Origin of the sequence: Nitrosospira multiformis ATCC 25196 (genome assembly GCF_000196355.1) — a bacterium.
GTDB lineage: Bacteria > Pseudomonadota > Gammaproteobacteria > Burkholderiales > Nitrosomonadaceae > Nitrosospira > Nitrosospira multiformis.
This window is the reverse complement of the sequence record NC_007614.1, coordinates 1,440,731-1,498,401: the sequence shown is the minus strand read 5'-3', so window position 1 is coordinate 1,498,401 and position 57,671 is coordinate 1,440,731. Positions and strand designations below refer to the sequence as shown.

Annotated in this window: 54 protein-coding genes, 3 tRNA genes and 2 pseudogenes (1 of these 59 cut by a window edge); 27 read left to right on the top strand and 32 right to left on the bottom strand. The window is 52.8% G+C overall.

Features of this window, described 5'->3' with window-relative positions; genetic code table 11:
• The 4 genes from motB to flhD form a co-directional block, all read right to left on the bottom strand.
• Positions 1-169: the start of a flagellar motor protein MotB gene (motB, locus tag NMUL_RS06890; RefSeq protein WP_011380648.1), read on the bottom strand. Its footprint begins 758 nt before the window's first position; the window shows 169 of its 927 coding nt (coding positions 1-169); its start codon is at positions 167-169; its stop codon lies off the left edge, out of view.
• Positions 170-190: 21 nt separating this feature from the next.
• Positions 191-1,051, bottom strand: coding sequence for a flagellar motor stator protein MotA (gene motA / locus NMUL_RS06885; protein ID WP_011380647.1), 861 nt, complete (start codon positions 1,049-1,051; stop codon positions 191-193).
• A gap of 363 nt (positions 1,052-1,414) precedes the next feature.
• Positions 1,415-1,960, bottom strand: coding sequence for a flagellar transcriptional regulator FlhC (flhC, locus tag NMUL_RS06880; RefSeq protein WP_011380646.1), 546 nt, complete (start codon positions 1,958-1,960; stop codon positions 1,415-1,417).
• 83 nt (positions 1,961-2,043) lie between these two features.
• On the bottom strand, positions 2,044-2,361 hold the full coding sequence (flhD, locus tag NMUL_RS06875; protein ID WP_011380645.1) for a flagellar transcriptional regulator FlhD: 318 nt from the start codon (positions 2,359-2,361) through the stop codon (positions 2,044-2,046).
• An 843-nt stretch (positions 2,362-3,204) separates the two neighbouring features.
• Between flhD and NMUL_RS06870 the strand changes: the two genes are divergently transcribed.
• Positions 3,205-3,666, top strand: coding sequence for a hypothetical protein (locus tag NMUL_RS06870; protein ID WP_041352440.1), 462 nt, complete (start codon positions 3,205-3,207; stop codon positions 3,664-3,666).
• Positions 3,667-4,109: 443 nt separating this feature from the next.
• Here NMUL_RS06870 and NMUL_RS06865 read toward each other — a convergent pair whose 3' ends face one another.
• Positions 4,110-4,577, bottom strand: a complete 468-nt coding sequence (locus NMUL_RS06865; protein ID WP_011380643.1) for a hypothetical protein — start codon at positions 4,575-4,577, stop codon at positions 4,110-4,112.
• 78 nt (positions 4,578-4,655) lie between these two features.
• On the opposite strand from NMUL_RS06865, the gene NMUL_RS06860 reads away from it, so the two are divergent.
• Positions 4,656-4,934, top strand: coding sequence for a thermonuclease family protein (locus tag NMUL_RS06860; RefSeq protein WP_011380642.1), 279 nt, complete (start codon positions 4,656-4,658; stop codon positions 4,932-4,934).
• Positions 4,935-5,803: 869 nt separating this feature from the next.
• Here NMUL_RS06860 and NMUL_RS06855 read toward each other — a convergent pair.
• A protein-coding gene (locus NMUL_RS06855) for an IS3-like element ISNmu2 family transposase (RefSeq protein WP_148235537.1) occupies positions 5,804-6,924 on the bottom strand; the annotation gives its coding sequence in 2 pieces (ribosomal slippage) (positions 5,804-6,666 and positions 6,666-6,924; 1,122 coding nt in all).
• Positions 6,925-7,029: 105 nt separating this feature from the next.
• Between NMUL_RS06855 and NMUL_RS15300 the strand changes: the two genes are divergently transcribed.
• A protein-coding gene (locus NMUL_RS15300; protein WP_148235532.1) for an IS5 family transposase occupies positions 7,030-7,787 on the top strand; the annotation gives its coding sequence in 2 pieces (ribosomal slippage) (positions 7,030-7,363 and positions 7,363-7,787; 759 coding nt in all).
• 72 nt (positions 7,788-7,859) lie between these two features.
• On the opposite strand, the pseudogene NMUL_RS06835 reads toward NMUL_RS15300, so the two are convergent.
• Positions 7,860-8,105, bottom strand: a pseudogene (locus NMUL_RS06835) (IS3 family transposase); the annotation flags it as partial.
• 63 nt (positions 8,106-8,168) lie between these two features.
• Between NMUL_RS06835 and NMUL_RS06825 the strand changes: the two are divergent.
• Positions 8,169-9,322, top strand: a protein-coding gene (locus tag NMUL_RS06825; protein ID WP_148235536.1) for an IS3-like element ISNmu1 family transposase whose coding sequence is annotated in 2 segments (ribosomal slippage) — positions 8,169-8,409 and positions 8,409-9,322 — 1,155 coding nt in all. Because the reading frame shifts where the segments join, the coding sequence is not laid out codon by codon here.
• A 99-nt stretch (positions 9,323-9,421) separates the two neighbouring features.
• Here NMUL_RS06825 and NMUL_RS06820 read toward each other — a convergent pair.
• Both NMUL_RS06820 and NMUL_RS06815 read right to left on the bottom strand, forming a co-directional pair.
• A tRNA-Leu gene (locus NMUL_RS06820) sits at positions 9,422-9,510 on the bottom strand.
• Positions 9,511-9,729: 219 nt separating this feature from the next.
• A complete protein-coding gene (locus NMUL_RS06815) occupies positions 9,730-10,002 on the bottom strand; it encodes a hypothetical protein (protein ID WP_011380638.1) in 273 nt (90 codons plus the stop codon).
• 1,386 nt (positions 10,003-11,388) lie between these two features.
• On the opposite strand from NMUL_RS06815, the gene NMUL_RS06805 reads away from it, so the two are divergent.
• Positions 11,389-11,997, top strand: a complete 609-nt coding sequence (locus NMUL_RS06805) for a di-heme-cytochrome C peroxidase (RefSeq protein ID WP_041352435.1) — start codon at positions 11,389-11,391, stop codon at positions 11,995-11,997.
• A gap of 14 nt (positions 11,998-12,011) precedes the next feature.
• Here the strand turns inward: NMUL_RS06805 and NMUL_RS06800 are convergent, their stop codons facing one another.
• On the bottom strand, positions 12,012-13,031 hold the full coding sequence (locus NMUL_RS06800; protein ID WP_011380636.1) for an SDR family oxidoreductase: 1,020 nt from the start codon (positions 13,029-13,031) through the stop codon (positions 12,012-12,014).
• A gap of 561 nt (positions 13,032-13,592) precedes the next feature.
• Here NMUL_RS06800 and NMUL_RS06795 point away from each other — a divergent pair.
• Positions 13,593-13,796 carry a cold-shock protein gene (locus NMUL_RS06795; RefSeq protein ID WP_011380635.1) on the top strand — a complete coding sequence of 68 codons (204 nt, stop codon included), beginning with the start codon at positions 13,593-13,595 and terminating at the stop codon, positions 13,794-13,796.
• Positions 13,797-14,100: 304 nt separating this feature from the next.
• On the opposite strand, the gene NMUL_RS06790 is transcribed toward NMUL_RS06795, so the two are convergent.
• Positions 14,101-14,721, bottom strand: a complete 621-nt coding sequence (locus NMUL_RS06790; protein ID WP_011380634.1) for a CHRD domain-containing protein — start codon at positions 14,719-14,721, stop codon at positions 14,101-14,103.
• 440 nt (positions 14,722-15,161) lie between these two features.
• Here NMUL_RS06790 and NMUL_RS06785 point away from each other — a divergent pair, with 440 nt between their 5' ends.
• The 6 genes from NMUL_RS06785 (at position 15,162) to NMUL_RS06760 (ending at position 21,291) form a co-directional block, all read left to right on the top strand.
• The gene (locus NMUL_RS06785; protein ID WP_104009743.1) at positions 15,162-17,108 is read left to right on the top strand and encodes a Tar ligand binding domain-containing protein; all 1,947 of its coding nucleotides are present in this window, start codon (positions 15,162-15,164) and stop codon (positions 17,106-17,108) included.
• A complete protein-coding gene (locus NMUL_RS06780) occupies positions 17,105-17,518 on the top strand; it encodes a response regulator (protein ID WP_011380632.1) in 414 nt (137 codons plus the stop codon). Before NMUL_RS06785 ends, NMUL_RS06780 begins: the two co-directional genes overlap by 4 nt.
• Before the next feature lie 45 nt (positions 17,519-17,563).
• On the top strand, positions 17,564-19,276 hold the full coding sequence (locus tag NMUL_RS14890; protein WP_011380631.1) for a hybrid sensor histidine kinase/response regulator: 1,713 nt from the start codon (positions 17,564-17,566) through the stop codon (positions 19,274-19,276).
• A 56-nt stretch (positions 19,277-19,332) separates the two neighbouring features.
• Entirely contained in the window at positions 19,333-19,956 is a 624-nt protein-coding gene (locus NMUL_RS06770) for a UdgX family uracil-DNA binding protein (protein WP_104009738.1), read from the top strand.
• A 127-nt stretch (positions 19,957-20,083) separates the two neighbouring features.
• Positions 20,084-20,425, top strand: a complete 342-nt coding sequence (locus NMUL_RS06765) for a cupin domain-containing protein (RefSeq protein ID WP_011380629.1) — start codon at positions 20,084-20,086, stop codon at positions 20,423-20,425.
• Between the two features lie 5 nt (positions 20,426-20,430).
• Positions 20,431-21,291, top strand: coding sequence for a DUF72 domain-containing protein (locus NMUL_RS06760; RefSeq protein WP_011380628.1), 861 nt, complete (start codon positions 20,431-20,433; stop codon positions 21,289-21,291).
• A gap of 152 nt (positions 21,292-21,443) precedes the next feature.
• Here the strand turns inward: NMUL_RS06760 and NMUL_RS16310 are convergent, their stop codons facing one another.
• From NMUL_RS16310 to NMUL_RS16140, 8 genes are all read right to left on the bottom strand, one after another.
• Positions 21,444-21,884 (bottom strand): KGG domain-containing protein, encoded by a 441-nt coding sequence (locus tag NMUL_RS16310; protein ID WP_011380627.1) that lies wholly within the window; start codon positions 21,882-21,884, stop codon positions 21,444-21,446.
• A gap of 178 nt (positions 21,885-22,062) precedes the next feature.
• Positions 22,063-23,460: a TolC family outer membrane protein gene (locus tag NMUL_RS06750; protein WP_011380626.1), complete on the bottom strand. Its 1,398-nt coding sequence runs from the start codon at positions 23,458-23,460 to the stop codon at positions 22,063-22,065.
• A 9-nt stretch (positions 23,461-23,469) separates the two neighbouring features.
• A complete protein-coding gene (locus NMUL_RS06745; RefSeq protein WP_011380625.1) occupies positions 23,470-24,834 on the bottom strand; it encodes an HlyD family type I secretion periplasmic adaptor subunit in 1,365 nt (454 codons plus the stop codon).
• A 100-nt stretch (positions 24,835-24,934) separates the two neighbouring features.
• A complete protein-coding gene (locus tag NMUL_RS06740) occupies positions 24,935-26,656 on the bottom strand; it encodes a type I secretion system permease/ATPase (RefSeq protein WP_011380624.1) in 1,722 nt (573 codons plus the stop codon).
• Positions 26,657-26,914: a response regulator transcription factor gene (locus NMUL_RS16590; RefSeq protein WP_258039201.1), complete on the bottom strand. Its 258-nt coding sequence runs from the start codon at positions 26,912-26,914 to the stop codon at positions 26,657-26,659.
• Positions 26,856-27,395, bottom strand: a complete 540-nt coding sequence (locus NMUL_RS16305) for a response regulator (protein WP_011380623.1) — start codon at positions 27,393-27,395, stop codon at positions 26,856-26,858. Before NMUL_RS16305 ends, NMUL_RS16590 begins: the two co-directional genes overlap by 59 nt.
• A gap of 320 nt (positions 27,396-27,715) precedes the next feature.
• Positions 27,716-29,434 (bottom strand): DUF5801 repeats-in-toxin domain-containing protein, encoded by a 1,719-nt coding sequence (locus NMUL_RS16145; protein WP_011380622.1) that lies wholly within the window; start codon positions 29,432-29,434, stop codon positions 27,716-27,718.
• Positions 29,431-30,870 carry a hypothetical protein gene (locus NMUL_RS16140; RefSeq protein WP_011380621.1) on the bottom strand — a complete coding sequence of 480 codons (1,440 nt, stop codon included), beginning with the start codon at positions 30,868-30,870 and terminating at the stop codon, positions 29,431-29,433. Before NMUL_RS16140 ends, NMUL_RS16145 begins: the two co-directional genes overlap by 4 nt.
• Before the next feature lie 567 nt (positions 30,871-31,437).
• Between NMUL_RS16140 and NMUL_RS06715 the strand changes: the two genes are divergently transcribed.
• Together NMUL_RS06715 and NMUL_RS06710 are read left to right on the top strand one after the other, a co-directional pair.
• Positions 31,438-31,782 carry a DUF2591 domain-containing protein gene (locus NMUL_RS06715; RefSeq protein WP_011380620.1) on the top strand — a complete coding sequence of 115 codons (345 nt, stop codon included), beginning with the start codon at positions 31,438-31,440 and terminating at the stop codon, positions 31,780-31,782.
• A gap of 385 nt (positions 31,783-32,167) precedes the next feature.
• The gene (locus tag NMUL_RS06710; RefSeq protein WP_143034432.1) at positions 32,168-32,431 is read left to right on the top strand and encodes a hypothetical protein; all 264 of its coding nucleotides are present in this window, start codon (positions 32,168-32,170) and stop codon (positions 32,429-32,431) included.
• 122 nt (positions 32,432-32,553) lie between these two features.
• Here NMUL_RS06710 and NMUL_RS06705 read toward each other — a convergent pair whose 3' ends face one another.
• From NMUL_RS06705 to NMUL_RS06665, 8 genes are all read right to left on the bottom strand, one after another.
• Positions 32,554-32,946: a hypothetical protein gene (locus NMUL_RS06705; RefSeq protein WP_041352432.1), complete on the bottom strand. Its 393-nt coding sequence runs from the start codon at positions 32,944-32,946 to the stop codon at positions 32,554-32,556.
• A 627-nt stretch (positions 32,947-33,573) separates the two neighbouring features.
• A tRNA-Cys gene (locus tag NMUL_RS06695) sits at positions 33,574-33,647 on the bottom strand.
• A 147-nt stretch (positions 33,648-33,794) separates the two neighbouring features.
• Positions 33,795-33,869: transfer RNA gene (locus tag NMUL_RS06690), tRNA-Gly, on the bottom strand.
• A gap of 288 nt (positions 33,870-34,157) precedes the next feature.
• A complete protein-coding gene (locus NMUL_RS06685) occupies positions 34,158-34,433 on the bottom strand; it encodes a hypothetical protein (RefSeq protein ID WP_143034433.1) in 276 nt (91 codons plus the stop codon).
• Positions 34,434-34,461: 28 nt separating this feature from the next.
• Positions 34,462-35,034: a CDP-diacylglycerol--glycerol-3-phosphate 3-phosphatidyltransferase gene (gene pgsA / locus NMUL_RS06680; protein ID WP_011380616.1), complete on the bottom strand. Its 573-nt coding sequence runs from the start codon at positions 35,032-35,034 to the stop codon at positions 34,462-34,464.
• Between the two features lie 81 nt (positions 35,035-35,115).
• Positions 35,116-36,936, bottom strand: coding sequence for an excinuclease ABC subunit UvrC (uvrC, locus tag NMUL_RS06675; protein ID WP_011380615.1), 1,821 nt, complete (start codon positions 36,934-36,936; stop codon positions 35,116-35,118).
• Positions 36,937-36,941: 5 nt separating this feature from the next.
• Positions 36,942-37,130 (bottom strand): tautomerase family protein, encoded by a 189-nt coding sequence (locus NMUL_RS06670; protein WP_011380614.1) that lies wholly within the window; start codon positions 37,128-37,130, stop codon positions 36,942-36,944.
• Positions 37,131-37,170: 40 nt separating this feature from the next.
• Positions 37,171-37,797 carry a uracil-DNA glycosylase gene (locus NMUL_RS06665; protein ID WP_238529886.1) on the bottom strand — a complete coding sequence of 209 codons (627 nt, stop codon included), beginning with the start codon at positions 37,795-37,797 and terminating at the stop codon, positions 37,171-37,173.
• Positions 37,798-37,904: 107 nt separating this feature from the next.
• On the opposite strand from NMUL_RS06665, the gene efp reads away from it, so the two are divergent.
• Entirely contained in the window at positions 37,905-38,471 is a 567-nt protein-coding gene (efp, locus tag NMUL_RS06660) for an elongation factor P (RefSeq protein WP_011380612.1), read from the top strand.
• A gap of 135 nt (positions 38,472-38,606) precedes the next feature.
• Here the strand turns inward: efp and NMUL_RS06655 are convergent, their stop codons facing one another.
• Positions 38,607-39,851: an OprO/OprP family phosphate-selective porin gene (locus NMUL_RS06655; protein ID WP_011380611.1), complete on the bottom strand. Its 1,245-nt coding sequence runs from the start codon at positions 39,849-39,851 to the stop codon at positions 38,607-38,609.
• A gap of 431 nt (positions 39,852-40,282) precedes the next feature.
• Between NMUL_RS06655 and NMUL_RS06650 the strand changes: the two genes are divergently transcribed.
• Positions 40,283-40,660 (top strand): hypothetical protein, encoded by a 378-nt coding sequence (locus NMUL_RS06650; protein ID WP_011380610.1) that lies wholly within the window; start codon positions 40,283-40,285, stop codon positions 40,658-40,660.
• Positions 40,661-40,781: 121 nt separating this feature from the next.
• Here the strand turns inward: NMUL_RS06650 and NMUL_RS06645 are convergent, their stop codons facing one another.
• Positions 40,782-41,717: a DMT family transporter gene (locus tag NMUL_RS06645; RefSeq protein WP_011380609.1), complete on the bottom strand. Its 936-nt coding sequence runs from the start codon at positions 41,715-41,717 to the stop codon at positions 40,782-40,784.
• A gap of 187 nt (positions 41,718-41,904) precedes the next feature.
• Between NMUL_RS06645 and NMUL_RS06640 the strand changes: the two genes are divergently transcribed.
• The 4 genes from NMUL_RS06640 (at position 41,905) to NMUL_RS16135 (ending at position 46,044) form a co-directional block, all read left to right on the top strand.
• Positions 41,905-42,480 carry a DNA-3-methyladenine glycosylase gene (locus NMUL_RS06640; RefSeq protein WP_238529885.1) on the top strand — a complete coding sequence of 192 codons (576 nt, stop codon included), beginning with the start codon at positions 41,905-41,907 and terminating at the stop codon, positions 42,478-42,480.
• Between the two features lie 133 nt (positions 42,481-42,613).
• Positions 42,614-44,686, top strand: a complete 2,073-nt coding sequence (locus NMUL_RS06635; protein WP_011380607.1) for a carbon starvation CstA family protein — start codon at positions 42,614-42,616, stop codon at positions 44,684-44,686.
• Positions 44,687-44,736: 50 nt separating this feature from the next.
• The gene (locus NMUL_RS06630) at positions 44,737-44,937 is read left to right on the top strand and encodes a YbdD/YjiX family protein (RefSeq protein WP_041352968.1); all 201 of its coding nucleotides are present in this window, start codon (positions 44,737-44,739) and stop codon (positions 44,935-44,937) included.
• Positions 44,938-45,234: 297 nt separating this feature from the next.
• Positions 45,235-46,044, top strand: a complete 810-nt coding sequence (locus NMUL_RS16135; RefSeq protein ID WP_011380605.1) for a PEP-CTERM sorting domain-containing protein — start codon at positions 45,235-45,237, stop codon at positions 46,042-46,044.
• 271 nt (positions 46,045-46,315) lie between these two features.
• Here the strand turns inward: NMUL_RS16135 and NMUL_RS06620 are convergent, their stop codons facing one another.
• Positions 46,316-48,889 carry a TonB-dependent siderophore receptor gene (locus NMUL_RS06620; protein ID WP_238529884.1) on the bottom strand — a complete coding sequence of 858 codons (2,574 nt, stop codon included), beginning with the start codon at positions 48,887-48,889 and terminating at the stop codon, positions 46,316-46,318.
• An 846-nt stretch (positions 48,890-49,735) separates the two neighbouring features.
• On the opposite strand from NMUL_RS06620, the gene NMUL_RS06610 reads away from it, so the two are divergent.
• The gene (locus NMUL_RS06610) at positions 49,736-50,362 is read left to right on the top strand and encodes a PEP-CTERM sorting domain-containing protein (protein ID WP_011380603.1); all 627 of its coding nucleotides are present in this window, start codon (positions 49,736-49,738) and stop codon (positions 50,360-50,362) included.
• Positions 50,363-50,775: 413 nt separating this feature from the next.
• Positions 50,776-50,865, top strand: a pseudogene (locus NMUL_RS16300) (PEP-CTERM sorting domain-containing protein); the annotation flags it as partial.
• Between the two features lie 245 nt (positions 50,866-51,110).
• Here NMUL_RS16300 and NMUL_RS06605 read toward each other — a convergent pair.
• Positions 51,111-51,398 (bottom strand): hypothetical protein, encoded by a 288-nt coding sequence (locus tag NMUL_RS06605; RefSeq protein WP_011380602.1) that lies wholly within the window; start codon positions 51,396-51,398, stop codon positions 51,111-51,113.
• Positions 51,399-51,721: 323 nt separating this feature from the next.
• Positions 51,722-51,922 carry a hypothetical protein gene (locus tag NMUL_RS06600; protein WP_041352429.1) on the bottom strand — a complete coding sequence of 67 codons (201 nt, stop codon included), beginning with the start codon at positions 51,920-51,922 and terminating at the stop codon, positions 51,722-51,724.
• A gap of 307 nt (positions 51,923-52,229) precedes the next feature.
• Between NMUL_RS06600 and NMUL_RS16490 the strand changes: the two genes are divergently transcribed.
• From NMUL_RS16490 to NMUL_RS06580, 5 genes are all read left to right on the top strand, one after another.
• Positions 52,230-52,361, top strand: a complete 132-nt coding sequence (locus tag NMUL_RS16490; RefSeq protein WP_258039199.1) for a hypothetical protein — start codon at positions 52,230-52,232, stop codon at positions 52,359-52,361.
• A 46-nt stretch (positions 52,362-52,407) separates the two neighbouring features.
• Complete coding sequence (locus tag NMUL_RS06595; RefSeq protein ID WP_011380600.1) at positions 52,408-53,226, top strand: c-type cytochrome; 819 nt, start codon at positions 52,408-52,410, stop codon at positions 53,224-53,226.
• Positions 53,227-53,234: 8 nt separating this feature from the next.
• Positions 53,235-54,626: a cbb3-type cytochrome c oxidase subunit I gene (locus tag NMUL_RS06590; RefSeq protein WP_011380599.1), complete on the top strand. Its 1,392-nt coding sequence runs from the start codon at positions 53,235-53,237 to the stop codon at positions 54,624-54,626.
• Positions 54,627-55,481 (top strand): CbbQ/NirQ/NorQ/GpvN family protein, encoded by an 855-nt coding sequence (locus tag NMUL_RS06585; RefSeq protein WP_011380598.1) that lies wholly within the window; start codon positions 54,627-54,629, stop codon positions 55,479-55,481.
• Positions 55,482-55,552: 71 nt separating this feature from the next.
• Positions 55,553-57,586, top strand: a complete 2,034-nt coding sequence (locus NMUL_RS06580) for a nitric oxide reductase activation protein NorD (RefSeq protein WP_011380597.1) — start codon at positions 55,553-55,555, stop codon at positions 57,584-57,586.
• Positions 57,587-57,671: the final 85 nt, after the last annotated feature.

Genomic DNA, 57,671 nt, shown 5'->3' with positions numbered 1-57,671 from the left:
AAATACCTTGCAATTGAGCCCGCGTGGCGGAACCGAGCAGCCACATAAGCAGAAAGAACGCCATCATCGCAGTTACAAAATCTGCATAGGCAATCTTCCACTGGCCTCCGTGCCCCTGGCTTTGTCTCCTTACTTTCTTTATGACGATACGATGCTGCGTCTGGGCCACGGCTGACCTCTTTCCCCTTTCTTATTTGTCTTTTGCCCGTCTGACGTGGCTTTCCAGTTCAGCGAAACTGGGCCGCTCCGTCGAGTAGAGCACTTTTCGTCCAAATTCGACTGCCAGTGCAGGAGTATAGCCATTGATGCTTGCCAGCAAGGTGACCCGGATGCATTGCAGTATCTTCGTCGATTCATTGAGCCTCTGTTCCAGTATCGAGGCAACGGGCCCGACGAATCCGTACCCGAGAAGAATACCGAGGAAAGTTCCCACGAGCGCTTGAGCGACAAGCACACCCAGTTCCGAAGGCGGTAGGCCTACAGATGCCATGGTATGTATCACTCCCATTACCGCTGCAACAATGCCGAATGCCGGCATGCTGTCTGCCAACCGGCTTATGCAATGCACGGGGATTTCGCCTTCCTGGTGATGAGTCTCTATTTCGTTATCCATCAGGTTTTCCAGTTCGAACGCGTTGAGATTGCCTGCCACCATGAGACGAAGGTAGTCGGTCAAGAACTCGAGCGCAACTGGCTCGGCAAGAATATCGGGATAATTGGCAAAAATCGCGCTTTCATTGGGATCGTCGACATCAGGCTCGATCGACATCAATCCTTCCTTGCGAACCTTGACCAGAAGATCATAGAGCAGCGCCATCAGGTCCATATACAAGGCTTTGGTGTACCGGGGAGGCTGCACAACCTTGGGAAGTGACTTGAGGGTGGCTTTGAGGGCTTTTTTCGTATTGCCCAGGGTAAATGCGCCCATTGCCGCACCCCCGATCATGAGAAGCTCCACTGGTTGAAACAGCGCAGCCAGGTGTCCGCCAGTCAAAGCAAAACCACCGAACACCGATCCCAGCACAATGAGAGATCCAATAATGACCAACATCTTTTTCTGATATTTCCTGTATCGACTATTGCACTGCTGGAATAGATAATTTTAGAAGCACGCCGGTAATCCAGAGCTTGGTTCAAGCAATATTGCCGCTCCGCCTCATCACGGCTCTTCTACGGCAAAACTGCGGTACCGCAGCAAAATCCTGGATGTGTTCTCTATAACGGGTCAAACCCGCCGGACTTTAGTCCATCGACACGTGTGTCGATTGCTTCCCGGAAAGTAGGTGGAAAAAAGCCAAAAGCAGCCGGAAAGAATTCCGGCTCAGGAGAGAAAGAAATTGGACGCTGGCGGAGAACAATGTCCTCCGCGCGGAAAAAGGATCTGCGCGAGTGCGAGAGTACTGGGTGCTACGGCTTAAGCTGCCTCTGCCACCATCGCTGTCCGCGCCTTGTTGGTTTTGCCGGCTCGGGAAGGCATGTGGCACAGCCCGCAAACATAGCGGTGATGGAGATCGTTGGCGTGCACTACGAAATGGCCGCCGCATTGATTGCATGCAGTTGTCTGCATCAGTTTGCTTTCAAAGAAGCGCACCAGCGTCCATGCCCGGGTCAGGCTGAGTATCGGCTCCATCTCGCAGACTTGGCAATGCTCCAGATAAAGCTTATAGCTCTTGATGATTGCGCTGATTCCCCGGCAATCGCCATGAGCAATCAGATAGCGATAAATGTCAGCAAATACGGAGGAATGTATATTGGGCTGCCACGTAAGAAACCAATCGGTGGAAAACGGCAGCATTCCCTTGGGCGGAGAAACGCCTTTCAGTTCCTTATATAGTTTGATCAGCCGCTCGCGGCTCAGGGTGGTTTCAGACTCCAGTAACTGAAGACGCGCACCCAGGCGAATCAACTCGATCGCTGTCTTTATCTCGTTGGCTTCCGACACAATGCTTTTCTTGCGCATAGCTGATTCCCCTTTCTCCTTTTCCTCAAACCCGGGCGTTCGCTTCCCCCAGGAAATTCTCGGCAAACATTTCAGGAAATACTTTATGAAATTTCTTCCGCCGGCTGTCCTGCAAGCAGGATCGCCGTATGGGATTGCGCCATCAATTTGTCTTTGGTGTAGTTGGCAAGCATGCCGAAGACCAAATTGTCGTCGAAACGTATCCGGCACAACATCATGTTGGAGTTCGCCAGCTTGAGTATTTGTCCTGGAGTCAGCACTTCCAGGATATCGGCGATGTCCTTGCTTATCCCCAGCCTGAAAATCGCCATGTCCTTGTCGGCGATTACCATCTGCTGGGCCAGCATGAGATAAGTCAGATTAAAGTCCTTGATTTCCGCTGTCAGTTCGTTGATTTGCATTTTTACCTCCATCACAGTGAATGACTGCATTGTGAAGGTTTGGAAGGGGAGAAAAAACCGGAGGTTGTCCGATTTGAGTGTAGAAAATGACAGCATTTCTGTGTAAGAAATTTTCCTACAACAGAATCCACCCCCTCGAGAGATATCCAGCGAGGCTGCCTAACCTGCTCGAACGATGCGGGGAATGCGATACCGATAGCAGGGTATGCCGGTTCTGGTTGATCAACGTCAACTTTCTGTGAAACTTTAGCGTCAAAACCAAATTTTTAATAATTCTGCAAAAAAATCCTGATCGAAAAACCCCTATTTCCTCATGATCGCCTGGCAATCCTCCTGCACTGGCAGACTAAAACTCCACAACCCATTACCGTTTGCGGAGGGTTATGTCAAACACTTGAAATTGATTCGACAATCATACCTGCCACCCTATCCATAGCTATAATATGGCTGAATGAAGAAAGGTTTAATTTAAATTCTGTTCGCCAGACGATAAAACCGAAGCAACACAAGGATAAATAATGAGATTCCTGACTCCCATAGTCCTCTTATTATTACTTACTCAAATTGCTTCTTGTAATCGCCAGACGGAATCTAATAACCATCGTGTACCAGAAGCTACTAACTATAATGACTGCATTCTTCAGCATATGAAGGGTATTGGCAGTGATCTTGCTGCACGAGCGATTGATGAAGCCTGCGCCAACAAATTTGGCGATTCTGAGTCTCCAAAACAGACGGCGCTTTAATTTATGCTCAACAGATTTATCTCCAAATTTTTGTCCCACACCTATACTTCTTTTATAAGTATTTCTTTAAAACTACAACCGATTGCGGGAAAAAGTCTTGGAACTGTACGAAATTGGGGCGATTACCTACTGCACAAATGTCACTTCAGGCGACTCTCTTTCCCCTGAGGAAGCGGAATACGTGGCATCTCAAGTCTCTGAGCTATTCCTATCACGCCTCGCGGAGAGCCCCTATGCGGAAGACGTTGGGGTTATCCGAACTGAATACGAACTCGGTTGCGTTATCACTACCATTACTATCGGCGCCTCGCTCGCGGGCCTTTACAAAATTATTGTCGATTACGAAAAATTCAAATCCGGACTGTCCCAATTAGCGAAAGACCTCAATGGCGTTTATGTTCGTGTTAAGCAATCCTTGCGCAGGAATGGCTCAACATATGTCATGAGAATAAATCTGCCAGATGAGAGAGTTCTGGAAGTCACCCTCAAAAAAGCGGAAAATCAAGAAATCAAACCTTCCTCTCCCAGCAAAAGCATAACCAGCCGCTCCAGGAAATAACTTTTCCTGTTGAGCCTTCAGCAATAAAAGCCGCCAGTTTAGATTGCGGCAACAAAAAAGCCCGGCAAACGCCGGGCATGGATACTGCATTCGTCTCCCTCTTTGACAAGAGAAAAACGAATGTGCAGGTTAACACTATAAGGAAATCTACCGTCAAATACCTAACGTATGGAAATAAAAACCGCCGAAGCGGGTTGATGGGGGATAAAAAACCAAGGGAGCCGTTTATGCTTACGCAGTATCAGGGATCCCAATCCTCTCCAACTTCTCCTCAAGCTCCCGTATCCGTTTCCTTAAATTTTGCTCAGGGTAAACGCAATAACTCGTATCACCTCGACCCTAACCTTTAAAGCCCCACATTCTCTATCTCGTGCAGGTCTTCTGTGTATCGCTGGATCTGGTTTAGCTGCCCCACCATATGAGTGAGGGAGGAGAGGTTCAAGCTACCAATCAAATTCTTTAATGTTGAGACAGATATCGTAATGCCATTGCTCGCCCCTTGGTCCACGCCCACCTATAACAACAGCATTGCAGGCAGTAATCTGCCCAGATAATTTATTGGCTCCTAGCCTGCGCCTGAAGCTGCGCGCATCTTCCCTGCCGAAATATCCCACCGTCATTCCGTCTATATCGACCCGCACGGCTTTATTGTCATAAGGGTTATTATCCTCAGGAATAAGGAAGGCCTTAAATTTTTTGCTTCCAATGTTTTCCTCGTCTAAGCCCGCCAGAAGCTTTATCGCATCTTGATAATACGACTCTCCGACAATATCGCACTCATCGCCATTGTCCGGCCATTCATAGACATTATTCGGTATTGGCTTTTTTCGAGGAAGCCTTTTGAACGGACTAGAGGCGTTGTGGAAATACCATGGAACAATAGCAATAATGCCGATAAAAATCCAAAGCACTTGAGGCTCCTTTTATGAAGCGAGGACATTTCTCGCTCCGCGAATTATAGGAGTCTCGGCTATTTAGTCATTTGTACCATGGTACTACCTCTCCCGTCCTGTGGTTCTCATAAGAATCTTGTTGGCCAGCAGAATCACAATACCCAGAGCGTGGAGTGGTCCAAGCAAAACCGCTATCAGCGTGTTCTGGGAAAAGTGCTGCTGGATGGCCAGGACATCAACCTTGAGCAGATCAAGGCAGGACGGGCATGGCATTACAAACGGTATGACAAGGACCAGCAACTGGCTGAGCGCGCCTCTATGCGGAGGGCCAAAAGGCAGCCAGTCTCAAGGGCATTGGACTGTGGAGTGATGTAGCGCTTGTCGCACCCCGGGATTTCAGGCACAACAAGTCTGCACCCTCAGTTGCAGACGAAACGTGCGAGATCAGGTTTGCTGGATTCCGATACAAGATCGGCCCCGTCATTTGCGGGATTTGTCGGAATGCCCTCACGTCTGCCTCCACCCTGCCCGCATTTATGGAGTTGGTGCGTCTTGCAACGCGTCCGGGTTCCCATGAGGCCAATTAATCGATGCCTCGGAGATATGAATTTGCTCATCCTGACACTGCCAGGATTCACGGTCAACGCTCAGTTCCGCGATTTCTCGTTCGTGATAGGAGATCATCTCTGCGGAACCAAGCACAGGATCGGGTTGGCCGGATATTTCTTCATACACTCAAGGCTGCTTGTGCAACGAAGGCCTTCCCTCGTACAAGCATCGCAATCTTGGGCGCAATGAAGAATTTTAGGAGGAGGTTGTTTGGGTGTGCCTGTTGAGAGTGGTGTTGGGGGCCCTATCACACCGGGAATATTCTGGGTTTTAGATTGATGTGCTACAGGTGGATCAGCTGCAGCTATTGACAACATAGCGGAAAGCCCGAAAAGGCTTACCAATTGTGTAGTTTGAATTAACCTTCTTGTTTTCATTTTTCTCCTCTATCCGTTCAGGCGAATAAAAAATCGATTTGGTACCAAAAAGATTAACCCGTCTACGATAATGTTCCGTACCAAGTTTTACTATAGTCGACGCCTTTAAAGAATCAACGCGAAATGGAGAATCCCGCCCTGAGCAGTTCTCCTTGAAGGAAAACAAGACTTACAACGAAGTGCAGTTCAGCAACATAAAGATGATGATGTGCCCCCGGTAGTAGTGCCAGGGGCGTTCTAGCAAAGTTCAGTTATAAATTAGCTTCCATTTCTTTCACAGCCGTTTATTTCTTCTTGCCTGCGGCAGTTGGCTGCAAATTCTGCCGGGGTTAGGTAATTTAGTGCACTGTGCGGTCGATGCTCGTTGTAGTCGCGCCGCCAGGCTGATATCCGAATCCGTGCCTCAGCCAGGCTGGTAAACCAGTGATCGTTCAGGCACTCATCCCGAAACCGACCGTTGAAGCTCTCAATATATGCATTTTGCGTCGGCTTGCCCGCCTCAATCAATTTGAGCTGGACACCATGCTTATAAGCCCACTGATCCAGTGCCTTGCTGGTGAACTCCGGTCCCTGATCGGTGCGAATGGCCAAGGGCAACCCACGAAACTGTGAAGCTTGCTCCAATACGCGCACGACATGTTGTCCCGAAATGCCATGTTCAGCTACCAGATCAATGGATTCCTTGGTGAAGTCATCAACGATGGTCAATACCTTGATGCGTCTGCCATTCGCCAGTGCATCACAGATGAAATCCATTGACCATACCTCGTTGGGCTGGCTTGGCAATGCCAATTGCTCACGTTCAACTGCTACGCCCCCTCGCCTGCGTCGGCGCTTTACTGCCAACCCGGCAGCCTGGTAAAGGCGAAAGATGCGTTTGTGATTGGCTTCAACACCCTCACGCCGCAGCAGGGCATGAATGCGTCGATAACCAAAACGACGGCGTTCAGAGGCCAACTCAACCATTCGACCTTGCAGTTGCTCATTCTCCAGCCGCACCTTGGGCATGTAGTGCAATACCGTACGTGATATATCCACAAGCAGGCAGGCACGGCGTTCGGAAACGTTCGTCTGCTCAAGCATCGCCATTACTGCCTCACGCCTGGCCTGTGGAGTTAATGCTTTCGGCCCAAAGCAACCTTCAAGGCTTGAGCATCAAGAAGCGACTCGGCTAAAAGCTTCTTGAGCTGAGCATTCTCTGCTTCAAGATCTCGCAACCGCCTGGCATCCGATACTGTCATCCCACCAAACCTGGCACGCCAGGTGTAAAACGACGCATCGGAAAAACCATGCTGGCGGCACAATTCCCTGACCGGAATGCCTCCATCTGCCTGCTTCAGAAATCCAATAATTTGTTCATCCGTAAATCGCTTCTTCACGTCCGTTCTCCTCTCGAAAAACGAACTTTACTAGGTTCAGGACCTATTAATTTCATGATTCACGAATAGGATCAAATGTGATTCACTTATGGCGGAGGTGCTGCCATGAGAGATTTGTTTTACCTGTCGGAAACACAGTTCAACCGTATAAAACCTTATTTTCCCTTGTCCCACGGAGTTCCCCGTGTTGATGATCTGCGGGTGATCAGCGGGATCATCTACGTCATTCGGAATGGCCTGCAATGGAAGGATGCCCCCAGGGAATACGGGCCGCACAAGACACTGTATAACCGTTTCGTGCGCTGGAGCCGACTGGGCGTGTTCAACCGCATCTTTGTGGAACTGACCGGTAAAGAGGAAACGCCCGAGAGGCTGATGATCGACGCCACGCATCTGAAGGCCCACCGCACGGCAGCCAGCCTGCTAAAAAAGGGGATGTTCCCCGCCGTATCGGTCGCACAAAGGGCGGCCTGAACTCGAAGCTTCATGTGGTCTGCGACGGTCAGGGCAAGCCTGTGGCCATGCTCCTGTCCGAAGGGCAGATGAGCGATTACAAGGGAGCACGTGTGCTGCTGCCGTCATTGCCCAAAGCCAAAACCCTGATTGCAGACCGCGGCTATGACGCTGCCTGGTTCCGGGCAGCGTTGCGTGCCAAAGGCATGACGCCCTGCATACCGACAAAAAGGAATCGCAAAATCCAGATCAAATACGACAAGACCCTCTACAGGCAAAGGCACAGGATCGAGAACATGTTCGCTCGGCTCAAGGACTGGCGCAGGATCGCCATGCGTTACGACCGCTGTGCCCATACCTTCTTCTCTGCCATCTGTATCGCCGCAACTGTCATCTTCTATCTCAATTAATGAGTCCTGAGCCTAGATTCCAGATGGCACGTTTTATGGGGAGCACATCAATGACGCTCTATAAAATTTGCAACGGGAACATGCAGACCTATCCGCTCTCCGGCCCATCACCTGCCCATTCAAGCAGGGAATCTCAAAGCCATCCGAGCACCAGCGCAAATTGGAACACAAGGTAATGACCTTGCCTTCATGAGACAGCACGCGCTGTTTGCCCGTATATCGGGCCAGCAACAGCCCGTTCTGACGCATGATGCGATAGACCCGCTTGTGATTGACAGCAGGCTTGCCCATTCCTTCCAGTTTGCGGTTAAGAAGAGCAGGGTTTTCCCCCGATTTCACGGACACATCTAAAAAGGCTGATAATGAGTCAGGAGGTGTGTCATGGCAACGCGAAGGAAATATGCAGCGGAGTTCAAGCAGGAAGCGGTACAACTAGTTCGGTCTGGCAATGTGCCGGCAAGCCGGATCGCGCGTGATCTGGGGATTGATCCCAATATGCTGAGCCGGTGGTGCCGGGAAATGGGCTCGGTCGGTAATAAAGCCTTTCAGGGTCAGGGCAGGCCCCGTGATGAGGAGATGGCTGCGCTCAAACGTGAGCTGATCCAAGTTAGGAAGGAGCGTGATTTTTTAAAAGAAGCGGCGGCGTTATTCGCGAAAGCGTCGAAATGAGATATCGCATGATCGAACGCTGCCGCGATGCCTTCCCCATTCGCCTGATGTGTCGTTGTCTGCATGTATCAACCAGCGGCTACTATGATTGGCGAGATCGCCCCTTGAGTCAGAGAGCGCATGATGACCGGCGTTTGCTGGAGCGCATCAGGAAGATTCATGATGGCAGCGATGGGGTGATGGGCAGTCCTCGAGTCTGGAAGGAGTTGCGTTATGAAGGCGAGGCGTGTGGGTTGAACCGCATAGCACGGCTGATGCGCCAGCAGAGGTTGTATGGCATCCCGCAGCGTAAACGCTGGCACAAGAAGGTCTGTGGCCTTCGACCGGAGAATGTGCACAATCACTTGCAGCGGGACTTTACAGCAAGTGAGCCCAACAGCCGGTGGGTGACGGACATAACCTATGTGCGCACTCAGGAAAGCTGGCTTTATCTGTGCGTGGTCGTGGACCTGTACTCGGGCATCGTGGTCGGCTGGTCAATGAGCCACTGCCAGGATCCGCAACTGGTGCTGCAGGCCGTACTCATGGCGCTTTGGCAGCGTGAGGCAAAAACTCCCGTCATCCTGCACTCAGATCGCGGCTGTCAGTTTACCAGTGACGAGTATCAACGCTTCCTGCAAGGACACAATCTGATTTGCAGCATGAGCGCTGTCGGTAGTTGTGCCGACAACGCGCTAGCAGAGAGCTTCTTTGGCTTGCTCAAGCGGGAGCGAGTATATCGTCGCCAGTATCGAACCCGGGCTGAGGCGCGCACAGATATCTTCGACTATATCGAGCGATTCCATAATCCGCGAAAACGGCGACAGCTGGAAATGCGTCAGAAGCAGGATTTAGGCTTAACCAAACCGTCCGGAGAAATGGGGTAAAACCCCAGCAAAAGGCGGACTGCTTACACCCGCTCTTACACGACCCAATTACGCTGAAACTTAACAAGGGGCTTGCGTTGCTGCAAGCCCTTGTTTTATTGGTGCCCGGAGCCGGAATCGAACCGGCACGGGCGGTTAAGCCCGAGGGATTTTAAGTCCCTTGTGTCTACCAATTTCACCATCCGGGCAATTGATTTTATTGAATAAAATACGTCAGTCTATTCTACGTTGTACCAATTTTTTACTGCATGGACGGTACAAAAGACGGTACAGCAAAATCAATGCGAAAAGCATTTTAACATACCGTCTCGCTTATTGATTTGCTTATAGTTGTATCCATTCGCCACAGCTGCAGCATCATCTCATAGGCTGACCTCTCCTCCGACTCAACACGAATCGCAAGCGCACTATTGGCAGACATTCGGGTTTTCGGCGTTGAATTCATCGATCGGCAGACGGTCCTTCCGGTACCCTTTTATCTCTGCCTCGATCTCATTGAGGCGTTTCATTGTAGAAGGCATTGCTTGACTTGAAGAACTGGCAGAATTGCCGTAGAACCTGCCCATCAAAGGAACCTTGTGAGGCGGCAAATCTTCACCGCTCCCCATGACGCTGATAGTCTGATTCAGCTTGCTCGCCTCCCGGCCCACCGCCTGTTGCCTGGCCCAAGAGATAATCAATCTGATCAGCAGTGGCTCAAGATTCCAGGCACGTATTTGTTTCCGCCCGTAATGGTATTGATGGCTTCAACTATCCAAATTGCAGGAAATACCCCTTCTCTCCCCATATGTTAAGTATCTAACGGCAGAGCTTCCGTTATATTGTTAAGCTATCCACTCGCTTCTCCCTCCCAAAACAGGGAAGCGATGGCAGTAAACTCCTCCCGGCCCAACATTCGTTGGGCCTTTTTTGTTGCTTCTCTTCCATTTGATCAATAAGCAATATTAAATCTGCTTTTATTAACTGATTGATGCTCTGTCTCAGAGCTAAGATAGGCACGTATTTGTAGTTACCTCCGATCTGGCGTCCGAGGCTCGAAGTCACTCCCCATTTTCACCGTTATGAAGCCTGGTTTTTTTACTTCCCAATCCTGAAATGAAGGGCGAATCCCAAGTGGATAATAATCAACTGATTAACGACGTCTTGAAGCTATGGAATGACGAACTGGAAGAATCGCAACGGACTTTGATTGATTTGATAAGAAGCCTAGACCAGGCTACTCGACAAGAAGTCCTCCAAGTTCTTGAGAGCTCAGTAAGCGCGAAGCCACATCAAGATTATCGCCCCAGATTGCCTAATTAAGTTATTCCGGGTTGCTTGCGTGAGTTATTTAACGGTAACGTTTTATTTCAAACGGCTACACTTTTTACTCGGCTCCCCTTCCCTCCATTCAGGGAAACGAATTTGAAGCGCTCCCCTAGCCCGGCATAAGCCGGGCTTTTTTTTGCCCCACCTTTGCTTCAATAGGCGTTACAACCGAGAAATGCATAATCAGGCAGGTTATAAATTCATCAAGAAGCCCTACAATCGATTATATTCGTGCGCCATTCGTGAAAGTACGAACAAACCCGTGCAGCTTCCTCCCAAAGCTTGAATAGCGAGGATAAAACTCTTCTTTTTCGCTTATCACCTCCCGTTTCACGCAACCATACTTCCTATCACCCTTCCCCAGCACTGATCCGGATCAGCAGGCCGAGACCTGCAGCTGCATTGCCAGCTATCAGCGATGAGTTCTTCCACCTCTTCCGCAGGGAGGTGGTAACAAGGTCGCAGTACCTTCATGGCGAAGGGCGAGTCGAAATCAGCAATTAAAAAGTGCAAGGCAACGTATCCCCAAACCCCCGGTTCGTTTGATATCTGGCCTCAGTCAGTTCAAGCAGCCAGGTATTTCTAATGTTCTTCAATATTACCCAGGGTCGTGTTGCGAAGGATTGATAGCCGTTGACCCATCAGTAACGGCTGTCTCGGCACATTTTATCGCGCAGCGGCAAGACCATTATGCAACATGGGTAGCAAGGATACGACACTCAAAACATATCGTTCATTAATCTAAAGGCAGATAAAAATTGAAAATCAAGTTCCTATCGTGGATTGGAAGCCTCCTGTCCACACTAGCCTTGCTCGTGCCGTCGATTTCTTCGGCAGCCGAACAAGTACTCATTGATCAGGGGGCAGAGTGGACAGCTTCAGCCCGAAAGGATTTCTATACCCGCGATCAGGGGTCTCGTATCATGCCGCTGCGCTGGATATCCGCCTTGAAGCAACCCGACGGCCAGCCGTTCATGGCGGAAAGCCTGGGCCGATACGGCTATCTTCCCAATAAGACCAGCAAACCCGCCGGATTACCCGTGGGATTCACCGTCGCAAGTGGAAGCGAAGGACAGGAAATTGGCATGAACTGCTCCGCTTGTCATACGCGTCAAATCGAATTCAACGGTACCGCATACTTGATCGACGGCGGGCCTGGAATCGTCGATTTCCAAAGTTTTCTGGCTGATCTCGATGCCTCCGTGAAGACCGTTTTGACGAACAAGCAAGCATTCACGGATTTTGCACGCGCCGTCCTTGGCCCATCAGTAACTTCGAAGGACAAGGAAAAGCTGCAGAAAGCGGTGAAAGCCTGGTATTTACCCTACCATACGCATTATCACCTATGTGGTCATAAGAAACCTTGAGGTTTTAGACATCATTAGGGCTGCCCTTCCCCCCCTGAAGCGCCGTACACCTGTCCGGTTGCATAGCTTGATTCCTGTGATGCAAGGAAAACATACAGGGGACCCAGTTCCGCTGGTTGACCGGGTCTGCCAAGCGGAGTCTCCTTGCCCAACCTGCTGAGATCCGCCCATCCAGCCGTCTGCAACGGTGTCCAGAATGGTCCCGGCGCCACCGCATTCACCCGGATACCCTTGTTGGCCAACTGCTTCGCCAGTGATTTCGTGAAAGCAACATTGCACGCCTTTGTCTGGGCGTAGTCGAGAAACGCATCGGATGGAGTGTAAGCCTCAACAGAACTTGTATTGATGATGGCCGCTCCGGGCTTAAGGTGCGGCATGGCCGCCTTGGTGATCCAGAACATGGCATAGACGTTGCATTTGAAGATCGAATCGAACTGTTCTGTCGTGAGATCAACGATAGAGGGCTGTGCGACAGCCATGGCCGCATTGTTGACAAGGATATCCAGTCCGCCCAGCTCCCGGACGGCGTTGGCGACAAGCCTGGAGCAAAAATTCTCATCCCTGATATCGCCAGGAATCGCGACCGCCTTTCGCCCTTCTGCCCGGATGATTTCCACGACCTCACGAGCATCGGACTCCTCGACCGGGAGATAATTAATCGCGACATCGGCTCCCTCACGCGCAAAGGCGATGGCGGCGGCGCGTCCAATGCCCGAATCTCCACCGGTCACAAGCGCCTTTCTATCCACTAGCCGCCCCGAACCCTTGTAGGTTGTCTCGCCGTGATCAGGCCGCGGCATCATCTTGCTTACAAGGCCGGGAGGCTCCTGTTTTTGCTGGGGAAAGGGGGGAATAGGATATTGCGTTCTCGGATCCTGCTTACGGGACTGGCCGGGCCCTTGCAGGGAGCCGGAAGGGTTTGCTTGCTGCCCTTGCTGAGCGAAGGCCGGGTAGACAAATGCTGCGGCAAGGCCGGTTGTCATGCCGCCCACAAACTGGCGCCGTGCGGCATTGGCGTTGTCTTCTGGTTTCATATCTGTTCTCCTGAGAAAATTGCTGGGACAGTTTCCGGTCAGTTTTCGCCAGTTCCGGGAGTAACCCGAAACAGTTTCGTTGCAAACCGATGTCGAACGAAACCACGAAAACAAGCAATAATTCATCCGATGCGGATATATGGGACTTCTCTTTTCATATATTCCATCTATGCATTTGGCACATTCAGGTATGGGATTCCCTTCAGGATGATTTACGTACAGGGTATCTGATACTCCATGCACCACAGTCTCGCTCAAGCCCCCAATAGCGCTTGGCCGAGCTTCGGTGAATACCGCTAATGGAAGTTTTCCCTAATTGGCGTGGATAGGTCTGTTGATAACTGCTGGAACTTGAGTCCCAGCCTGGATTTCCTGTACTGATCAAAATTATGGCATTGAGAAGGATTTACTCTCTCGCTAATGTGATTCAATAAATGCAGCATCTAACCGGGAATGGATTGCTTCGGTACGGTAGCGAACATATTTCTCATTCAGGGATCGTCAGAATGCGGTCAGACCCGAAAAATGGGTCTCTTTTTAACTGATATATAGGAAGCAAAAATGGCAACTGGCACAGTAAAATGGTTCAATGAGGCAAAAGGATTCGGTTTTATTACCCCTGTTGACGGCAGTGAAGATTTATTCGCGCACTTCTCCGCAATCAACATGTCCGGCTTCAAGACCCTCAAGGAGGGACAAAAAGTAACGTTTGAGATTACGCAGGGCCCAAAGGGCAAGCAGGCATCAAACATTCAAGCTGCGTAAGATTGCACGCTGGGCGGGATATTCGTGCCAGCGTGCAGCTCTGTCATAGAGTTACCCGATCCATATGCTATTTCTATTTGGCTGGTTGGCGGTCAGCCAGCGGGAGCTCAGGATTACGCATAATCCTCATCCAGCGAATTTAATAGACGAGAAAAAACGGCATCTCTGCCCTTCGATTCTCGCTCGGGGCTATCCAAGCAATCCCTGACGATCCGCAAGCCTCCTTCCCTTGAAAACAAAGGAAGTCTGCTTACAAGTCAACGATCAAAATCATTCCATACAGAGACTACTCGAGAGCAAATGTTCAGCTTATCCTGACCCTGCTGTCTTCGCGGGAAAAAAGACGCCGCCCTCCCCCCATCATGCTCACCATCGCCAAACCAGCCAGCAGCATCGCGTAGGTTTCCGGTTCGGGCACTGCTACTAGCGTGCCACGGATCTCTCCCGCTGGGAACGTCTCTGTATGGATGTTGGCATAGGCGGTCCCGTTATTCAATCCGGTTATGAACGCGTCGAATGCACTAGCGGCCGTCCCACCATTAGCTGAAATGAACGCGGGGTTATAGCTTGAGGCTTCCAGCATATTGAAGGTTTGATCATAAGTACCGGCAGTCACCCCAACCGGAAAACCTGGGAAAGAGGGTACGGTGGTAGCGGGGATGGCGGTGGCATCTGGACCAGCACAGCAATGGATGTGGGAAATTGTCGTATTTGCTGAAAGACCACTGAAAGTCTCGTGAACATGCATTGTTCCCTGAGCTGGATCAATCGTAACGGTCGCCGTACCTGTACCGGTAGAATTGTTGGGATCCGGCCGTTCGTTCGATCCGAGGAGTTCGGCGGTAAAAATTGACTGCTGCGCGATAGCTGATCCCGATACAGTTGCGGCAAGCAGACATCCTGCGATTAAGGCGCTCGGTTTCATGATATTTATCCTCCTTTATTATGGATTACAGGTATTGCAACCTGAGCAGATTAGCCGGAGAAACGAAAAGTGGCAGGCCGGATTATCGATCCGGAAACGCTATCTAAATATAGTACATATCAAGGAGAGCCTCTCAACAGGAATAGACCACTTGGTGGTGCGAGTACTCAATGAACGCTTGCAGGGCGCTCATACACCTGCTGTTCAATATTTGGATCATAAATTTCCTGCTCCCAGCCAGTGGGTTCAGTCAACATTGTCTTCTTTCCGCGGATGAGTCGTGAATAGGTTTGTCGATCAAAAGATATTTTTCACTTGAGGTTCATAAAGGTATATTTGTAACTCCCTGTGCAATAGAAAGCTGCGGATATCCCCTTTTTCGAATCCTTGCAGGTCATATGTTCAAAAAGCTGACATTTAAAAAGCCGTCATTTAAGAAAATGACATTAAAGAATCTGTCATTTAAGAATCTGACATTTAAAAACCTGACGATCAAATCCCGCCTGATCTTCACCCTTTCCTATCTGATCGCCTTTTTGCTGGGAATGGGAATGATTGGTTTGTTCGGGATGAGCCATGCGATAGACGGCCTGAGGACCGTCTACCACGACAGGGCCATCCCTCTGAGCCAGGTGGGATATATCGAGTCACTTTTGCTGCAAACCCGGCTTGCCATTACCTCTGCCCTGGTAATGCCGACGCCCGAGATTATCAGGAACAAGACCGCAAAGGTTGAGAAGAATATAGCGGAAATCAGCAGAACCTGGGAAGAGTACATTGTTACTCACTTGACCCCGGTGGAAAAAAAGCTTGCTGCCCAATTTGCTGCCGACCACCGGAAATATGTGACCGAGGGCCTGCTGCCGGCAACAGCGGCGTTGCGCGCCCATAAGATCGGTGAGGCAAACAGGATACTTGTGGAAAAAATCCGCCCAATGTATTTGCCTGTAGGCGAAAGCATAGACGCCCTTGTTTTGCTCCAGATCAATGAAGCGAAAAGAGAATATGATGATGAACAAAGGCGGTACGAGACAATCCGTGCCATTCTCATCGCTTCGATAGTCATCGCCCTGGTGCTGGCGGTGGTGTTCAGCCTGATGTTCATCCGGGCGATTTTTCAGCCTCTCGAGAATGTGGTACGAATCTCCCGGGATGTGGCGGCAGGAAACCTGAGGCAGGAAATCGAGGTTCCTCCATCGAATGACGAAATCAGCCAACTGATGGGGGCCGTGCGGGAAATGCGCGACAGCCTGGTAGAGACGATTGGCCAGGTTCGTGCCAGCGAGGCCAATACACGCGCCTTGATAAATAACCTGATTGTGGGCGTGGTCTCCGTTAACGCAGAGGGCGTTATCAAAACCGGGAACCCGGCAATGGAACGGATCTTCGGTTATTCGGAAAATGAGTTGATCGGACAAAATATCGGATTCCTGTTCCCCCGGCCTGAACACGGTCAACTAACTGATTATTTTAAAAATTACCAGGAAAACACGAAACTGCAGGGTCCCGGAAAAACAAATGAAGTGATCGGGTTGCGAAAAAATCGCGCAACGTTTCCCCTGGATATTTCTGTGACTGAAATGCATGGCCAGGAGCATCGGATGTTCGTCGTCATTCTGCGTGACATCAGTGAACGTAAACACGCAGAGGAACAGAAAGCGATACTGATGGCCGACCTGGAAAGTGCCAATGAAGAGCTGAAAAGTTTCGCGTATGTGGTATCCCACGATTTAAAAGCCCCGTTGCGCGCAATTGGCGCACTTGCAGACTGGCTCTCTACCGACTACCTCGACAAGTTCGATGATGAAGGCAGGGAGCATATGCGTCTCCTTGTCAGCAGAGTCCATCGTATGGGAAACCTGATCGACGGTATCCTGCAATATTCACGTGTGGGGCGGGTCAGAGAAGCCCCTGTGGAGGTGAAGGTCGATGAAGTCCTGCGCGATGTAATAGATTTCATTGCCCCTTCGCCAAATGTTACCATTACCGTCGAAAATACGTTGCCAAGCATAGTGATAGAGCCAACGCGCATCCAGCAGATATTTCAGAATCTGCTTTCAAATGCCATCAAATACATGGATAAGCCTCAATGCGAAATCCGCATTGGCTGCATTGCGGAGGGCGAACATTGGAGGTTCAGTATCAGTGATAATGGCCCTGGTATCGAATCACGCCACTTTGAAAAGATCTTTCAGCTTTTCCAGACGCTTGCGCCAAGAGACCGGGTAGAAAGCACTGGTGTTGGACTCACTCTGGTAAAAAAGATCGTGGAAATGTATGGTGGCAGTATCTGGGTGGAATCCACGCCCGGTGAGGGTACAACTTTTTTCTTTACTCTCCCTAAAACAGTAGCAGTCGCAAATTCAACCAAAGGAACAGCAGCGTGAAAATAACTAACAGGCCCATTCTCCTGGTGGAAGATGATCAAGTAGATAAAATGACGGTCGTTCGTGCTCTAAAAGAGATTCACGTGACGAACCCGCTCGTCCACCGGGAAAATGGTGAGGAGGCTGTTCATTATCTTCAGGATCCGGCAAGCGAAAAACCCTGCATCATTTTGCTAGACTTGAACATGCCCATCATGAACGGTACGGAATTCCTGAAAGCAGTCAAAAATGATGACAAGCTGAAGCGTATTCCCATAGTAGTTCTGACTACGTCGGAAGAACAGCAGGATAAGATAAACAGCTTTGACCTAGGCGTGGCGGGGTATATGGCCAAGCCCGTGGATTATCGTCAATTCGTCGAAGTCATGCGTTCCATCGATGCTTACTGGACCATCAGTGAGATGCCATGATAAAGGTTTGATCAACTCCCTGATTTTGCTAAAATTCCTCCACTTATGACCAAACCCCTGATTCGCGTTCTACTCGTCGAAGACGATGCCGTGGATCGTATGGCGTGTCGACGTGCTCTTGCCCGGGACCCCGACTACGAATTCGTGCTTTCCGAAGCCGAATCAGGCCGGGAGGGATTGCAACTTGCCCATGAGCAGAAGCCGGACTGCGTCCTGCTTGATTACCATTTGCCGGATGTGAATGGTCTTGAGTTTCTGGCAGCGCTGACCGACGAAAGTGGCGATGTTTCCATTCCGGTCATGATGCTGACAGGTACGGACAATGCCGCCATTGCGGTAGAAGCTATGAAGCGCGGGGCGAAGGATTACCTGATCAAGGACCTCGAGCACCAATACCTTGAATTATTGCCTGCCGTTATCCAGCGCGTACTGAGCGACCGCCGGATTCGGCTGGAAAAAAAGCAGGCGGAAGAGAAACTCGCCCAGGCGGAAGCCAAATATCGCTCTCTGGTCGAAACCATTCCGGCAATCGTCTACATTGCTGCACTGGATGGGAGCAACCGTTTCCTTTACGTCAGCTCGCGTATCAATATGCTTGGTTTTTCAGCGGAACAGTGGTTGAACGATCCGACTATCCTGCTTGCACAGATTCATCCGGACGACCGGTCGCACGCACTCGAGGAGCGGGCAAAAAGCCGCGCAACGTGCGCCCCTCTGCGCTGTGAGTACCGTTTGCTTACTCAGGATGAAAGAGTCTTGTGGTTCCGCGACGAGGCGAATGTTGTGCGGGATGAATCGGGACGCTCACTGTTTCTGCAGGGTATCCTGGTTGATATCACGGAAAGCAAACAGGCAGAAGAGGAGTTGAAGCAGCATCGTTTTCGTCTCGAAGAGCTCGTGGCCAAGCGCACCGATGAACTGGCGCGGGTGAACGAAGAGTTGCGGCGCGATATCACCCACCGCAAGCTGATCGAAGAAGAACTGATCAAAGCCAAGACAGAGGCGGAAAAGGCCAATCTGGCCAAATCGGATTTTCTTTCCAGCATGAGCCACGAATTACGCTCACCCCTGAATGTCATGCTTGGTTTCGCCCAATTGATGGAATCGAGTTCTCCGCCGCCAACATTCACGCAAATGACCATGCTCAAGGAGATCAATTCTGCAGGATGGTATCTGCTTGAATTGATAAATAAAATCCTCGATCTCGCCGCAATCGAGTCCGGCAAACTGATTGTTGCGCAGGAACCGATGTGCATCGGAGAGGTGATGGCCGAGTCCCGGACCATGGTCGAACCGCAGGCCCAGGAGCAAAACATACGGCTGATCTTTCCGCCATCATCGGACATGAACTTCTTCGTTCGGGCAGACCGAACGCGGGTGAAGCAGGTTCTGATCAATCTTCTTTCCAACGCAATCAAATACAACCGCGAGGGTGGCATGGTCGAAGTGAGTTGCTCCATGACCAAACCCGGGCGTCTGCGAATAAGTGTGCGCGATACGGGGACGGGGCTGCCGCCGGAAAAACTGACGCAGCTTTTTCAGCAATTCAACCGGCTTGGACAGGAAGCAGGGTCTGTGGAAGGCACAGGCATTGGACTGGTAGTGACGAAACAACTGGTTGAACTGATGGGCGGATCAATCGGTGTGGAAAGCACTGTCGATGTCGGCAGTGTGTTCTGGTTTGAACTCATGGTTGATGAACCTTCCCAGGCTGCTTCCGATATAGATAAAAACGAGGAGTTCAGTACTGAAGGTTAAGATAACGTCCCTGACTCCCGGCTCCCCATCCCCCGTCCATTCTTCAGCAGATGAAAATGCCTCTACCGGATACTTCACATCCTGCTGAACACGCGGGAAACACCGTCGCTTCCCTGCGTAAAGCAGCCACGAACTGCCGCGCCTGTCACCTCTGGGAACATGCCACGCAGACTGTCTTCGGAGAAGGTCCCTCGCACGCATCGATCATGCTCGTCGGTGAGCAGCCTGGAGACCGTGAAGATGCTACGGGCCATCCGTTTGTCGGACCGGCTGGGTCGATTCTATCGCACGCGCTGACAGCAGTCGGTATATCGCGAGAAGAAGTCTATGTTACCAATGCGGTCAAGCACTTCAAATTCGAACTGCGTGGCAAGCGACGCATGCACAAGAAACCGATAGATACGGAAATCGTAGCGTGTCACGCCTGGCTGCAGCGGGAAATTGAACTGATAACCCCCCGTCTGATCATTGCCCTGGGCGCTACGGCAGCCCGCTCATTGCTGGGGCGCGCCACCCCCGTCAAAGTCAACCGGGGAAAATTGCTCGAATATGCAACGGGGGTATCACTGCTGATTACGGTCCACCCCTCGTTCCTGCTGCGCATGCCCGAGGAAAACAAGGACGAGGAGTACGAGCACTTCGTGAACGATCTCAATCTGGCAAAACCCTTTCTCGACTGACTTGTACCAAGGCAATGGCCTTGTTCGGCCGGCCATTCTGCTCAACCCTTCCCTGCCTCCCGTTCTCGCGAAACGGCGTTGTTTTTCTGCTGTCAAATTTCTGTAACGGATGAGACAGGAGAAATGGATGAAACGAAAAAACCTGCAGTTCGAAAGCGGTTTTCGCATCGTTCTCGGTAATCCGAGTTCACAGGCGGCCGAAATGGTTTTACTTCCAGGGCAGGCAGAAGGAGGCCCGCATAATCGTCATCGCGGTGCTGACCAGTGGCTTTATGTCGTTTCGGGAACGGGAATTGCAACCATAAACGATAAGCGCTATCGCCTGGACGAAGGTTCCCTTTTGCTCATCGAGCGTGGCGATGAGCATGAAATCCGCAATACAGGAGAAGATCCGCTCCAGACACTCAACTTTTATGTTCCCCCTGCGTATACGGCTGAAGGGGAAGAACTGTCGCGTGGACGGAGTTAGGGCGGGTGAGCGAGACGCGTATCGGCATTTCCGGCTGGCGTTATCCTCCGTGGCGCGGCATATTCTATCCTCCGGGGCTTCCCCAGCACAGCGAGCTTGAATATGCTGCCAGGATATTGCCGACCATCGAGATAAACGGAACTTTCTACTCCCTGCAGACACCGGACAGCTTTCGGCACTGGTATGACGATACGCCTCCGGGGTTTATTTTCAGCGTTAAAGGATCGCGATACATAACACATATCCGGCGCCTGAGCGACATCGACATTCCCCTGGCCAATTTCTTCGCTTCGGGAATATTCAATCTCCGGGAAAAACTCGGACCCATCTTGTGGCAATTTCCACCGAATTTTCGCTATGGCCAGGACAGAATGAGCGGATTTTTCGAGCTTCTGCCACGAGATACCGAGCAGGCTCTGCACTTGGCCCGTCACCGGGACAAACGAATGACAGGACGCGCCCGCTTGGCAATCGATGCAAAACGTCCTCTACGGCATGCCGTTGAAATACGGCACGACAGCTTCCTCGATGAAACCTTCGTAGAGCTCCTGCGCGCGCACAATATCGCCCTGGTCATCGCAGATACTGCAAGAAAATGGCCCTACCGTGAAGACGTAACGGCAGATTTCCTCTATCTCCGTCTGCACGGTGATCAGGAAATTTATGCGAGCGGATATACCGATGAGGCATTGGCACGCTGGGCGCAACGAATTCGCCTCTGGCGCACGGGTTTACAACCTGACGACGCGCATCTCATCTCACGGCATCCGCCACCGCGTATACCTCGCGATGTCTACTGTTACTTCGACAACGATATCAAAGTAAGAGCGCCTTTCGACGCGCAATCATTGATCTCCAAGCTTTAGCCGCGAAATGAGTCTCATGAGCAACCTCTCCCCGTGGGGAGAGGGCGCGAATTGAAATAAATAATGAAAGAATAACAGCCCGCCGAAGGGTGGCCCGCTGTTCGAGGCAGGTACGGAAATCCCGTCCCACTCAAGCAACGGTGTAGAGGATTCTATCGGCCAGTGTGATTTGAGCTGTCACCCTTGTCGGGCTGCCCGGATTTTCCACTCCGCAACGAGTATGAGGCTTCCTTCTCGTGCTCAGCCTGTGAACCACCTTTTCCACGTGATTCTCCGCCTTTGCGTCCTGCTTCGCGCGCCTCCCGGGAATCAAACTCATGCGCCGTACCCTTCTCGTGTGCGGCCTTGCCGCCCTTCCTGCCTGCCTCGCGCGCCTCTTTCGAATCAAACTCGTGCGCCGTGCCCTTCAAATGAGCCGCCCTGCCCCCTTTCCGGCCTGCCTCGCGTGCTTCCTCGGAATCGAATTCATGGGCAGTACCTTTCAAATGGGCCGCCTTGCCGCCTTTACTGGCGATCTCACGCTGCTTGTTTACGTCCATTGAAGCAAAACCGCGTTTGTCACCGCTTTTTCCTCGCTCTTTATCTGCAACCATGCTAGGCCTCCGAATTATCAAATACTTTTAGAACTTCCCTCTGACAAGCCACCGGAAGACTTCCAGTGTCATGAAGATGAGGGTTTCTTATCTCAATTTGTTAAAGTTAAAAGCAGAGAATGATTTATCGTAGCTTGGAAAATACATTGGCTCTGTTCGGAAGCATACATAGTTCAGGTTATTCAAGTTGTTGCAACGATTCCTGTTTCTTCGCGCGGGCAGTGTTGATTGGCGCGGGAGAGTTACCGACACGGATGAAATATCCTGCGATGTCGTGGAGATCTTCGAATCCCACTATTCCGGCGGCTCTCCGCAGGCGAAGATAGGCCAGGAGGTAGCCATAGCGTGCCTCCGCAAGATCACGTTTCGCTTCGAACAGCCGTTGCTGCGCATTCAAAAGATCAAGATTGGTCCGCACGCCCCCTCTGATGCTTTTCGTCGTGGCTTCGATGAGCAAATTTGCCGAATCAACCGATTTCGCAAACGCCGCAATACGAGATGTACTCGTCAGCGCAAGATTGAACTGCTTGCGCAGTTCGACAAGCGTCTCACTGATGGTGGTATCGAGATCGGCTCTTGCCTTCTCGTAGTTTGACGCTGCCTGGCTTGTCATCGCGCTGACGTTGCCTCCTGCGTATAAAGGCAGATTTACTTGCACGCCTATGCTCTGCGTGAGCGCATCGATACCGACGAGGATAGGGCTGTCCGACTTGTTGCGCGTGATGGCTGCTACCGCGTCAAGCCGCGGAAAATGACCCGCGCGCTGCTTGTTGATCTCTTCGCGCGCCACATCCACGGCATGACGCTGACCGGCGATATCGGGATTGTTCTCGAGCGCGAGGTCCTTCCAGTCATCAAACCTTCCCGGCTGCATCGGCTTGACGCGGAAGTCGTCGGATAATGGATCGAGCGCGCTGATTTCCTCGCCTACGATAGCAGCAAGTACATCGCGCTTCATTGCCACATTGTCCTCCGCTTCGAGAACCTGCGCCTGTGCGAGGTCGTAGCTGGCCTGGGTTTCCAGAGCCTCCGTTTTTGTCCCCTCTCCTTTCTCGAGCATACGCTCGTTTGCCTGCCGCTGCTCCGCGTACGCAGTCGATTGCGCTACCGCCAGAGCCAACCCATCCTCAGCGTATTTTGCTTCCACATAAGCGCTCACGAGGCGCAGGATAAGTTCCTGCATCTGCCCGGAAAAATCGGCATTGCTCTGGCTCGTCTTTGCGATTCCCTGCTTATAACCCGCGAATGCAGCCAGGTTGATGATGGGCTGCCTCAGCTGGATGGCAGCGGTTTGGCTCTCATAGCTGCGATGGAGAGTAATGGACTGACGTGTGAAATCCTGCTGGTTCTGATTTATCGAGAAATTTGCAGAAAGGGAGGGAAGCAGGCCGGAAAGGCCTATCGCCGTAAACTCCTGACCTGCCCTGTTTTCATGAATCGCCGCCCGATAAGCCGGATCGTTCGCCACGGCGGCTTCATATGCCTCCATCAGCCCCAGTGCGGATGCGTGGCCCGCATGAAGCATGCTCCCCAGCCCTATGGCGGCAGCAATCAGAACGCGCGCGGCGGGTGTCATGCTGGCACCCTACTCCTCTGTCATCGCCATTTTGAAATGATCCAGAATCGGCTTGAGAATGTAATTCATCATGGTGCGTTCGCCCGTCTTTACGAAGAGTTCAACCGGCATGCCTGGCCTGATCTGCAAATCCGCAATCATTTTCATCCCTTCCGGTGCCACCTTGGCCTGCAGCTTGTAGTAAGGCTCCCCGCTATCTTCATCCACAAGACGATCTGCGGAAACATGGGTCACGATTCCGGGCACGTGGGGCGTCAGATTGCGGTTGAATGCGGTAAATATAAACTCTACCGGAAGATCAGGGTGAACTTTATCGATCAGATGCACCGGCAGGTGCCCTTCCACCGTCAAGGGGTCGTCGCTCGGTACAATGTCCATCATCTTGAAGCCCGGACTCACTACGCCTCCCCGCGTGAAAACATTCAGCCCCACTACGGTTCCATCCACTGGGGCCTTGACCAGCACATTCGCCAGCTCATAATCCAGCCCGCTCAATTTATGGGCAAGCGCTTCCGCTTCTTTCTGCACCTCCGTGAGTTCCGATCGCACTTCCTTCTGATATTCCTGCTGACGCTGCACCCGGCGCAGCTTCAATTCCACGATCTGCCGCCGCGCCCGTCCGATATTGCCGATATCTTCGGAGATGGAGCCATTTATCTGCGCGTAGGTGCGCTCCAGTTCCAGCAAGCGATTGCGCGCCACGTAACCTTCCGCGGCCAGATCGCGCATCCCCTCCAGCTGCTCTCCCAGAAATTTCAGCTGCTGTTTCTTGTTGTCTCGCGATTCCTCCAGCCCGCTGGTTTGCAGCTTCAAGCCGGAAATACTCTCGTCGATCCCCGACAATTCACTCTGGATACCCAGTAAACGCGAACTGAATAATTGCTTCTGCATGTCGATATAAGTGGCAACGATGGGATCACTTTTCATGTTCTCCAATTCCCGGGGGAAAACGATCTCTTTCTTTCCATCGCGCTCGGCAATCAAACGCGCCTCGGCTGCGCGCGCGGCAAAATACTGCACACGCATCGTTTCGGCATTCGCCTTGACCTGCACGCTGTTCATGCGCACCAGCACGGTGCCGGCCTTGACTACATCCCCTTCTTTCACAGGGATATCTTCGATCGTTCCTCCGGTTTGATGCTGGACCGCTTTCCTGTTGGTCGCCACCATCACCGTCCCGCTGAGCGGCACCCCTTTGTCCAGCGGCGCCAGGGAAGCCCACAGCAGAAACCCGCCGACCCCTCCCACCACTATCCACCAGCCGAGGCGCGTATACCAGGTCGCATCTCCGTCTATTCCCGGAAAAGCGTGCTTGCGCCCATGGTGCCCTTCATAAGTGCCGACAACGCTGTCTTCCTGCAACCTCGCCGCCATTTCAATTCACTCCTTTGTGGCTTCACGCTCTCCAGGCAGAACAGGACTGTCCCGTCTGGCTATCCTGTTCTTTCTTCTCCCTGGACCTGCACCTTGATCATTACCCGGTCTGTTGCACCTGCTGCGCCGGTTGCCGGTTGGGTTTCGTCAATTTCGCCAGAACCTCTCCTGTCGGACCGAACAACTGCGCTTTCCCATCCACCAGCAGCAGCAGTTTTGTCGTAGTGCGCAGCACGCTGCTTCTATGACTGATTATCACAATGGTTTTTCCGCGCCTGCGCAGGTCGATAATGGCTTCGACCAGTGCCTGCTCGCCGGTTTCATCAAGATTCGAGTTGGGCTCGTCCAGCACAATCAGGGAGGGATCGCCATACATCGCGCGCGCAAGGCCGAGCCGCTGTTTTTGTCCGCCTGCCAAGCCAGCCCCCCCATCCCCGAGAGGGGTGTCATACCCTTGCGGCAAGCACAGGACCATTTCATGAATCCCCGCGCGCTGGGCCGCTACCACCACTTTTTCCGAATCCACCTCCCCAAACCGGGCGATATTCTCCCCGACAGTACCGGCAAACAATTCGACATCCTGCGGCAGGTAGCCGATGTAGGGTCCCAGTTCTTCCTTGTTCCAGTAGTAAACGTCCGCCCCATCCAGGCGTATCTTGCCTGCAGCTGCAGGCCAGACGCCTACCAGCAACCGCGCCAAAGTCGATTTTCCGGAACCGCTGGGCCCGATGATGCCCAGCACCTCACCGGGTATCACCGCAAAACTCAGGTTTTTCAGGACAGCCATCGTAGCCGCCGGAGGCGCGGCTGTCACCCCCTCCACCGATAGCTTCCCGACCGGTTTGGGTAGCGCCATTCCTGTTTCCCGCGCCGGATTCGTCTCCAGCAGTTCCGTCAGGCGATGATAGGCAGTGCGTGCGCTGCTCCAGCTTTTCCAAATGCCGATCAATTGCTCGACCGGGCTCAAGGCCCGCCCCATGAGGATCGTCGCCACGATCATCATGCCCGGCGTGATTTCTCCTTCCAGTGCAAGCAGTGCTCCCAATCCCAATATGAGTGATTGCATCGAAACGCGCACGAACTTGGTGATGGAGGTGATTGTTCCAGTCTTCTGACTGGCTTCGGCTTGCAGTTGCAGAAAACGGTTGTTCAGCGTGAGCCAGCGACTCATCAGGTTGGGCAGCATGCCCATCGCGGCAATCACTTCCGCATTGCGCAGATTGTTGGTCGCCAGAGTGCCCGAAGTAACCGCAACTGCATTGGCCTCCTCCAGGGGTTTTTTGGACACGGTTTCATTCACGAAAGCCAGGACCACCAGCACTATCGTTCCGACGAGCGCGAACAACCCCAGAAAGGGGTCAAACAGGAAAATGACAAGCAAATATACCGGAAACCAGGGTGCATCAAAGAAAGCAAACAATCCCTGGCCGGTCAAAAATTGGCGGATGGTGGCCAGATCCTGCAGTGCCTGCCCCGCATTGCCCCCTGCCCGTTTCAGGTTCTGTTCGAATGCGGCTGCATAAATCCGCCGGTTCATCCTGGCGTCGAGTTGGGCGCCGAGTTGGATGAGAATAAAGCTGCGTACGAGCTCCAGTGCACTCATGAACAGAAACGCACCCAGCGCAAGCAAGGTCAGCATCAGCAAGGTGGTTTCATTCCTGCTGGCGAGCACCCGGTCGTACACCTGCAGCATGTACAGGGCCGGAACCAGCAGCAACAGATTGATGATCGCGCTGAAAACCCCTACGGTCCTGAAAGCACCCTTGAAATCGGCCAAAGCCCGAGCTATTTCCGTTTTCGGGATTCTGAGCTTGTAACTCATTCAATCCTTGCCTTCCCTGGCGAAACTTCTCCATATCTTTTCAGGAGGGGCCTGGTCTTCTTCTAACCCATGCTTCCGCGCGTAGGCCAAAAGACCGAGGCGATTGCTAAGACTCAGTTTTTCATAGATGGAACTCAAATGATTGCGCAAGGTGCGTTCGCTGATATGCATCATATCGGCGATGACCTTGAAGGGGGCTTCAGTGTTCGAGACAACGGTCGCGACGACGGTTCTCTCCCTCGTCGTAAGGGCCCTTATTTTCGGCTCCTCCCAGCCAGGAGCTTCGGGCGATTGAGCATCCCTGAGCTGGTGTATGAGCTTTCCGGTATGTATTTGTGCGGTTAAGCCAGAATTGTCCTTCGTGAATCTTTTCGATCGCTTTCGGAATGATCTCCAACGGTTCCTGTTTTCCGACGAGACCCATGGCTCCCTTGAGGATGGCCTCGTTGCAAGTAAGGGGGTCGCAAAACGTGCTGAAAACCATGATCCTGGCCCCACAAGCTTTGACCAGCATCCGCATTGCCTCCATGCCTTCCCTCGGCTCCTGGTCGGGGTCGATCACAATCACATCCGGCGTCAGTTCCTCAAGTTCCGGGATGGGCAGAGAGTAGCGCGTGAACTGGCCCGCCATTTTCATTCTCTCCCCTTGGCTCTCGATCAGGTTCTTCAGCCCAAGAAGCACGATGGGATAGGCACCGATCAACAGAACGCGGATAGGAGCAGAATGTTGTTCATCCATGTTTTCTGGCTCGAAGGCAACGGCTCAAGCGGTATTTTTCATGGTTTCATTGATGCTCCTCTGTGCGATAAACAACATAGACAGCACCATGCGGCGGAATTGGTTAGAGAATGAGTTCGTTCAGGGATGGCAGTACCGGTAGCAGGCATGAAGCAGGAGTGCGGTATGGGGCCAAGGATTCGAAGAGATGCCAAGCTGTGATCTCACCCCAGAATATGCAAAGCTTCAGCAGCTTTCCTTTTTCAGGAAAGATCGGATAAACACAGGAAAGTGCCCAGGCAAGCCAGGTTTGAATACCTGGCTTGCCCGGCAAATGCTGGCTAGACGAGCACTACGTCAGCCGCCTGGAGGTGGACACCTACAACGGTGATGTCCGTTGTTTGCCCGCCTGCCTCGGCTACGGAAACGATGCTGTCCGTTCCGGCATTGTTTATCGAAACGGTTGCGCCAGTACCGTTGAGAAGGAACAGGGTGTCCTGCGGTTCGTCGAAATTCTCGATCCGGTAGGAATCCTGGGTGGCCGAAAGATCCACGTCGAAGCCATCGAGGTCATTGGGGGCGCCGATCAGTGTATAGTCAAACGTTCCGCCCAGGTCATTGGCGAACAGGTTAGTCGAGAAGTTGCTGGTTGCCTTGTCACCATCGGCATCCGTCAGCGAGGCCGTAAAACCCAGCTTGATATCGCTGGCAAGATTTTCGGTCGACTTGATGAACTCGATCACCGGGATCTTCACCGTGCCCTTACCCATCGTGAGCTGAACGGAGTCGATCAACTTGGAGCCTTCAGTCTCGATCATGAAGGATTTCTGTCCCCCTGCCGCTGCCGATAGATCTGTACTCCCTACCTTTATGTTGCCTGAATTGGTGCCATCATCGTAGAAGATCTTGTAGTACAACTCCTCTGTCGAGGGATCATAACCTCCCACCGAGTTGTCGATGAACACCTTCATGCCGGTCAGCAAGGTTTCGGGATTGACAACAAAGCTTTCATCGCCGGCGTTTATTCCTGCCGTTGTATTTCCATCAAGGTTGTTATTACCAATCCCTATACCGGCGGTGCTGACATTCATGTTCGCAGTGCCAAGGAATGAAAAACCTCCTGATTGAATCTGTGCCTCGGTCAGATCGGGTTCCCCCAGTCCGATGGCGGATAGTATATTGGCATCGGAGGTGGTGGCCTGCACCCCGAAAAAGACCACTTGCTCGTCCGGAGGGATAGTCAATGTCCGCACCGGATCCGGCCCTCCTGCATCGAGAGAACCATTGGCACTGCTGAACGTGATCGTCGAACCGAACCCTTGGTCGAGGTCAAAAACATAGCGGCCATCGTGCAACGCGGTAAGGGTGAAGCCCGTGGTCGTATCGGGCGTGCTGGCATTGTTGTCGAAATCCGCGGTCAGTGTCCCCTGGAAGAGGTAGTCGCCGGAGGCATTTGGAGAACTCGCCAGCTCATTGAATGTGAAGCTCGATCCGCTGACTACCGTGCCGTCTGGCCGCACGAGCTGGAATTGATTCAAGGAAATGTCCAGGTTGCCCGGTTGATCGGCTCCAACAAACGGCATCCATTCCCCATATTGCGGGGCAATGGTACCCGTGCCTACCAGGTTGCCGAAATTGAGCGTCGGCCCGTCGTCCTTGAACGTCAGGTTCTGCCCGATGTTGAGCACTGCGCTCTGACTGTCGCCGTCCTTGTCTGTGATGGTCCCCGTCAACGTCACCAGGTTGTCCGCCGACAAGGTCTTCGAATCATCCGGATTGGTCGTGTCAGGATGCACCACCGCTCGCTGCTGGTCGAGCGTCACGTCGCCCGTAGTGCCATTGACGCTCACCGTGAATACAACGGGACCGCCGGAACCGCCTGCAAGGCCTTGCACCACCCCCCCATTCAGGAACAGGAATACGTGCTCGCCGGTGGCAGTGTCCACCAGCCCCGAGTCCACTCCCGCAAGGCTGATGCCCAGCGCATAGGTCAGCGTGCCTGCACCGTCCGCTCCAAACGCGGAAGTGAAGTTGGCAGCAAAACTCTTCGTGTCGTTCACCGCCAGGCCAGGTTGGTCTCGTCCACCGTCAGGCCGGGCTCCGTGCCCGTGGTGCTGATGCTCGGCCCGTCGTCCTCAAATCTTACATGGGTGCCAACTTCGGTAGTTGCGGTGGATACCTGGAGCAGCCTGAAGCCGCCGATATCGAAATCGGCATGAGTATTACCGCTTGCGTTAAGCGCAGCCCCGTTTTCGACAAGCACGCGGTTGTGATCGCCGACCGTGGTGTATTCAATGTTGTAACCGGCTTTTACTCCGGAGATGGTCGCGACTCCGCCATTGAAAGCTACTGTTACGCCATTGGCTGTTCCACCGGTACTGGTATCGATGAGGACAGTTGTACCTTGCGAGACTTTGATATGGTTGATGCCGACAGGAGTATCTCCCGTATACCCATCAATGAAATTTGCGCCGGGTTCAGCCGCTGTACTGAAGGCGCTGACCTGGACGACCGCACTCTTGCCCGATTGCAACTGAACGACGTCGAAAGTAGCCGACCTGGCATTGAAAACACCGGTGAAATCGATATTGGACTCGACATCGGCCTCATTCTGGTCCAGATTGGGAATGGTCACATTCTGCCGGGCGCCCGTAACGAACGAAAACCGGATGCCTTCCTGCTCGGTTATCATCTGGCTGTTGGTGCCGAAGGTGGTGGGTCCCCCTGCCTGGCTGGTATTGATCGTGTCCCCCGTGGTTATATTGACCCCGGTAGACTGGTTGGCCGGATCCTTCCCGGTAGCAATGATGGCGGGATCGGTGATCCGGGTAACGCCGCCGACATCCTGGGTTGTCGGATTGGCAACGGTGAACATCAGGAACAGGTTCTGTCCCGAAGGCGCGCCTGCAAGACTGAATTCCAGATTCTGGCTTGCAGCGACGAAAACCTGGTTGGCCAGATCAACCGCGTCATCGGGATTCGCGGCATTCGGGTTCCTGAGGGGAGCATATTGCACAGACCATATCTTGGCCCCCGATACCGGTGATCCGGTTTCCTCCAGATAAAGCGCGAACACGATCTGACCATCCGCAGCCCCTGCACGACCGAGGACGATATTATTATTCGCCGTATCGGTATACAGTAATATGCTCGTGCCATTGACAGTGTCAAGCCCGCTATCCACTCCGCTGAGGGGATTGCCAGTGCTGCCGACAAAACCAAGATCAGTGATGGTGGCGCCGGTCGAGCCTGTCACGCTGATGACATTGCTGCCCATGTCCCCGGCTGCGCCCGTATAGCCGCTCAGGGCAGCGCCAATTGCAGATGAAGTATTCGCTCCCAGAACACCGAGCCGACCAGAAAACGTCGAAGGAAGGGATGATACAAGGATATCATTATCATCCTTATCCCCTGCGGAAGAGCTGGAAGTGAAGTTTTGCAATCCGGCTGTTTCGTCGAGAGTCGTATTAACATTGTTTGTCGTAACTTGTAGCATTTTGCTTTCTCCTTTTCTCAGTGAAAGTGCCCAGTGTGCCGGCTTACTTTAGTTTCACCCTGATCCTCCAGAGAACTCTGCCAATTCCGTTATCAGCGGAGAGCGGGCAAAAATGTATATGCAATCATTCGAAGACAGGTCGGCAAGCTCAAAACGCATTTCTTCGAGAAAGTGATGATCCAAGCGTTGATCCGCTGATCCTTTCTTTCATCATGTTCTATTGATTTCAGAGTACTTTTGGAAGGAGAAGAAATCATGAGTAAAACCTCCCTTTTCCTAGGTGAGAAAAGTCCCATGGCAAAAGGGGTTGCTTATAAGTCAAATGACTTATAAGCAACCTCCGGCACGGAACAAGGAGAACAGGGAGCTCAAGGGCCGAGGCAAAAATATGCGCAACCAATCGATCAGCTTGTCCTACACCAAACGATTAGCGGCAGATCGGCCATTGATACATATGTGCAGAATCGGGTTACGTGGTTTTTTCTTTGTTGAATCTTGGATTATTGCTATGGATGAGAATACAGGTGGGATAGAGTGTTGAAAGGATGCTAACAGAGGAGCTTCATTATGAAAAAAGTTTCTGACCTTACAGGTTCAGAACTGGATTTTTTTGTGGCGAAGGCTGAAGGCAGGATTGTGTCAGCAAGACGATATGTACCGGTGATGACTAAGTGCCAAGAGATCAGCCTCACCGCATGGGAGGAATATTCCCCCTCCACCGACTGGTCACAAGGTGGGCCGATTATTAAGAGGGAGAAGATAGGCATTTTGCCCAGAATTGATGGTTCGTGGTACGCAGAAATACCGAAGGAATTAAAGCAGGACAGTCTATTCGCGGTAGGCGAAACCCCTCTAATGGCTGCAATGCGCTGCTTCGTTGCTGACAAGTTCGGGGAAGAGGTTGAGGAGTGAGCAATCCCCTCGCCGGATACTTTACCAACCAACTCATCGAAGCGGAATTAGCAAAGCATTTTTGAGTCAGATGGAAAATAGAAAGCGCGCAGGAGCAATAAAGGTATTGTCCTGTATCGCCTCTACCCTGGAAGTTACTGTCGATCTATTGACGGACTATTGATCCCTATGAGCTCATAGTACAGGATCTCCCCTGCACCGTTTACCCAATAGTCCAAGTCTATCTACCCTGGATAGCAGGGTGATGCCTGCGGCCGGCTCTTAATCCTAAGCAATACTGCAGGAGAAAGAATCGCACATGAAAATATTCTCGCTTATATTTGTCCTCATATTTTCCCTTGCAGTACTACCGACATATGCCAAACTTGCGGATGATTTCAATGACTTGGTCGGTTATACAATTACTGCAAGCAAAACTATAAACCGATGGTATGACGACGAAAAAGGTAATGATACGTTCGAAGGGTGTGACCACGGTCGCGTGATCGTGTTTGACGACAACACATCCCTTACTTGCGCGGAATATGGGTATCAATATGTCTATAGGCCGACAGCCATAATTCTTACCAGGAAAATCACTTCCAAAGGAAAATCATTTTATGATGTCAAGATGGTGGTGGGGGACGAGATTTATGATATGCGGAAGTAAGAGCATCTGCGAGGTGGGCGGCCTTTATCGCCTCTTGCAGAGAGCATTCCTAAAGAGAACAGTCGGCTATTCTTCTTTATACGGAAGCCTGAGGAGGAGTGGGGTTTGATGCAGATCTCCCCCTACTCACTATAGAAACGTTGCTTTCGTCGCTTTAAGGTAGCATCTTCCGAAGCGGTAATAAAGCGCTTCACGATCTCCGGCTCCGTTATCTTAATCCGCTCGGCATGCGCGAGAAGGAGAGCTATTTCTTGTTCTGACAGACCCGAAGCACCAACTCTTCGTCTGTCATTCATGAAAATAACAGTTTTTTTATTTTTTCGAGATATAAACTCTGTTATCACCCCTGAAAGACGGTCGAGTATCTCCGCTGACTTTGGAATGTCCAGCCACAGAGAAGATATAAGCGCATCTGGCCGATGATCAATCACAATGTAGGGAAGGCGATGTTTGTCGAGCAGTATCAGAAATGGCCGAAAGCTATCGCCGTCTAAATGAATCTTCAAGGATTTCATATAACATGCTCCAGCTATTATTCAGAAACCTTAAATTTTCTGCCAGGTTTGCTGGTTCTAAATAAAGAGTAGAAAGGGAAAATTGCGCTTTTCTCTCTGAAAGGATCGGTTAGTTCTGAAGAAAACTGTAAAGACTCTTATTACTCTCTTCGAAGAGCTTTTTATTTTCATACGTTAAGTATTTAACGGTAAAACTCTCCTCATATTGTTAATCTACCCATTCGCTTTTCCCTCCCAAAACAGGAAAGCGGTTGTGGCAAACTCACTCCTGGCCCGGCCTTCGCCGGGCCTTTTTATGTCTGCCGGAATCCCCATACTGAGACCCTGGTGTACGATAATGCAATATCAAACCAATCCGACCTATCTGCCAGACTTTGGCTATTTCCGCAGTCAATTTTCAGGATTGCAAGGGACAAAGCAGAGAAGAGAGCCGAGGAAATTGGAATTAAATATGAACGGTTCCAGTTCAGAGACTTGCTCGCAAAGAACGCTTCCGGCATGGAAAAAGAGTCGGAGAAAAAGTATTCTCAGGTATTGAATTCAGGTTATGCCAAACGGGAAAAATAGCAAAATAGCAATTATGGCGAAAAAATTTACCGCCAAATGCGTTATAGCCTATTGACTTGATGGAGGCGGGGGTCGGAATCGAACCGGCGTCCACGGCTTTGCAGGCCGCTGCATAACCACTCTGCCACCCCGCCTTACTGGACCTACGGCGATCGTATTGCTACTTTGGCACCATTGCGGTGCGAGAACAAAAAGCAAAAAGGGAAAACGGATATTTTTAGCCAGAGTCCCTCAAATCAAATCGGACAGAGACCACGGCAATGATCCATTTTCCCAGTAACTGGAGCGGGAAACGAGGCTCGAACTCGCGACCCCAACCTTGGCAAGGTTGTGCTCTACCACTGAGCTATTCCCGCGAAAAACAGCCTGCCATTATAAGGGCGGCGCTATCTTTGTCAAGAAAGTAACTCTCAAAGGTATCTGCCTGAAGATAAAAAAGACATGCGAAAATATTGCATGCGGGGGATGTTGCGCAGGGAAATGAGGGCTTTGAGAAGGTAATCTGGATTCAGTGCCGGATAGATCGAGAAACAAATACTTCTGTCGCCGGGCCGGCTCTTGTTTTTGCCAGTCAAACTTCCTGCACCTGTGGAACAAACATCATGCACCCTGCCTCCTCCTATTTATCTGCACCTCCGGGGTGTCTACACCTCTGGCGGCTCCGGATTCAGGCCCGACATCACGATGATTTCCATTGGCGCGAGATGACTCAGGTTTGACGCTCTTGCAATCACATCCTGTTCCTGCAGCAGCTGATACTGAAACGCGCCCTCGTACATATCCTCGACCAGCAGTTTCACCACTCTCTTCGGCCACCCTGTCATCCACCGGTTGGCAATCCCGATTCCCGTTTCTCCCGACTCGCATATCATTTCCCGAATCCCATCGGGGTAGATGTCCGGATTGTATAGTGATTGCATTTTTTCTCCTTCCTTTGGCCCGGCTTGCTCATCCATGCTTTACCACCTGGGGAATCGCGATCTTGAGGTAATAGGCCATCGACCACAATGTCAGTATTGCCGCAAGATAGATCAGCCAAGTGCCTATTTCATGAGAATCGAAGTTTTCATCTATTTTTTCGTCATATAGCAGCAGCGGAATGGCCGCCATTTGCGATACGGTTTTCAATTTTCCCAGAAAGGAAACGGCCACGCTCTTGCCTTTGCCGATCTGGGCCATCCATTCGCGCAAGGCCGAAATAGTGATTTCCCGCCCTATGATGATGAAAGCGATGAGCGCATCCAGCCTGCTCAGGTAAACCAGCACGATGAGCGCGGCAGCGACCATGAGCTTGTCGGCAACGGGGTCGAGGAACGCACCGAACGCCGAGGTCTGCCGCAGCACGCGCGCAAGATAACCATCCAGCCAATCGGTAATGGCGGCGCCAGTAAAGATAATGGTTGCGATCAGGTTCTGGTCCGCATGCGATAACCAGGTCGAGGGAAAATAGAATATACCCACGAACAGCGGAATCGCCACGATGCGCAGCCAGGTGAGTACGTTGGGCAGATTAAAAGGCATAAGGATCGGGAATATGCTATTAAAAAACGAATCTGGAAAGCGTCCCGCTGCAAGCCACTGAGCCTGCAGGCTGGGCAAGATTCAATGCAGTTCCCTGTAAATTTTCTCTGCGAGCGCGCGGCTGATGCCGTCAGCTTGCTGCAATTCTTCGATGCTCGCAGTGCGCACGCCTTTCAGGCCGCCAAACCTTGCCAGCAAACTTTGCCGGCGCTTGGCGCCGATACCGGCGATCTGCTCCAGGCTTGAACTGACGCGGGCCTTGCCGAGTTTTGCGCGATGACCGTAAATTGCAAAGCGATGCGCTTCATCCCGAATCTGCTGGATGAGATGCAATCCGGGATGATCCTTTGATAATTGTAGTGGTTTTTTCACCCCTGGGAAAATCAATTGCTCCAGTCCCGGCTTGCGCTCCTCGCCTTTTGCCACGCCTACCAGGTTGGCATCATTCAACCCCAGCTCTACCATGACCTCGAGAGCAGCGTTGATCTGCCCTCTTCCCCCGTCGATCAGGATCAGATCAGGCAGATTTCCCTCGCCTTCCGCAATCTTATGGTAGCGCCGTGACAGAACATCGCGCATGGCCGCATAATCGTCTCCCGGCGTGATATCAGTAATATTGTAGCGGCGGTACTCGCTATTGCGCATGCCGAAGTTGTCATAAACCACGCAGGAAGCGATGGTGGCTTCGCCCATTGTATGACTGATATCGAAACATTCGATCCGGCTCAACCCGGTCATATCCAGCGCCTGCTGCAAGGCTAGCAGCCGCTCCTCCTGGCTCGCCTGGCGGCCCAGCATTTGTTCCAGGGCAAGGGCGGCATTTTCTGTCGCCATTTCCAGCCAAACACGCCGGCTACCTATCGGATTCACATTGATGATCACTTTATGGCCAGCCTGCTGAGTGAGCAGAGCCTGGAGAGATTCCCGCGGAACTCTCTCGCCCACGATGATCAGATCTGGGATGCTGCGATTGAGGTAGTGCTGGGCCAGGAATGCTTCCGCCACCGTAGCGAGATCGTATCCTTCCGCGTTTTGCGGAAAAAAACTCTTGTCCCCGAGGTGGCGTCCTCCCCTGACCATGGCAAGGTTGACGCACACCCGTCCGCCGCCGTTATTCTCTGCCACGCAGGCGACGATATCGGCATCCAGCGCTCGCCCGCTATCCACGAATTGCCTTTCGCAAATCTTTCGCAGAGACTGAATCTGGTCGCGAAACAGCGCCGCTTGCTCGTATTCCTGTTCCTCGGCGGCCTCATGCATTTTTCTCGTAATGCTTTTCAGAACCTCCGTTTGCTTGCCCTGGAGAAATAGCTCCGCATCCCTTGCGTCTTCCGCGTAAACTTCTTCGCTGACCAGATCGACGCAGGGTCCGCTACAGCGTTTGATCTGGTAGAGCAGGCAGGGGCGTGTACGATTACTGAAAACACTGTCTTCGCAAGTGCGAATCCGGAATACCTTTTGCAGCAACTGGATACTCTCTCGCACCATTCCCGCATTCGGGAAGGGACCAAAATAATGATGTTTCTTGTCGAGCGGACCGCGATGAAATCCAAGCCGGGGAAACCTGTGGCCGCTCAAGATCACGTAGGGATATGATTTGTCATCCCTGAATAGTATGTTATAGCGAGGATTTAAGCTCTTTATTAAGTTGTTTTCGAGTAACAGGGCCTCTGCTTCGGATCGCGTAACGGTGGTCTCGATTCCCGCGATCTGGGAAACCATGAGTTGCGTACGGGGAGCCAGGCCATTCTTCTGAAAATAGGAAGAAACACGCTTCTTGAGATCAATCGCCTTGCCGACATAAATCACCTGCCCGGCTGAGTTCATCATGCGATAGACTCCAGGCTGGGATGGAAGGCCCGCACAAAACGCCTTGGCATCGAAAGCCGGTTCTGCCTGCAAGGCGCTCAGTCCTCCTCACCCAGCAGGGTGCCCGCGATGGCCCAGTTTTCATGAGGCATTTCATCGAAAGCGATATACGTATAGGATTTGGGCTTATGAGCGATACGCTCCAGCGTATCGGTTATTTCCTGAGCAATCTGTTTCTTTTGCTCGCGACTGAGCGAGCCGGCAATACGGATATTGACATAGGGCATGGTTAATCTCCAGTTTTCCGCTGTCCGCCATGAAACCAGGTCAGAGCAGGTCAGAGCGGATTTTTGCAAACACCTCTTCGAACATTTCTGTAGTCAGGCGATGGGTCTGAGTATTGTAACGACTGCAATGATAGCTGTCATATAGCGTCAACCCGTTGCGTTTCAAGTCATCAGACCCGAAGTTTCCGGCAAGCGCATGAACGGCACCATGACGGAAGGCATGGGACTTCGGCTTGAGGCCCAGTGCCATCAACACAGCCTGATGAGCAACAGCGCCAAGAGCCAGTAGCGCGCTACCGCCCCCTTCTGCAAAGGCCGAAATCTCATGTGCGAGATAGCTATTGCACTGCCTGATCTCGCTTGCCTCCGGTTTGTTCTCCGGCGGAAGGCATTTGACCGCATTGGTGATACGGCATTGCATCAGCTCCAAATTGTCATTGATGGAAGCAGAGCCTTCATGGCTGGCAAAACCGAACTTGAAGAGCGTTCCATACAAGAGAATGCCGGCAAAATCCCCTGTAAAAGGCCTGCCTGTCCGGTTCGCGCCATGCATTCCCGGTGCCAGGCCGATGATCAGGAGCCGGGGCTTGGGATCGCCAAAAGCAGGCACTGGCCGGGCATAATAATCGATGTGGCGGGCTTTCACCTCATCCAGAAACCCGGCCAATCGGGGACAGCGCCGGCAGCTTGCTGAAAACTCAACCGGGGAAGAATTATCGGGGGTTTTTTGTAGTAAGATGCGCGCTTCTTGTTTCAAAGGAAATCACCAGAAATATGGCTAAAGTTCTTGCTACCGAAATTCGCGTCGGCAATCTGATTGAATGGGACAAGCGAATCTGGCGCGTACTGAAATGTTACCACGTCCATGTTGGCGGCCGGGGGGGAGCCTTCATGCAGGTGGAAATGAAAGATATCGAAGCAGGCACAAAGACCAACCAGCGTATCCGGACCGAGGACAAGGTGGAGCGTGCTTTCGTGGAGCCGCGGGAAATGACTTTTCTCTACCAGGAAGGCGACAATTATATCTTCATGGACAAGGAAAACTATGAGCAACTGAGCTTGTCGCGTGATTTCCTTGAAGGGCAGTATGAATACCTGCTGCCGAATACAGACGTGCAAGTCAACTTCCATAACGATCGGGCAATCGGCGTGCAACTTCCTGCCAGCGTGGTGCTCACCATCACCGACACCGAGCCCAATCTGAAAGGCGCCACCGCCACCAGTTCCTACAAACCGGCCACGACGGAAACGGGCCTGGTAGTCATGGTCCCGCCATTCGTCCTGCAGGGGGAAAGAATCAAGGTCAATACCGATAGCGGTGAATATATCGAGCGCATGTAGCCCCTCTTATGGCGCTCCAGCGAGGCTGGCAGGGAATGTAGAGGACTCGTCCCCGAACAGGCTTCGTGAAGGTATGCAAGATTCCGGCAGTATGCACGTTCGAAGCCGCACGTCCTGACTTAAAACTTCTGCTGGTCAAAAACTCAACTGAGTACGAAATGAAATTACGGACGGCCCGTCCTTCCGGTTGGGCGTGCCCGGACCGCTATTCCCGATCGAGGCTTCCGTCAGATAATAATTGAGCATAAAGCGCAAACCCTGGCGAACATACCAGTTGGCGCCCAATGTAATGACCTCTACCTGGCATTTCGAGGTTCCGGTGCCGCAGGGGTCAGCGATCAAACTCTGCGCCAGGTTTTCAGCGAAATCGTAGCGTATGGCAAGTTCGAGAGCGCCCCATTTTCCTATGGACTTTGGTTTGCCCAAAGCCCCGCGCTCTTTCCGGTAAACGGTTCTCTCGCCGGTCACAAACCAGCTCCCCTGCACGTAATAGGATTGTATCGTCGAATCTTTTTGCTTGCCTGATACAAGATGCGTATCGTCGAGCGTTGAGTTTACGTACTCCCCCTGCAAGGTCACCGGACCGAGCGCGTATGCAGCTTCCAGAGCAAAGGTCGACTGGCTGCTATGGCCGGATAAATCCGAACTTTTGCCAGCAACCCCGAGAGATTTAGTAATTCCGCGACGGCCTCCGTAAATATCCACAAACTTTGCTGCAAGGGATTCGCTACTGGGGGTATCCACACTATACGAGAATCCTAAGTGAAGAATGTTACCTTCGTTCGAAAATGGGACCCAGAACAAGCGCCCTCCATAGCTTGAGCCTGAAATGGGCATACCGGCATGCGTCAAGCTCATGATATCCGCAGCGTAACCGATCCGCTCGCGGAAGATTCCCTTGTAACCCACTCCCATCAGCCATTGCCGGCCGCTGTAAATCCCTGTGGATGAAGTCGAAGGACGCTCCATCATGGTAACTTCATTTGAGCTTGTCAATTCCTCCATGCCCCGATAAGGCTTGAATTGGCCGACTGTCAACAGCCCCGGACCAAGCTTTGCCGAAACCCAGACCTCCCGCAGACTGCCGGGAAAAGTGCCAGCGGCAAAGTCGTTCTGGAATTTGAAACCCAGGTCATAGATTTTGCCTGTTACGTCGGTATATCCCCTCCGGAAGTTAAAGCCGCTATCGGGAAAGCTGCCGGATATCTGGCTCCCGAACGGTGGATAGGAGGAATGGGCTTTATCGTTGTCGAAGGCATGTACATCGAGATGAGCCCGGGCGCCGAAAATCATTTCAAAATTGCCATCCTGACTTTTGATTTTGGGACTATCCGTTGTATCGAAAATAAGCGCCTGCGCCCAGACAGCGGGAGCGCTCATCAGGACAATCAGGAGGCAATATTGAGGAAGGGTATTTGCTGTCAATGGGCTGAAACCATAGTGGCATGGACAAGCCTGGAGCCGACCCCGCCGCACCCATCAGTATGCGCGTGAGAACGTACTGAACAATTACGAAGAAGACCCTATCATTGAATTACCGCAATTTTGCTACTTTAACAAGAGGATGACCATGAGAGATTCGACATTATTAACAAGTCATCGGAACTGGCTACCGCGTTCGTCTTTTTCGGATCCGATGCAGTATTTGCGCGAGGCTTAATAATAGCGAAGTAATATATCTTCCTCCAGGGACGATCCGAAACCGGACTGCGGCAAACGCGGCTTCGTGTGGTACCGCACTGACCTGCGGGTGCGGGCTACGTAATCTTTCAAACACAGCAATATCGCTGGATCGACAAGAAGGAATAACTATGAAATCATCTTCGACATCAATTAACCGAGGACTGGCGTCGATATTGGCGCTGACGGGCGCGGCGGTTTTCAGCATTGCAGGTATGGCGTATGCCCAATACGGCGGAGCGAGTTCTGGCCAGGGAAGTTCTGGGGGTCAAAGCGGCTATACCGGGCAAGGTTCGCAAAAAGGACCTGACGGAGGACCGGCTCCATACGACACCCTTGAAGAACCTATGGATTCAGGCTATGTAGACCAGGAAAAAAGAGTGGATCGCGCCAAAGATCCACGCTCACCCAGTCCGGAAGGCCATGTCCCGAACTTCCCCGTGGACAAAGAGGGAAGACCCCTGAAGGATCCGAAGTATGAACAAGGTGGGCCGATCGGGCCGAACTGATCGAGATGTTGCCGCGGTTATTGAACGTTTACCGCGGCAACCCCTTCTTTCCACTCCATCCTTGGCAGTGCTCCCATCCATAAGTCTGCCTGCCCTTTCAGAATCCCTTTCAATACCCGTTTCAAAGTCTTTCTGGCGTTTCCATTCCGCCAGGAGAAGCAAGAGGTTCACGTAATGCTGTGGCCGCAATTCCCGACAGCGCGATCAGTCCCATTCCAATCAGTGATACACCGGTAATCCGGTCGCCGAATAGCAACACTCCATACAGGTAGGACCAGGCAATGCCGAGATATTGAAGGCTGCCATTGACGAGCAGTTTTCCGATCGCATAGGCGCGGGTAAGCAGTAACTGGGCAAATGTCGCAAGCAAGCCCACGGCCAGCAGCAACCCCAGCCCATGCAGCGTGTGGGCATGCCATCCCTCCCCAAGGAACGTTACCAAGGCTCCCCCTCCCATGCTGGTGATGGAGAAAAAAAATACGACGCGCGTATCCGGCTCACCTGCCCTGCCGAGTGCGGCCACCTGGAGGTATGCCAGTGCCGTGAGCAGGCCGGAGAGCAGGCCTACGAATCCCCCCCATGTCTGATCATTCTGGATCGCAGGCCGAAGAATACAGATGGCCCCAGCGAATCCGGCAAAAACTGGACCGAGTAGCCGTGTATCTGCTCGTCCTTGCTTCAGAAAAACTGAGCCCCCGATGAGCAGGACAGCCATCCAGATAGGAGCCGTGTAATTCAGTGTTACGGCGGTAGAAAGTGGGAGCGCTTCGATGGCGTAAAACCAGAGTCCCAGTGCGCACACACCCGTCAGACTTCGCCAGAAGTGCAACGCCGGAACGGAGGTATGCAGTGTGATACCACGTCTTCGCGCCAGCATGGATACGATCACTGCTCCAATGAGGCCTCGATAAAACACCATTTCACCCGTACCATACTCTGCCGAAGCAAGCTTGACACACATGCTCATGGTGGCGAAAAGCAAGGTTGCGGCAATCATGAGCACGGACGCCGGTATTTCCCCCTCCCCTTTCCTTCTTGAAATTTCGTCAATCAACATTCAGTTCAAGTTTAACCTTCAAAAGACCCACCGAAAACCGGCAGGATAAATATCCTATCTGCTTATTGAATGAAGCAGCGGAATGAAGCAATAAAAACCATATAGGGTAAAGCCCGGCATAGCAAGTCACTGCACGGTGCAGCAGTTGGTTTTTTGAGGCGCTCTGTATAAAATCTGCGCCATGAGCATGAGTCAGCCATCTATCGATTTTTCAGCTTCTTCCGTTGACGTTGCGCGCTCCCTCATAGGCGCCACCTTGCTTGTAAACGGAGTTGGCGGGCGGATCGTAGAGACAGAAGCATATGACCACGATGATCCCGCCTCGCACAGCTTTTCGGGCCCCACCAGGCGTAACCAGGTGATGTTCGGGCCTCCCTGCCATGCCTATATCTATCGCTCGTACGGCATTCACTGGTGCCTGAATTTTGTCTGCCGGCCGGCAGGACATGGAGCTGGCGTATTGATTCGGGCGATCGAACCGCTTGTCGGCCTGGATATCATGCGTAAGCGGCGAGGGTTGAGCGATGAGAGACTTCTCTGTTCCGGCCCTGGCCGGGTATGCGAGGCGCTGGGCATCACGCAGGAGTATAGCGGAATGTCCATTGATACTCCTCCGTTTCAGCTTACCCCTCCCCTTGATCCTGTTCCAGTTGTAACAGGCCCTCGTATAGGGATTTCCAAAGCAAAGGATGTTCCCTGGCGCTTCGGACTTGCCGGTTCCCCTTTTCTGAGTCGTCCATTCCGCCAGCCCGATATTGTTTAGTTTCCTATGGCCATTTCAGGATAGAGTTCCAACCTGCGCGTAAACCTCATTCTTCGAGCAGATCGCGATCTCGGGAGTGCCTGGCGCGTATCAGCTTCAATTTCTTCACTCAGGATTCGGAAATCGGGAAAAAATGAATACTTTTATCCGCAAATTCGGCTGGTTTGCATTTGCCGCCACCGGTGCGTTCGCATTGGCAGTCGTCGCCCTGAATCGTGGCGAACCGGTCGGCGCCCTCTGGATCGTTGTTGCAACCGTCTGTGTCTTTACCATCGGCTACCGCTTCTACAGCCGGTTCATTGCCAGCAAAGTGCTCGGGCTCAACCCCACCCGCATGACACCGGCCTACAAGCACAACGACGGGCTGGATTATGTGCCAACCAACAAATACGTGCTGTTCGGCCATCATTTCGCCGCCATTGCCGGAGCCGGTCCTCTGGTCGGACCAATATTGGCGGCGCAGATGGGCTATCTGCCCAGCATGCTCTGGCTCCTCGCGGGGGTCGTGCTCGCCGGCGCAGTGCAGGACTTCATCGTACTGTTCATTTCCACCCGGCGCGATGGCCGCTCGCTCGGGGATCTCATCAAGTCCGAGATGGGGCAGTTGCCGGGCATGATCGCTCTCTTCGGCACATTTTTCATCATGCTGGTCCTCCTTGCGGTGCTCGCCCTGATCGTGGTCAAGGCGCTGGCGGAGTCGCCCTGGGGAACCTTTACTGTCGCCGCCACCATTCCCATTGCGCTCTTCATGGGGGTTTATGCACGCTACATACGCCCCGGTTCCATTGGCGAAGTATCGCTGATCGGCTTTGCGCTGTTGATACTTTCGATTGTCGGCGGCCAGTACGTGCAGGAGATTCCCTCCCTCGCCGCGCTGTTCACGCTGACAGGCGAGCAACTCACGTGGCTCCTGATCGGCTACGGATTCATTGCCTCCGTGATGCCGGTATGGCTGTTGCTGGCACCGCGTGATTATCTCTCGACATTCCTCAAAATCGGTACCGTAGTCAGCTTGGCAATCGGCGTCCTCATCATTTCCCCGGAACTGAAGATGCCGGCATTGACCCAGTTCGTGGATGGCTCGGGACCGGTCTGGTCAGGCAGTCTGTTTCCCTTCCTGTTCATTACGGTAGCGTGTGGAGCGATATCCGGCTTTCATTCCCTCATATCCTCCGGGACCACACCCAAGATGATCCGCAATGAGCGCGATGCCCGCTTCATTGGTTATGGCGCCATGCTGATGGAATCATTCGTCGCCATCATGGCGTTGGTCGCCGCCTCCACCATCGAGCCCGGGGTTTACTTCGCCATGAACAGCCCGGCAGCAATCATCGGAACCACCGCGGAATCGGCAGCCCAAACCATATCTCAATGGGGTTTCCATGTTACGCCCGAAATGATTACGCAAACGGCACGGGATGTGGGGGAGCATACTGTCATTTCCCGCACCGGCGGCGCGCCCACCCTGGCAGTGGGTATGGCGCAAATTCTCTCCGATGTGCTGGGCGGGCAGGCGATGATGGCCTTCTGGTACCACTTCGCCATTCTGTTCGAGGCGCTTTTCATCCTCACCGCGGTCGATGCGGGTACCCGCGCCGGACGCTTCATGTTGCAGGATCTGCTGGGCTCATTCATTCCTTTCATGAAGCGTACCGATTCCATAACCGCCAATCTGATTGCCACTTCCGTCTGTGTCGCGGGTTGGGGTTACTTTCTCTATCAGGGAGTGGTCGATCCTCTGGGTGGCATCAATACCCTGTGGCCGCTATTTGGCATCTCCAACCAGATGCTGGCGGGCATTGCCCTGGTATTGTGCAGTTGTGTCCTGTTCAAGATGAAGCAAGATCGTTTCGCGTGGGTGACAATTCTCCCCGCCATCTGGGTTTTTGTCTGCACTCTGACCGCAGCCTGGCAGAAGATATTCGATGCCAATCCACGCATCGGTTTTCTGGCGCATGCAAACAAATACAGGGAAGCCGTCACGGAAGGCACGGTGCTTGCGCCGGCCAAATCCATCGGCCAGATGCAGCAGGTGATTTTCAACGATTACATCAACGCGTCGCTGGCGGCATTGTTCATGCTGGTACTCATCAGCATGCTGGCTTTCGGCATCCGCACGGTATTGCGAGCCCGCGCGCTCGGCACTCCCACCGCCAGGGAAACGCCATGCGAGTTATTGCCGGTTGAAGCCGTGCCAAGGACGTGATGACAGAACGTGAAGGTGATTTCGGGAAAATTATCGAGGAGGAGCAAACGATGTTAACCAGAATTGCGAGTGGATTGCGTTATCTCGGGCAGGGCATGCGGCTGATGGTAGGCATGCCCGAATACAGCACTTACGTCGCACACATGCACCGCGCTCATCCGGACCGGCCCGTCATGACATACGAGGAATTTTTCCGTGAGCGCCAGGAAGCAAGGTATGGCGGCAATGGCAAAGTGACACGATGCTGTTAGTGCGTTTTCCTCAAGCCAAGTACCTGCGGCAACCCATCCACCTGTCTTGACCATCGCGGCCGCCTGAGCCTTTGCTCAAGCTCAGGAATGAGCACACTCTGAACAGGCGCTTCGTCTTTTGCAATAAAGGATGGTAAAAGCCCAAAAGACGCGGCTCCCAGCGTACGCCTATTTAGCCTTCTTGTCAGTTCAGGAGTGTACGGAAAAACCGGGAATCTCCCCCTTATAGTCTTGCTTCAGCTATTCGGCTGAAGCAGATGCAGACGCATCTGTCTCTTCATGTTCAGGGGGGTTATCATGAGCTCGATTAAACGCAGTTTGACATTAATGGGTTGCTGTGCAGGCTTCATATTCGGTCAGTCAGCTTACGCTGATGGAACAGCCAGCGCTTCGCTCGACTGGAGCCGGCTCCAGGTTTCGGTGACGGGCGTGGATGGAAACATACCTACCGTAACTTTCTCCAATGAATCCACCAGCTTAAGTTCATCCGCATACGTTCCGGGTGAGGGAAGTGAATACAATACAAGGTCGATCTACGACTGGACATCCACTTTAGCCGCAAATGCGGAGGCCACTACCAGCACCTATTCCTCTGCTTCCGCCTCCGCTTCAGCCTTCTCGGCCAGTGCTCAATCCTTCGGTGAAGGTTCTTCTTACTACTGGGATACCCCCAGCGCCTCAGCCTCCGGGTATCGGACGGAACGCTTCACTTTCGACGGGCCTGGGGTACTTACCATAACCATCCCCTATACATTAGACATAACTGGGGGAGAGCAATATAACTATTATGGCTCCTCCTCGGCCTCGGTCAGCGCTTCCGCAAATTTTTATGGCCATGAAGACAATGGAAGTTCCAATTCATACTCGAATGCCTCTTTTTCCCTGGGCTCCTACTATGGGGAATCGCCCGACTCAAAATCAGGAAACCTCGTTTTCGGCATCTTTGCCGCCGGCCCCGGCAGTGGGTCGCTCAGCTTCAATACTAGCGCATCCCTCGGAAGTCCGAGCAGCATGATACCGGAGCCGGAGTCCTACGCCTTGATGCTTGCGGGGCTGGGACTGATGAGTATGATCGTGCGCCGCCGAAGTGCTGGCAGCGGAACTTGAATTTTTTCGGCCGAGGCCTATTTTTTACCTCTCCTCCCTTCTGATCCTTTTGCTTTACTCCCTTCCCGCTACGGAGAGGAAACATGGGAGAGGGAGAAATAGGATGCCACCGTCAAACAGTTTCATGCCTGGTAACCCGGATAGCGGCTGCATCCTGGATCTGAACGCCTCCATCCTATCCTCACCATTCAGGCTGCCATTCCCTCTCTTCCCGCCCCTCCCCCACAGTGGGAGGAGGAGGGAAGAGGAATATTGGGTCGAGCTTAGGAGTCTAAAAATTGGCAACCACCGTCAGGCGATAAATACGCGGCGCCCCGGGCAGGATGTTGTTATTGTTATTCGCGGAGGCGATATAGTCGATATTGGCCAGATTCTCGATATTTGCCTGGACGCGGATAACCTTGTTGAGCCGCACGAACATCGCTGCATCCATACGCGTAAAGCCTGGCAGCAGCACCGTGTTGTCGAGCGCGGCGTACATGCTGCTTCGGTGAATCACACCCAATCCAAGCCCGAGGAAAGGCGTGAAATCATAGCGGTTCCACATGGAAACAGTATGCTTCGGAACCTGGGCCACTACGGCCCCTGCTCTCGCACCCGTTATAGTCCGTGTAATTTCCGCATCGGTATAGGCGTATCCTCCCATCATGCTCCACTGTGGAGTGATCCGACCCATCAGTCCTACCTCTGCCCCACGCGCCCGTTGTCCATCAACCAACATCGACCTTGTGGGATCGTTTGGAACGGGAGCGAGGACATTGCTGCGCTCGAGCTGATACATGGCTGCGGTAAAGGAAAGATCGGGCCGAATATCCCATTTGGCGCCCAACTCCAGGTTCATGAATTGCTCAGGCTTAAGCGCGGCGTTACTCAGATTGAGAGAACTCAACTGGTCACCCGCCCGCGGCACATAGGCAAGGCTGTAGTTGCCGTAGATGGAAACCGGCTCGATCGGCTTGTAGATCAAGCCCACCCTGGGAGAAAGCAGTCCGTCATTGGTGTGAAACCGCTCACCATTGCGATTGTTCACGAAATTGGCGTCGAAATTATCGTAGCGCAGGCCGAGAACGGCCTTCACTTGGGGAAGCAGGGTAATCTGATCCTGAACATAGACGCCGACCACTTCCACCACACCATGATTATCTGCATCCGTGGCGTTTTGCCTGAAGGTAACCGGCGCAAACGCGGTGGGGTTGAAGAAAGGCACGTTCACACTTGTGGTGCTGTTGTTGAAAAACCCGGTGTTGCGGAAATTATCCGAAATCTGGCGGCCATATTCCACGCCCGTCATGAATTCATGATTTACGCCCCAGGTGTTCAGCTTGAACAGCAGGTCGGTCTGGGTAAAAAGGTTCTCCCGCTGGGTAGCGTTGTTATAGGCTGAAATCGCTACCGTGCCGGTCGCATCCTCAGCCGTGGCAACACCGTTGGCATATATGTTCTGATAGAACTTGTCGTAACTGGCATAGCGGGTGCGGTTGCGTATCTTGACCTCGTTGTCAAAGGTATGCTCGATCAGCGAATTCAGCGACCAAGCGTCGACGTGCGTCGGGCTGTTGGCGGCATTACCAAAGAACGTGGATCGGTGAGTATCAGCCGGACGGCCGGAATCCACGACTCCTGATCGCGTCCCAAATGAAGGAATGCCCCGGTCCGCCGTACGGCGGTCAAAAAAGTATTCCCCGCTGAAAACAACTTTGGTTTGCGCAGTCGGTTTGAACGTGAACGTGGGATTGACGCCGCCGCGCTCCAGATCGACGTCATTGCGAAAACTGTTCGAATGCTCGTACATGGCGTTGAGGCGAACAGCCGCAACATCATTGATGGGTTGGCCCAGATCGACAGCAATGCGCTTGTGGCTGAAAGACCCGTATTGAGCCGCGATCTCCCGCACCGGCGTCCAACCGGCTTCCTTGGTCACGCGATTGATTACACCTCCTGCGCCGCCGCGGCCAAAAATCATTCCGTTGGAACCCTTCAGAACTTCAACCCGGTCGATATTGTAGAGATCGCGGAAATACTGGACGTCATCGCGCAGGCCATCGACATAAAAATCCCCGGTCGTATTGTTGCCGCGGAAAATCACCGCATCACGATTGCCTTCCCCTTGGGAGGGCACGACACCTGGTACGTAGCGCACTACATCGGTAATGCTCTGCATAGTCTGATCCTGGATCATATCCTGGGTCATGACGGTTATGGACTGGGGCACATCGCGCAATGGCGTATCTGTCCTGGTTGCGCTGAAACTCTTGGTCGCCATGTAACCGTCCGTCGGCTCGGTTACAGCACTTGCAGTCACCCTGATAGGAGGCAGTACCGTCGGTTGCTCGCTCATTCCCTCTGGCTGCTTCCTTACAAGGTAGCCTTCTCCCTGCCGCACTCCCTGCAAGCCGCTACCAGCCAAAAGATGCTCCAACCCCTCCTGAACCGAAAATCTCCCGTTCAGTCCTTTTGTGGTGACGTCTTTCACATCAGCCGCATCAAAAGAAATGCTGGCCCCCGCCTGTTGCGCAAAACGGTTGAGCGCATCTGCCATTGCACCCGCAGGAATACTGTAGGTGATAGCGGAAGCGTGGGCGGCAATGTCTGACTCTGCTATCGCCATCTGGGGCAGAACCAGCGAGGCCAGCCCCAGCCCGATCAGGGCCCCACGCACGGCGCCGATAAGAGGAGGTGGACGAAAACCGCATTCTGCCCTCTCCCCATTCTTTTGAACGGGTTTGTCATTTTCAAGGGAAGTCATGCAGTTCAACACTCCGATACCACCGCTCTCACCTGCTCCATTTGAAACAAGCGATGAAGTGTTCATGAAATCGGTGTCTTGTATATTTTTATTACTCACAGCCTGTACTCTCCGGCAAAACGGATAAACAAACATAAAACTGGCTGGCTTGCCCCGGAAGAGCTGGCTGGCTAAAAAGCTGCGTCCACGCGCAGCGTTCATCCCGGCGGGATGGTTAGGAAGATTCTTCTTTCAACGATTATCGGGAATTATTTCTGATCTCACTTTACGTGAGCTGCTGCAAACACATTCCTTGTAACGACAATGCCTTACGGCTCATTCTGAAAATGCGGAACGGACAGTAGGAAATGAGAATTTGAAATAATTTTTATGATCTCATTAAATAAGAATTGTTTCTATTTTATTTTGACAAGGAAGGAAAAGCAATAAGCTGATCAAGGTTTGATAAGGGATAGACGAAGGAATGGGGCAACAACGACCCGTCTACTATCTCTATTAAAAGGCAGAATAACACCGGTAATTTTGAATACCTATGTGACTTTACCGATCTGAAGTCCCTGAACGGAGCCCTCCTGCGAAACCGTGGGAATAGGCATGAAGCGATGTATCCGCTCCATTTCCTGTTTGCAGTCTATCTCCGCATCGGTTTTATGGCACGGTAAATATGAGATTTTGAAGGAAGACCGCGGTTTGTTCTTTCTGCTGTGCCCGCGACATGGCCAAATATACCCGCTATTTGTCGAAATTTATTACATTCTCGCCCTTGAAAAGCAGGGTTAGCCGCGTAAGCTAATGTTTTCGCGAAAAAACAATAAATGGCACAGATTTTGCTTGAAATAATAAAGCTATAGTGTGTTTTCAGACTTGAAAGACATGGAAAACAGGCAAAGCCTATAGCGGCTCGAACGCAACTTTTAATAAACGCAGTGATAATAAGGAGATCAAATGAATAATTTTTCCAAGATAGCGATAGCTGCTTTAACATTCGGAGGTTCCATTTCCGCTGCATCGGCCGCAGGCGTCATTACCAATATAACAGCAAGCGGTGACGGTCTGGGGTCATTTAACTACACGATAGATGATACCAATCGAGTACTGGATCTGACCAAAGTCTTCAATAGCGTTGATCCAATTGTCCTGACGTTTACTGTCGAACATAGCACAGGCCCGGGTAATCCCTACACGGTGAAAGAAGCGGTCATCAATAGCTCCAGCCAACTTTGGACCGACTTTCACTACACGATCGGAGAACCTGATCGGGGCAATGGAGTCGTGTTCACCCAGCACAACAACTCGGTACTTTCGGGCTTCTCTCTTGACCAGTCGAGCGGACCGCGTAATCTTGACTTTAGCGGAAGCCTGGCAAGCGGAGACCCTGCTGTTACGGCAGGCTTCATGATCAGCCCCTTCGATCCGGGTCAGGGCAATACGATGACCTTTACAATCACTCAGGCTCCCACCATTGGTCAGGTTCCCCCAGTTCCTGAACCGGAAACCTATGCCATGCTGCTTGCAGGGCTCGGGTTGATGGGTGTCATGGTGAAAGGCAGGAACAGTAAAAAAAGCGCTTGAACTGATCTGGCTCTGGCGCCGCCCCTCCTCCGGGAGGGGCTATCCCGACACAATCTACCCCAATCTTTTTCCCCACTCTTCATCTGCTTCTGTTCCTCATCATTGCTCCGGCTCACTTGGACAGACGTCACCCGCTCCTGTTTTCTCTGGATATATCATGAGAAAGCCTGCCGGTGATCGCCAGCAGACTCTGGAATAAAAATATGGCTGACCTGCCTGATAGTGGCCTGGCGGACTAAAAGCTGCCGGGAAAGGAGGACCCAGCAGCAATGGAGAATCTATGTTCCTTTTCTGGCTTTTCTCGATATTCCTGGTTTTTCCTGTTTTGCGGTTACCGGAAGAAAAGCCGGGAAAAAATCCAGAATAGAGCTTTCTTATACTGATACTGGCGTTAACCCTCTTTCTCCCCGGTTTCCGAACCGGAAACTTACGCTATACTGCTCGCTGGCTTGGGATTGATGGGAACGATGGTCCGGCGGAGAAAGGGATTTATTGCGCGATAGATTAATTTCCTGTCCGGGATTTCTTGAGGTTGTCTTGACGAGGCAAAAAAGGGCAATCAAAAGTAGGCATCTTCAAGCTGTCAAGCTGAAAATCATATCAGGAAGATGCGTTTGTGTAGACAAATCCATAAGGTGTAGAAACCTTGTGGACAGTGCTATTGGTCCACAAGGTTCTTCATTTGGAATGACTAATATGACTGATAGCAGTCCGTGTGAACTCAAAGGCAGAATATAAAAGCCCCTGATCAATCTTTGTCGATAAGCTTCCCATCCTTGCCAACCTTGATCTCGATCTTCTTTCCGTCGGGCAGCCTGACACCAGCCTCATAAATTCTTGTCTTCCTGCCACTTATCCTTTCAGTTTCTTTCTCGATCTCCTCGATTATGCCCCCGTTCATGTTTTCAGTTATCGTTTTCTGAACTGCAGGGGGAACATCGTCCCATTGAACTTCTTCATCCTCATCGGCAAAAACCGAGCCTGAAAATGCCAGGAGAATGGACAAGAAAATCGCAACAAACGGTTTTTTATTCATAGAATGGATCTCCTTATGAAAAACAAATGACTATGAATAAGCGCCGGGCTGTGAGAAAAGGAACCGTGGCAAAAAACACCCTGGTTATTAGATCAGGAGGATCGCAAATCATCCGTACGTCATCGAACAGTACGATGCCGGGTATTGCAGATGTGGGAAACCTATCGTCGAGGTCGGTTAGTTTTACTTGCTCAAGCAAGTCGCTATCCACCATCCTGACCCCCGAGGTAGTGCGCCGCCCAGAGGCTTCAGCTATACACGGCGTACCCGATCACGGGGATGTGCTGATCGACTGGAACGACGGATTTGCCGGAGGCCTTAATTTACTGCCCGTCTATCCACGCACGGGCCGCCGCATTAGCTGCCTCATATGCCTTGTCTTCGTCGCGCAAAGGCTCCACGAAGCTTTCGTAAACCACTATGCCTTCATCGTCCATTATCCTGTAGCGGCCATTCCAGAGACCGCTGGGATCGTCCCGCTCCGGTGCAGTAATGATCGTGTATCCTTTATAGTCAGTATTCATATTTCCTCCATAAGTAAACCGACGATGATAATTGCGAACAAACGTATATCGACGTTCTCTCTCTTCAGTTGGAGAGGAGCGGGATAGCAAACGTTCATTACCAACTCATGCTCCCATTCGAGCCAAATCCCTTAAATCCCCAAATCCCTTACCCCCTTGCTCCAGATCCATCCGGCAAAAGAGATGGCAGACCTGCCCGGCGTCAACAAAACTTTCCCCATTTATACTATTCTATGGATTAGAGTTCCAAATCCAACAGAAGCCGGATTCCTCGCACCACTTCCCCATAGTAAAACCTGGAGTTGTCATGCTGCCACGCACACCCCGCTATTTTCTTCCCTTCAAAATCCTAAGTATCGTCGTAATCATATCAATCGCGCTGGCGATAACCTACGCCGCCCTGATCTCGCTCAAGAACTGGTACGGCATCAGCGTATAAACTCTGCCGTAGCAGTACTCGTCTCTAACATTTCAAAGAGGTATCGATGACCAAACGACAGGGACGGCTTTTTTTTATCATTTGCACCCTTATTTCCGCCACCGCCTTCATTGGCCTTACAGTCGACAGTCATCGACGCTTTCCCGGGCTTACCAATGAAGACAAGCTGACACCGGAGATCATCAGGGGAAAAGACGTCTGGCATAACAACAACTGCATCAACTGCCATACCCTTCTGGGAGAGGGAGGTTACTATGCGCCCGATCTGACCAAGATTACCCAGCAGCGGGGCACGCCTTATCTCACCGCATTCCTGAAGGACCCTTCCCAGTTCTACTCGGAGGAAAAGCACCGGCGCCTGATGCCGAACCCGAAACTGAGCGATGCGGAAATCAGCGAGGTCATCACCTTTCTCGATTGGGTCGGTCATATCGATAACCAGGGTTGGCCACCGCGTCCCATTATCGTATCCGGCACAACGATTCCAGGTACCGATGTCGGCCAATCTCCAACCCATGCTTCCGTTTCTACGGATCCGGTCGCGCAGGGGGAAGCGCTCTTCCGCTCCTCACCTCCCGCCTGCAATGCCTGCCATTCGATTGCTTCTGGGGTAAACCTGGCAGGACCCTCTCTCGCCGGGCTTGCCACCCGTGCGGCGGCGATCATTGCCTCTCCCGAATATAAGGGAGAAGCGAAGACGCCTACCGACTATATTCGCGAATCCATTACCCATCCCAGTGCCTATCTCGTTCCTGGAGCCATGTATTCCGCCAACAGCCAGTCGTTTATGCCCGATAATTTTGCTGTCGATCTTGAGCCACAACAAATCGACAGTCTCGTTGCTTATCTCGAAACCTTGAAATAGGAGAAGCCATGCGCTACCGCTCACAGTCGATCGCATACTGGTATTTCGCTGTCGCCATGTGCCTGTTCGGCCTGCAACTGGTATTCGGGCTGCTCACGGCGAGCAAGTACCTGGGGCCCGACCCGCTTCTGGATTTCCTCCCTTTCGACAAAACCAAGGCCATCCACACCAATCTTCTGATTGTCTGGGTGCTTACCGGCTTCATGGGCGCAACCTACTACGTGGTGCCGGAGGAATCGCGCAGCGAAATCTATAGCGTCAAGCTGGCCTACATCCAGCTTATCGCCTGGACACTGATGGGAGTGACAGCCATTGTCGGTTATGTGTTCGGCTGGACCGCCGGCAACAAAATGCTGGAGCAACCGTTCCCGCTAAAGATCGTGATTGTCATTGTCATGCTGATGTTCCTGTATAACATCCTTATGACAATCAAGCGGGCGGGACGCTGGACCGTTACCGAAGGAGTGCTGGTAGCCGGCCTGGCGTTTGCGGCAATCCTGTATCTGCCGGCGCTGATCGAATATGAAAATTATACCGTCAGCATTTTCTATCGCTGGTGGACGATCCACTTGTGGGTGGAAGGCGTATGGGAGATGATACAAGGCGGACTGCTCGCGTATCTGCTGATACGATTGTCCGGCGCCGATCGGGAAGTCATGGAAAAATGGTTGTACGTGATCGTCGGCCTGGTTTTCATGGCCGGTATCCTGGGCACCGCGCATCACTACTACTGGGTGGGCGTGCCTCACTATTGGCTGCCTATCGGCGGTTTCTTCAGCGCCCTGGAACCGGTGGCGCTCCTCGGCATGGCAATGTATGCATACTTTGCCATGCGGCGCGCGGGGCTTTCCCACCCCAACTCCCTGGCCGTGCACTGGACCATCGGCAGCACCGTATTCACGGTATTTGGCGCCGGACTGCTCGGATTCGCGCACACCTGGCCGAGCGTCAACAAATGGACGCACGGCACACTGATCACCGCCATGCACGGCCATGGAGCTTTCTATGGCGCCTATGCCATGACCGTGCTGGCCATGGTCAGCTATACCCTGCCCCACCTCACCAGCGATCGTAAAGTGGAGGGAAGCAGTATCGGGTACTGGGCGTTCTGGATGCAAGTGATGGGAATGTTCGGCATGACACTCTCCTTCGGCACGGCTGGCATCGGGCAGGTTTACCTGGAACGTATCCTCGGCCTCGGCTATCTCGATACGCAATTGAAACTGCAGGTGCATTTCCTGATGCTGATCGCCACCGCATCTGTATTCGCCACGGGAGCCGCCCTGTTCATCTGGAATTTTTTCCGAACTGCGCCCCGGTCCGTGGCGGCAATTGATTCCAGCACATCCGCACCCGATCTTGCGCCGGCCGCTCATACCAACTCCGCCGTTAGCGGATAGATGGGGATAATGGAGAATCCATTAATCAAGCCCGCCGCTTTAGAAAATACGCATCAGGACGGACCGCATCCGCAGGCTGAAGAACCTTATTACCTTCCTTTCGGCGATGAAGTAAGCATTTTTACGCAATGCCATCGGCGCCACCTTGCCGTCATGCTGAAAGGACCGACGGGCTGTGGAAAAACGCGTTTTGTCGAGCACATGGCGTGGCGCATGAAGCGGCCCCTCATCATCGTATCCTGTCATGATGATCTGACCGCCGCGGATCTCGTGGGCCGCTTTCTGATACGCGATAACGCCACCATATGGCAGGATGGTCCGCTCACGCGCGCTGTTCGCGTTGGCGCAATCTGCTATCTCGACGAAGTGGTTGAAGCGCGGCAGGACGCGGTCGTCGTTATCCACCCTTTGACGGACTATCGGCGGGTTCTCCCTATCGACAAAACCGGCGAACTGATCGAGGCCACCCCAGGTTTTCAGCTTGTCATTTCATATAATCCCGGTTATCAGCATGTAACCAAGGACCTCAAGCCGAGCACTCGCCAACGCTTTGTCGCCCTTGATTTCGATTTTCCACCTCCTGAACGGGAAGCCGAGATCGTCATCCACGAAAGTGGCGCGCAACCCGCGGTGGCGTATGATCTCGTGGCACTGGGCGGGCGCATCCGCGGCCTGGCAGACCGGGGTCTCGCCGAAGTGCCCAGCACGCGCCTGCTGGTGGCAACAGCCCGCCTCATCGCCAACGGAATCCCCCCCCGGTTGGCCTGTCATGTTGCGCTTGTGTCTCCATTATCCGATGATCCTGCCCTCGTGGCCGCGATGCGAGACCTCGTAGATGCAACGCTGCTGGATTGAATCTCCCTTGCCAACCCTCCTCGTGCGAATCCTCGTTCTTTCTTATACCCTTTTTCCAGCACTGTTTCCGCATGGCTGAACCTGAAGGGCTCATTATCGATGCTGCCCGCCACACCACTGCTTTCGTATCCCGCCTGTGGAACAATGACAACAACGGGCCGGATAATTCGTGCACGCTGTCCGCCTGCCGCCAACGCCTGGAATTCCTCCTCTCGGCCGTTCACGGGCAGGCTGTATCGCTGCGGGTCGCCCCACCTCCGCCGCCGCCATCTGCGCTATCCCGGCTGTTTGGCCGCATTCCCCGACATCTGATCGAAACCCGCGCGTTGCCGGCAAACGATGGCACCGCGATTTTCCTGCCCATGCAACTTCCTCCGGGCGAACAGAACGGGCTTTCCCCGCACCATTTCTTTCGACTGCTCGCCCTGCAGCAAGCCGGACGCGCCCGGCGACGGGCACAGCAAATGGCGCCTGCTGATGCGTTGTTGACGCTTGATCTTTTCCAACTGAGCGAAGCTGCTGCCGCAGATCATACCCTCGCCCTTCATTTTGCCGGACTGCGGCATGACCTTACGACCTTACGCCGCGCGATGCTTTCGCAGCGGCCGCAGCCCGCGCTTCTGAATAAGATGGAACAGGCGGTGGAAGAACTTTATTGGGGCGTACTCAAGGCTTGTCCGGATGACATTCCTCCCCCGCTTGGTCTTGCGCGGAAGCCCGAGGATTCGCTTGGCTGGGCGGTAGAGATGAGCATGAAGATCTCGACCCGAACAAGGATGCCCGCGGTTCGCTATCGGGGATGCGCCAAAGATCTGTGGTGGGGCAAGATGCTGCCGCCCTCCCCCGGAAATCCACCTGTCCGATACGAGGAAGCACTCCGGGATATGACGCAGCCTGCCGCAAACCCGGGGCGCAGCGCGAATCTTTCCCGTCGCCCGCAAGCCCGGGAAAAAACTCCCGATGAGGATGACCAGATGCAAGGGATGTGGATGGTGCAGAAGGATGATCCGCAGCAGCACGTCGAAGACCCTGCGGGCCTCCAGCGGCCGGCTGACCGTGACGATGACGCTGATGCCGCCGATCTGGCGGATTCCCTGTCCGAACTGCCGGAAGCACCGCTCATCTCATCTTCGAAAACCGTGCGCGAACTCCTGCTGGCGGATGATCCCCTTGATCAACGGACGACGCTCGTCCTCCCCGGCACAGGAGTGAGGCACGGCATTGCCTACCCTGAATGGGATTTCCGCGTTTCGCGTTATCACAAGGAGGGTGCCATCGTTCGGCTTCAACCGCCATTGCTGGGAGATGTCGCCTGGGCAGAATCCGTCGTGGCAAGATGCCCCGCCCTGCTGCGGCAAGTTCAGCTTCGGCTTGAGGGGCTGCGACCGCGACGGATTCGCTACCACCGCCAACCGGAAGGAGAGGAGATCGATATCAATGCCTGGGTGAATGCCTTCGCGGAACGACGAGCAGGCTTGCCCCCGCAGGATCGCTTGTATCAATCGGTAAAAGCAGCGCGGCGCGACATTGCCGTTGCATTGCTGATCGATATCAGCGGTTCGACCGATGGCTGGGTTTCTCAGGAGTTGCGCATCATCGACGTTGAAAAGGAAGCGCTGCTGCTCGTTTATCTGGCATTGGCCAAACTGGGTGACCCTTTCTGCATTTATGCTTTTTCGGGAGAAGGCCCCCAAAACGTCTCATTATGGCCCTTGAAGAATTTTGAAGAGAACGACCGGATACTTGTGCAACGCCGCATTGCAGCATTGGAACCGCAGCTCTACACGCGCGCGGGAGCTGCGATTCGCCACACCACCAGCCTGCTCGCCGCCACCAGCGCCCGGTATCGCCTGCTTATCCTGCTGTCGGACGGAAAACCCAACGATGTCGATCGCTATGAGGGGCGCTACGGAGTGGAAGACATGCGCCAGGCCGTGACGGAAGCCCGTCTCCAGGCTATTCATCCGTTCTGCATTACCGTCGACCGGCAGGCGCCGCAATATCTTGCCCGGGTGTTTGGCGCCCGGCACTACGCCGTATTGCAGCAGGCGGAAACGCTTCCTGTTGTCCTGGCAGACGTGCTCAGAAGGCTGATCAGGCAGTGAGCTTCACTCCTCTGGCGACCCATGAATTGCCGCCGTCCCGCGCATTCCTGCGATAATTCTTCCTCAGCCTGGCCGTTTTCCCCAC

What these genes read in the sequence shown, in the direction of transcription:
- motA (WP_011380647.1), bottom strand. Translation starts at nt 1,051, where the DNA reads ATGTTGGTCATTATTGGATCTCTCATTGTGCTGGGATCGGTGTTCGGT.
- flhC (WP_011380646.1), bottom strand. Translation starts at nt 1,960, where the DNA reads ATGCGCAAGAAAAGCATTGTGTCGGAAGCCAACGAGATAAAGACAGCG.
- flhD (WP_011380645.1), bottom strand. Translation starts at nt 2,361, where the DNA reads ATGCAAATCAACGAACTGACAGCGGAAATCAAGGACTTTAATCTGACT.
- NMUL_RS06860 (WP_011380642.1), top strand. Translation starts at nt 4,656, where the DNA reads ATGGTACTACCTCTCCCGTCCTGTGGTTCTCATAAGAATCTTGTTGGC.
- NMUL_RS06800 (WP_011380636.1), bottom strand. Translation starts at nt 13,031, where the DNA reads ATGAAACCAGAAGACAACGCCAATGCCGCACGGCGCCAGTTTGTGGGC.
- NMUL_RS06795 (WP_011380635.1), top strand. Translation starts at nt 13,593, where the DNA reads ATGGCAACTGGCACAGTAAAATGGTTCAATGAGGCAAAAGGATTCGGT.
- NMUL_RS06790 (WP_011380634.1), bottom strand. Translation starts at nt 14,721, where the DNA reads ATGAAACCGAGCGCCTTAATCGCAGGATGTCTGCTTGCCGCAACTGTA.
- NMUL_RS06785 (WP_104009743.1), top strand. Translation starts at nt 15,162, where the DNA reads ATGACATTAAAGAATCTGTCATTTAAGAATCTGACATTTAAAAACCTG.
- NMUL_RS14890 (WP_011380631.1), top strand. Translation starts at nt 17,564, where the DNA reads ATGACCAAACCCCTGATTCGCGTTCTACTCGTCGAAGACGATGCCGTG.
- NMUL_RS06770 (WP_104009738.1), top strand. Translation starts at nt 19,333, where the DNA reads ATGCCTCTACCGGATACTTCACATCCTGCTGAACACGCGGGAAACACC.
- NMUL_RS06765 (WP_011380629.1), top strand. Translation starts at nt 20,084, where the DNA reads ATGAAACGAAAAAACCTGCAGTTCGAAAGCGGTTTTCGCATCGTTCTC.
- NMUL_RS16310 (WP_011380627.1), bottom strand. Translation starts at nt 21,884, where the DNA reads ATGGTTGCAGATAAAGAGCGAGGAAAAAGCGGTGACAAACGCGGTTTT.
- NMUL_RS06750 (WP_011380626.1), bottom strand. Translation starts at nt 23,460, where the DNA reads ATGACACCCGCCGCGCGCGTTCTGATTGCTGCCGCCATAGGGCTGGGG.
- NMUL_RS06745 (WP_011380625.1), bottom strand. Translation starts at nt 24,834, where the DNA reads ATGGCGGCGAGGTTGCAGGAAGACAGCGTTGTCGGCACTTATGAAGGG.
- NMUL_RS06740 (WP_011380624.1), bottom strand. Translation starts at nt 26,656, where the DNA reads ATGAGTTACAAGCTCAGAATCCCGAAAACGGAAATAGCTCGGGCTTTG.
- NMUL_RS16305 (WP_011380623.1), bottom strand. Translation starts at nt 27,395, where the DNA reads ATGGATGAACAACATTCTGCTCCTATCCGCGTTCTGTTGATCGGTGCC.
- NMUL_RS16140 (WP_011380621.1), bottom strand. Translation starts at nt 30,870, where the DNA reads ATGCTACAAGTTACGACAAACAATGTTAATACGACTCTCGACGAAACA.
- NMUL_RS06715 (WP_011380620.1), top strand. Translation starts at nt 31,438, where the DNA reads ATGAAAAAAGTTTCTGACCTTACAGGTTCAGAACTGGATTTTTTTGTG.
- NMUL_RS06705 (WP_041352432.1), bottom strand. Translation starts at nt 32,946, where the DNA reads ATGAAATCCTTGAAGATTCATTTAGACGGCGATAGCTTTCGGCCATTT.
- NMUL_RS06685 (WP_143034433.1), bottom strand. Translation starts at nt 34,433, where the DNA reads ATGCAATCACTATACAATCCGGACATCTACCCCGATGGGATTCGGGAA.
- pgsA (WP_011380616.1), bottom strand. Translation starts at nt 35,034, where the DNA reads ATGCCTTTTAATCTGCCCAACGTACTCACCTGGCTGCGCATCGTGGCG.
- NMUL_RS06670 (WP_011380614.1), bottom strand. Translation starts at nt 37,130, where the DNA reads ATGCCCTATGTCAATATCCGTATTGCCGGCTCGCTCAGTCGCGAGCAA.
- efp (WP_011380612.1), top strand. Translation starts at nt 37,905, where the DNA reads ATGGCTAAAGTTCTTGCTACCGAAATTCGCGTCGGCAATCTGATTGAA.
- NMUL_RS06655 (WP_011380611.1), bottom strand. Translation starts at nt 39,851, where the DNA reads ATGAGCGCTCCCGCTGTCTGGGCGCAGGCGCTTATTTTCGATACAACG.
- NMUL_RS06650 (WP_011380610.1), top strand. Translation starts at nt 40,283, where the DNA reads ATGAAATCATCTTCGACATCAATTAACCGAGGACTGGCGTCGATATTG.
- NMUL_RS06645 (WP_011380609.1), bottom strand. Translation starts at nt 41,717, where the DNA reads ATGTTGATTGACGAAATTTCAAGAAGGAAAGGGGAGGGGGAAATACCG.
- NMUL_RS06640 (WP_238529885.1), top strand. Translation starts at nt 41,905, where the DNA reads ATGAGTCAGCCATCTATCGATTTTTCAGCTTCTTCCGTTGACGTTGCG.
- NMUL_RS06635 (WP_011380607.1), top strand. Translation starts at nt 42,614, where the DNA reads ATGAATACTTTTATCCGCAAATTCGGCTGGTTTGCATTTGCCGCCACC.
- NMUL_RS06630 (WP_041352968.1), top strand. Translation starts at nt 44,737, where the DNA reads ATGTTAACCAGAATTGCGAGTGGATTGCGTTATCTCGGGCAGGGCATG.
- NMUL_RS16135 (WP_011380605.1), top strand. Translation starts at nt 45,235, where the DNA reads ATGAGCTCGATTAAACGCAGTTTGACATTAATGGGTTGCTGTGCAGGC.
- NMUL_RS06610 (WP_011380603.1), top strand. Translation starts at nt 49,736, where the DNA reads ATGAATAATTTTTCCAAGATAGCGATAGCTGCTTTAACATTCGGAGGT.
- NMUL_RS06605 (WP_011380602.1), bottom strand. Translation starts at nt 51,398, where the DNA reads ATGAATAAAAAACCGTTTGTTGCGATTTTCTTGTCCATTCTCCTGGCA.
- NMUL_RS06600 (WP_041352429.1), bottom strand. Translation starts at nt 51,922, where the DNA reads ATGAATACTGACTATAAAGGATACACGATCATTACTGCACCGGAGCGG.
- NMUL_RS16490 (WP_258039199.1), top strand. Translation starts at nt 52,230, where the DNA reads ATGCTGCCACGCACACCCCGCTATTTTCTTCCCTTCAAAATCCTAAGT.
- NMUL_RS06595 (WP_011380600.1), top strand. Translation starts at nt 52,408, where the DNA reads ATGACCAAACGACAGGGACGGCTTTTTTTTATCATTTGCACCCTTATT.
- NMUL_RS06590 (WP_011380599.1), top strand. Translation starts at nt 53,235, where the DNA reads ATGCGCTACCGCTCACAGTCGATCGCATACTGGTATTTCGCTGTCGCC.
- NMUL_RS06585 (WP_011380598.1), top strand. Translation starts at nt 54,627, where the DNA reads ATGGGGATAATGGAGAATCCATTAATCAAGCCCGCCGCTTTAGAAAAT.
- NMUL_RS06580 (WP_011380597.1), top strand. Translation starts at nt 55,553, where the DNA reads ATGGCTGAACCTGAAGGGCTCATTATCGATGCTGCCCGCCACACCACT.